Origin of the sequence: Protofrankia symbiont of Coriaria ruscifolia (assembly GCF_900634745.1) — a bacterium.
GTDB classification, from domain to species: Bacteria; Actinomycetota; Actinomycetes; order Frankiales; family Frankiaceae; genus Protofrankia; species Protofrankia californiensis.
In genome coordinates this window covers 9,679-63,805 of the sequence record NZ_CAAAFR010000050.1, presented here as the reverse complement: position 1 = coordinate 63,805, position 54,127 = coordinate 9,679, and the positions used below count along the sequence as shown (strand labels likewise).

43 protein-coding genes are annotated in these 54,127 nt (G+C 68.1%); 15 read left to right on the top strand and 28 right to left on the bottom strand.

The features are described 5' to 3' along the window. Window positions 1-126 precede the first annotated feature (126 nt). From CV1CTNOD_RS07800 to recO, 3 genes are all read right to left on the bottom strand, one after another. Complete coding sequence (locus tag CV1CTNOD_RS07800; protein WP_131785472.1) at window positions 127-498, bottom strand: antibiotic biosynthesis monooxygenase family protein; 372 nt, start codon at window positions 496-498, stop codon at window positions 127-129. Window positions 499-621: 123 nt separating this feature from the next. Next, window positions 622-1,425: an isoprenyl transferase gene (locus CV1CTNOD_RS07795; protein WP_131769858.1), complete on the bottom strand. Its 804-nt coding sequence runs from the start codon at window positions 1,423-1,425 to the stop codon at window positions 622-624. 120 nt (window positions 1,426-1,545) lie between these two features. After that, window positions 1,546-2,277, bottom strand: coding sequence for a DNA repair protein RecO (gene recO / locus CV1CTNOD_RS07790; RefSeq protein ID WP_131785471.1), 732 nt, complete (start codon window positions 2,275-2,277; stop codon window positions 1,546-1,548). A gap of 261 nt (window positions 2,278-2,538) precedes the next feature. Between recO and CV1CTNOD_RS07785 the strand changes: the two genes are divergently transcribed. Next, the gene (locus tag CV1CTNOD_RS07785; RefSeq protein ID WP_242606466.1) at window positions 2,539-3,195 is read left to right on the top strand and encodes an NUDIX domain-containing protein; all 657 of its coding nucleotides are present in this window, start codon (window positions 2,539-2,541) and stop codon (window positions 3,193-3,195) included. Window positions 3,196-3,220: 25 nt separating this feature from the next. Here CV1CTNOD_RS07785 and CV1CTNOD_RS07780 read toward each other — a convergent pair whose 3' ends face one another. Next, on the bottom strand, window positions 3,221-4,039 hold the full coding sequence (locus CV1CTNOD_RS07780; protein WP_431607088.1) for an N-acyl homoserine lactonase family protein: 819 nt from the start codon (window positions 4,037-4,039) through the stop codon (window positions 3,221-3,223). Between the two features lie 219 nt (window positions 4,040-4,258). Here CV1CTNOD_RS07780 and CV1CTNOD_RS07775 point away from each other — a divergent pair, with 219 nt between their 5' ends. Beyond that, the gene (locus CV1CTNOD_RS07775) at window positions 4,259-9,448 is read left to right on the top strand and encodes a pentapeptide repeat-containing protein (RefSeq protein WP_131785469.1); all 5,190 of its coding nucleotides are present in this window, start codon (window positions 4,259-4,261) and stop codon (window positions 9,446-9,448) included. 146 nt (window positions 9,449-9,594) lie between these two features. On the opposite strand, the gene era is transcribed toward CV1CTNOD_RS07775, so the two are convergent. From era to lepA, 10 genes are all read right to left on the bottom strand, one after another. Beyond that, window positions 9,595-10,512 (bottom strand): GTPase Era, encoded by a 918-nt coding sequence (gene era, locus CV1CTNOD_RS07770; RefSeq protein ID WP_131785468.1) that lies wholly within the window; start codon window positions 10,510-10,512, stop codon window positions 9,595-9,597. Between the two features lie 11 nt (window positions 10,513-10,523). Continuing rightward, on the bottom strand, window positions 10,524-10,907 hold the full coding sequence (locus tag CV1CTNOD_RS07765; RefSeq protein ID WP_131785486.1) for a cytidine deaminase: 384 nt from the start codon (window positions 10,905-10,907) through the stop codon (window positions 10,524-10,526). A gap of 122 nt (window positions 10,908-11,029) precedes the next feature. Then, window positions 11,030-12,619, bottom strand: coding sequence for a hemolysin family protein (locus tag CV1CTNOD_RS07760; RefSeq protein WP_131785467.1), 1,590 nt, complete (start codon window positions 12,617-12,619; stop codon window positions 11,030-11,032). 95 nt (window positions 12,620-12,714) lie between these two features. After that, a complete protein-coding gene (gene ybeY / locus CV1CTNOD_RS07755; RefSeq protein ID WP_131785466.1) occupies window positions 12,715-13,191 on the bottom strand; it encodes an rRNA maturation RNase YbeY in 477 nt (158 codons plus the stop codon). Between the two features lie 185 nt (window positions 13,192-13,376). Then, window positions 13,377-14,405: a PhoH family protein gene (locus CV1CTNOD_RS07750; protein WP_131766052.1), complete on the bottom strand. Its 1,029-nt coding sequence runs from the start codon at window positions 14,403-14,405 to the stop codon at window positions 13,377-13,379. 144 nt (window positions 14,406-14,549) lie between these two features. Further along, window positions 14,550-15,323, bottom strand: coding sequence for a 16S rRNA (uracil(1498)-N(3))-methyltransferase (locus CV1CTNOD_RS07745; RefSeq protein WP_131785465.1), 774 nt, complete (start codon window positions 15,321-15,323; stop codon window positions 14,550-14,552). A 47-nt stretch (window positions 15,324-15,370) separates the two neighbouring features. Further along, window positions 15,371-16,516 (bottom strand): molecular chaperone DnaJ, encoded by a 1,146-nt coding sequence (dnaJ, locus tag CV1CTNOD_RS07740; RefSeq protein WP_131785464.1) that lies wholly within the window; start codon window positions 16,514-16,516, stop codon window positions 15,371-15,373. Then, window positions 16,516-17,535 carry a heat-inducible transcriptional repressor HrcA gene (gene hrcA / locus CV1CTNOD_RS07735; protein ID WP_131785463.1) on the bottom strand — a complete coding sequence of 340 codons (1,020 nt, stop codon included), beginning with the start codon at window positions 17,533-17,535 and terminating at the stop codon, window positions 16,516-16,518. Before hrcA ends, dnaJ begins: the two co-directional genes overlap by 1 nt. A 202-nt stretch (window positions 17,536-17,737) precedes the next feature. Then, window positions 17,738-19,024 (bottom strand): radical SAM family heme chaperone HemW, encoded by a 1,287-nt coding sequence (gene hemW / locus CV1CTNOD_RS07730; RefSeq protein ID WP_131785462.1) that lies wholly within the window; start codon window positions 19,022-19,024, stop codon window positions 17,738-17,740. Between the two features lie 494 nt (window positions 19,025-19,518). Continuing rightward, entirely contained in the window at window positions 19,519-21,372 is a 1,854-nt protein-coding gene (gene lepA, locus CV1CTNOD_RS07725; protein WP_131785461.1) for a translation elongation factor 4, read from the bottom strand. A gap of 400 nt (window positions 21,373-21,772) precedes the next feature. Here lepA and rpsT point away from each other — a divergent pair, with 400 nt between their 5' ends. Next, entirely contained in the window at window positions 21,773-22,042 is a 270-nt protein-coding gene (rpsT, locus tag CV1CTNOD_RS07720; protein ID WP_131785460.1) for a 30S ribosomal protein S20, read from the top strand. A gap of 313 nt (window positions 22,043-22,355) precedes the next feature. Here rpsT and CV1CTNOD_RS25500 read toward each other — a convergent pair whose 3' ends face one another. From CV1CTNOD_RS25500 to CV1CTNOD_RS07705, 4 genes are all read right to left on the bottom strand, one after another. Then, the gene (locus CV1CTNOD_RS25500; protein ID WP_207386255.1) at window positions 22,356-22,778 is read right to left on the bottom strand and encodes a hypothetical protein; all 423 of its coding nucleotides are present in this window, start codon (window positions 22,776-22,778) and stop codon (window positions 22,356-22,358) included. After that, window positions 22,775-23,770: a DNA polymerase III subunit delta gene (gene holA / locus CV1CTNOD_RS07715; RefSeq protein ID WP_131785459.1), complete on the bottom strand. Its 996-nt coding sequence runs from the start codon at window positions 23,768-23,770 to the stop codon at window positions 22,775-22,777. The genes CV1CTNOD_RS25500 and holA overlap by 4 nt, the downstream gene beginning before the upstream one ends. 76 nt (window positions 23,771-23,846) lie before the next feature. Then, a complete protein-coding gene (locus CV1CTNOD_RS07710) occupies window positions 23,847-25,418 on the bottom strand; it encodes a ComEC/Rec2 family competence protein (RefSeq protein WP_165485370.1) in 1,572 nt (523 codons plus the stop codon). Between the two features lie 62 nt (window positions 25,419-25,480). Further along, on the bottom strand, window positions 25,481-26,584 hold the full coding sequence (locus CV1CTNOD_RS07705) for a ComEA family DNA-binding protein (protein WP_242606464.1): 1,104 nt from the start codon (window positions 26,582-26,584) through the stop codon (window positions 25,481-25,483). 313 nt (window positions 26,585-26,897) lie between these two features. On the opposite strand from CV1CTNOD_RS07705, the gene CV1CTNOD_RS07700 reads away from it, so the two are divergent. From CV1CTNOD_RS07700 to CV1CTNOD_RS07685, 4 genes are all read left to right on the top strand, one after another. Further along, window positions 26,898-28,520, top strand: a complete 1,623-nt coding sequence (locus CV1CTNOD_RS07700; protein ID WP_131785457.1) for an MDR family MFS transporter — start codon at window positions 26,898-26,900, stop codon at window positions 28,518-28,520. 133 nt (window positions 28,521-28,653) lie between these two features. After that, entirely contained in the window at window positions 28,654-29,217 is a 564-nt protein-coding gene (locus tag CV1CTNOD_RS07695) for a YceI family protein (RefSeq protein ID WP_131785456.1), read from the top strand. 379 nt (window positions 29,218-29,596) lie between these two features. Further along, the gene (locus CV1CTNOD_RS07690) at window positions 29,597-30,154 is read left to right on the top strand and encodes an HdeD family acid-resistance protein (RefSeq protein ID WP_131785455.1); all 558 of its coding nucleotides are present in this window, start codon (window positions 29,597-29,599) and stop codon (window positions 30,152-30,154) included. Window positions 30,155-30,274: 120 nt separating this feature from the next. Then, window positions 30,275-30,868 (top strand): alpha-ketoglutarate-dependent dioxygenase AlkB, encoded by a 594-nt coding sequence (locus tag CV1CTNOD_RS07685; RefSeq protein ID WP_131785454.1) that lies wholly within the window; start codon window positions 30,275-30,277, stop codon window positions 30,866-30,868. Window positions 30,869-30,942: 74 nt separating this feature from the next. On the opposite strand, the gene CV1CTNOD_RS07680 is transcribed toward CV1CTNOD_RS07685, so the two are convergent. After that, on the bottom strand, window positions 30,943-31,686 hold the full coding sequence (locus CV1CTNOD_RS07680; protein ID WP_131785453.1) for an SOS response-associated peptidase: 744 nt from the start codon (window positions 31,684-31,686) through the stop codon (window positions 30,943-30,945). A gap of 165 nt (window positions 31,687-31,851) precedes the next feature. After that, window positions 31,852-32,529, bottom strand: a complete 678-nt coding sequence (locus tag CV1CTNOD_RS07675) for a M50 family metallopeptidase (protein ID WP_131785452.1) — start codon at window positions 32,527-32,529, stop codon at window positions 31,852-31,854. A gap of 281 nt (window positions 32,530-32,810) precedes the next feature. Between CV1CTNOD_RS07675 and CV1CTNOD_RS07670 the strand changes: the two genes are divergently transcribed. Both CV1CTNOD_RS07670 and CV1CTNOD_RS07665 read left to right on the top strand, forming a co-directional pair. Continuing rightward, window positions 32,811-33,557, top strand: a complete 747-nt coding sequence (locus tag CV1CTNOD_RS07670) for a lysophospholipid acyltransferase family protein (protein WP_131785451.1) — start codon at window positions 32,811-32,813, stop codon at window positions 33,555-33,557. A 631-nt stretch (window positions 33,558-34,188) separates the two neighbouring features. Then, the gene (locus tag CV1CTNOD_RS07665) at window positions 34,189-34,995 is read left to right on the top strand and encodes a FadR/GntR family transcriptional regulator (protein ID WP_242606463.1); all 807 of its coding nucleotides are present in this window, start codon (window positions 34,189-34,191) and stop codon (window positions 34,993-34,995) included. A gap of 772 nt (window positions 34,996-35,767) precedes the next feature. On the opposite strand, the gene CV1CTNOD_RS07660 is transcribed toward CV1CTNOD_RS07665, so the two are convergent. Further along, window positions 35,768-37,087, bottom strand: coding sequence for an NAD(P)/FAD-dependent oxidoreductase (locus CV1CTNOD_RS07660; protein WP_131785450.1), 1,320 nt, complete (start codon window positions 37,085-37,087; stop codon window positions 35,768-35,770). Between CV1CTNOD_RS07660 and CV1CTNOD_RS07655 the strand changes: the two genes are divergently transcribed. After that, window positions 37,086-38,129: a putative RNA methyltransferase gene (locus CV1CTNOD_RS07655; protein WP_347402907.1), complete on the top strand. Its 1,044-nt coding sequence runs from the start codon at window positions 37,086-37,088 to the stop codon at window positions 38,127-38,129. The genes CV1CTNOD_RS07660 and CV1CTNOD_RS07655 overlap by 2 nt on opposite strands. 155 nt (window positions 38,130-38,284) lie before the next feature. Here the strand turns inward: CV1CTNOD_RS07655 and CV1CTNOD_RS07650 are convergent, their stop codons facing one another. Continuing rightward, a complete protein-coding gene (locus CV1CTNOD_RS07650) occupies window positions 38,285-39,013 on the bottom strand; it encodes a tyrosine-protein phosphatase (RefSeq protein WP_131785448.1) in 729 nt (242 codons plus the stop codon). A gap of 269 nt (window positions 39,014-39,282) precedes the next feature. Between CV1CTNOD_RS07650 and CV1CTNOD_RS07645 the strand changes: the two genes are divergently transcribed. Next, window positions 39,283-39,756, top strand: coding sequence for a ferredoxin--NADP reductase (locus CV1CTNOD_RS07645; RefSeq protein ID WP_131785447.1), 474 nt, complete (start codon window positions 39,283-39,285; stop codon window positions 39,754-39,756). A 373-nt stretch (window positions 39,757-40,129) separates the two neighbouring features. Then, on the top strand, window positions 40,130-42,412 hold the full coding sequence (locus tag CV1CTNOD_RS07640) for a HelD family protein (RefSeq protein WP_131785446.1): 2,283 nt from the start codon (window positions 40,130-40,132) through the stop codon (window positions 42,410-42,412). A 104-nt stretch (window positions 42,413-42,516) separates the two neighbouring features. Here CV1CTNOD_RS07640 and CV1CTNOD_RS07635 read toward each other — a convergent pair whose 3' ends face one another. After that, the gene (locus CV1CTNOD_RS07635; RefSeq protein WP_131785445.1) at window positions 42,517-43,626 is read right to left on the bottom strand and encodes an XdhC family protein; all 1,110 of its coding nucleotides are present in this window, start codon (window positions 43,624-43,626) and stop codon (window positions 42,517-42,519) included. 305 nt (window positions 43,627-43,931) lie between these two features. On the opposite strand from CV1CTNOD_RS07635, the gene CV1CTNOD_RS07630 reads away from it, so the two are divergent. After that, complete coding sequence (locus CV1CTNOD_RS07630) at window positions 43,932-44,861, top strand: proteasome assembly chaperone family protein (protein WP_131785444.1); 930 nt, start codon at window positions 43,932-43,934, stop codon at window positions 44,859-44,861. Window positions 44,862-44,902: 41 nt separating this feature from the next. On the opposite strand, the gene CV1CTNOD_RS07625 is transcribed toward CV1CTNOD_RS07630, so the two are convergent. Then, a complete protein-coding gene (locus CV1CTNOD_RS07625; RefSeq protein ID WP_242606462.1) occupies window positions 44,903-46,378 on the bottom strand; it encodes an NAD(P)/FAD-dependent oxidoreductase in 1,476 nt (491 codons plus the stop codon). Between the two features lie 261 nt (window positions 46,379-46,639). Here CV1CTNOD_RS07625 and CV1CTNOD_RS07620 point away from each other — a divergent pair, with 261 nt between their 5' ends. Then, window positions 46,640-47,488: an SDR family oxidoreductase gene (locus CV1CTNOD_RS07620; RefSeq protein WP_131785443.1), complete on the top strand. Its 849-nt coding sequence runs from the start codon at window positions 46,640-46,642 to the stop codon at window positions 47,486-47,488. Window positions 47,489-47,572: 84 nt separating this feature from the next. On the opposite strand, the gene CV1CTNOD_RS07615 is transcribed toward CV1CTNOD_RS07620, so the two are convergent. From CV1CTNOD_RS07615 to CV1CTNOD_RS07605, 4 genes are all read right to left on the bottom strand, one after another. Further along, window positions 47,573-49,483: an amino acid transporter gene (locus tag CV1CTNOD_RS07615; protein WP_131785482.1), complete on the bottom strand. Its 1,911-nt coding sequence runs from the start codon at window positions 49,481-49,483 to the stop codon at window positions 47,573-47,575. A 673-nt stretch (window positions 49,484-50,156) separates the two neighbouring features. After that, window positions 50,157-50,378: a hypothetical protein gene (locus tag CV1CTNOD_RS07610; protein ID WP_131785442.1), complete on the bottom strand. Its 222-nt coding sequence runs from the start codon at window positions 50,376-50,378 to the stop codon at window positions 50,157-50,159. A gap of 591 nt (window positions 50,379-50,969) precedes the next feature. Further along, window positions 50,970-51,140 (bottom strand): hypothetical protein, encoded by a 171-nt coding sequence (locus CV1CTNOD_RS24530; RefSeq protein WP_165485369.1) that lies wholly within the window; start codon window positions 51,138-51,140, stop codon window positions 50,970-50,972. Further along, window positions 51,137-52,567 (bottom strand): serine/threonine-protein kinase, encoded by a 1,431-nt coding sequence (locus tag CV1CTNOD_RS07605; protein WP_131785441.1) that lies wholly within the window; start codon window positions 52,565-52,567, stop codon window positions 51,137-51,139. The genes CV1CTNOD_RS24530 and CV1CTNOD_RS07605 overlap by 4 nt, the downstream gene beginning before the upstream one ends. Window positions 52,568-52,981: 414 nt before the next feature. On the opposite strand from CV1CTNOD_RS07605, the gene CV1CTNOD_RS07600 reads away from it, so the two are divergent. Further along, on the top strand, window positions 52,982-54,031 hold the full coding sequence (locus tag CV1CTNOD_RS07600) for a Kelch repeat-containing protein (RefSeq protein ID WP_131785440.1): 1,050 nt from the start codon (window positions 52,982-52,984) through the stop codon (window positions 54,029-54,031). Window positions 54,032-54,127 lie beyond the last annotated feature (96 nt).

Here is a 54,127-nt window from a genome sequence, read left to right as displayed (position 1 = left end):
CATCATCTTCAAGCATCACCGTAGAGCATCGTCTCCGGCCGCCGCGCGGGTGATCGCTTCTCCGGGCGGCCGCTTCTCCGGCGCTTTTCCGGGCGCTCCGGTCATCTCCGCGGGCGCTGCCGGTCATCACCTCGACGGCCCGCCGCCGGGCGCGGCGGTAGCGGCGTCGGCCGCCAGGTCGGACCCACCGCGGCGGGCGGGGCCGCCGGCGGCGTCGTGGGCCAGCAACACCTCGAACGCGCCCGGCTCGTCGACGGCGTAGGCCATCAGCGGCGTCAGCTCCATCCGGACGTCGAAGGCCGACAGAGCCCGGCGCCAGGCTCCCACCCCGTCCCACTCGGAGGTGATCATCCAAAGTTCCGGGTCGTCCACGGCACGTCCCAGCCGGGCCCAGCGGTAGCCCCGCTCGCCGGCGAGGACGGCCAGGGCCTGTTCCGCCCGCTCACGAAAGGTACCGGCGTCCCCCGGTGGAACCCGTAGCCGCGTGACAACAACCACGGCATGGTTCTACCAGGTCGCGGGGCTCCTCCGCAGGGTGGCGGAAATTCCGGTGGGGGCCACCGGCAACGCCGTCCACCGGGACAGGTAGATCCCCGCTGCCGCCGGCCCACCACGTCCGGATCAGACGCCGGAGGGATGGGCGACGACACCGCCGTAGCGGCGGTCGCGCTTGGCGAAGTCCAGGCAAGCTGTCCACAGGTCGCGGCGGTCGAAGTCCGGCCACAGCCGTTCGACGAACAGGAACTCCGCGTATGCCGCCTGCCAGAGCAGGAAATTGCTCAGCCGCTGCTCCCCGGAGGTACGGATCAGCAGATCGACGTCGGGCATCTCCGGCTCGTCGAGGTAGCGGGCCAGTGTGTCCTCGTCGATGCGGTCGGCCCGCAGCCGGCCGTCCCGGACGTCCCGGGCGATGGCGGCGGCGGCGTCGGCAAGCTCGGCCCGTCCGCCGTAGTTGACGCACATCACCAGGGTGAGACGGTCGTTCCCGCGGGTACGTTCTTCGGCTGCCTCCAGCCGCCGGATGACGTTGCTCCACAGCCGGGGACGCCGGCCGGCCCACCGGACCCGGACACCGAGCGCGGCCATGTCGTCGATGCGCCGGCCGAACACCCCGTCGGTGAAACGCATCAGGAACGCGACCTCGTCCGGCGACCGTTTCCAGTTCTCGGTGGAGAAGGCATACACCGACAGCCAGCGGACGCCGAGTTCGATGGCGCCCTCCACACAGTCGAAGAGAGCCTCCTCGCCGGCTTCATGGCCCTTCGTGCGCGGCAGACCGCGCATTTTCGCCCACCGACCGTTACCGTCCATGACGATGGCGACATGCCGCGGGATCAGTGCGGAAGGAATCTCCGGCGGGCATGCGCCGGAAGGATGTGGGTGAGGCTCACGGAACTGCCCGAGCCCCCCATTACGCAGATTCACCGGCTGCCCCCCTCCTGCTTATTGACGGCCCTATGATGGCCCTGTCAATGGCCTTGTTGGCGGCCTTGTTGGCGGCCGTGGTGACGACCGTGGTGACGACCGTGACCTGCCTGGTCCCGCTCACACTCGCTCCAGATGAGGCAGCGTGCGCAATCCGTATTCGAGATGCCACTGCAGGTAGGCGGCGACGCACCCTCCCGCCTCGCGCCGGGTCCGGGCTTCGCTCGCCCCGGCGCAAGCCCAATCGCCGGTGAGCAGATCGGACAGCAGCTTCACGGCAGCCGGAGACATCGACACCGCTCCATGCGGTCGGCATTCCGGGCACACTACGCCCCCCGCCGGGACGGAGAACGCGTGGTGGGGTCCTGGGTTCCCGCAGTGGGCGCAGTCCGCCAGGGCCATCCCGTAACCGGCGATGGCCAACGCGCGGAGCAGGAACGCGTCCAGAACGAGAGACGGTGCCCGTTCACCCTGAGCGAGCGTGCGCAGACCACCGACGAGGAGCAGGAACAGGCGCATCGCAGGCTGGCGTTCCTCGCTGGTCAGCCGCTCGGCGGTTTCCAGCATGACCGCCGCCGCGGTGTGCCGGGGATAATCCGACGCGATCACCGCGCCGTACGGGCTGAGTATGTCGGCCTGGGTGACGGTGTCGAGAGAGCGTCCCTCGTGGAGCTGGAGGTCGACGTAGGTACCCGGCTCCAACCGGGCACCGAAACGGGACGACGTGCGGCGCACCCCTTTGGCCACCGCGCGTATCCGCCCCGTCCGCCGGGTCAGAACAGTGATGATGCGGTCGGCTTCGGCGAGCGGTGTCGTCCGCAGGACGACACCTTCATCTCGGTAGACCGGCACCTGCCCATGGTTGCACGCATTCCGGTAAGGGGGCAGAGCGCGGTCGAGATGATCGCGACACGTGCCGGCCGGCGCTGGACCGGAAGATCGACAATGAGCCGGATCACACCGGCCTCGACCTCGAGCGGCCCCGGACACCTCAATATCGTCACTGTCTGTGCTCGCCGTGCTCTCGGTGATAACCACCGTCAGCAGACGAGAAAATGTCAAAGGTTCAGAACAAATGTCGAAAGTTCAAAGGTAAGAGCCGAGCTCGACACGATGCCGGACGCGTCCGAGCATGGGCATCCGGGCGTGGGCGTCCATCCGGGCGTGGGCGTCCATCCGGGCGTGGGCGTCCGACTGTCGGCGCAGGGGCATCCCGGTATTGGCACGGGAGCATCCGCGTATCGGCGCGGAGGCGATGATGGGTCGGTGCGAGTCGTGCGGCGGGCAGCCCGGGCAATCCTGATCGACGGGGAGGGACACCTGATCGTGTTCCGCCGGACACCGCCCGGTGTGGCACCCTACTGGTCCACGGTGGGCGGCGGGGTCGACGCGCATGACGCGTCGGTCGAAGCAGCCCTGCACCGCGAGCTGGCCGAGGAGCTCGGCGCCACCGCCGACCGCGTCCAACAGGTGTTCCTCACCAGCACACCCAGAGCGGGCAACGATCGCGACGGCCGCAAGCCCGGCATCATCGTCCAGCACTTCTTCGTCTGCCGGCTCGTCTCCATGGATCTCGCCGCCCGGACCGGAGCGGAGTTCACCAACCCGGCCAAGGGCGGCTACGACGTCGAACGCATCGACCTGCACGGCGAGGACATCACCGGTTTCCCGCTGCTGCCGGAGACGCTCAAGGAGTTCATCCTGGCCAACCGGGAGGCCCTGCTGGATGCCGCACTGAACGCGGCCCGCAACCCCGCCGCAGATCCCTGATCGGACCAGCGACAGTCCAACGCGATCAACGCAGCGCCGGTGGAACGGCGCCGTCGGACCGATTGGCAAGGGGGTCGCGGGCGGCCGGCGCGGAGAGTTCGGCGGTCAGCGCCGGCCAGGCGACAGGGTCGTGGCCGGGTACCAGACGCAGGCCACGTTCGGATGCGATCGCCTTCAGCCGCCGGATCGGTTCGACGGTCGCTTCCGGCGGAACACCGATCGTGCCCCCGACGGGCCGTTCATGGTCGATGTTCTCCCTCAGGTCCGCGGCATCGAACGCAAAAACGTACCCACCACCACCCACCGCCGGGTCCAGCTCGACGACGAAACTCTGGTGGCCGGGGGTGTGCCCGGCGGTGAGGACCGCGGTCACCCCTGGCACGATCTCGATGTCGCCGTCGATGTCGCCATCCGCCACCTCCCAGGTGATCGCCGGGTGGTCGAAGTCCACGCGGATGATGCCGTCTGCTTCCAGAGCCGCCGGATGGGTGCTGAGGCCGTGGTCGAGCTCGCGGCGCTGGATGTGCACCGGCGTGGTCCGCCCGGCGAAGTGGCGCAGTCCCCCCGCATGGTCGTTGTGCAAGTGGGATACGGCCACCACGTCGATTCGCTCGAGAGCGAGCCCGACCCGTTCGAGCTCGGCCTCCAGCGGATCGCCGTCCCCGGCCGGGAGCCACACAGCCACGCCGGTGTCGTGGTGGAAACGGCGGCACAGGGCCTCGTCACGCACGAACGCGGGGTTGAAGCCGGTGTCGATCAGCAGCCAGCCACCGTCCGTCTCGACCAGTAGCGCCGGCACGGGTTCACGCAACCGGACGTCGTCCGGGGCGCCGTGCACGGACATCGAATACGGCACCTCGGCCCAGCCCAGAGTCAGCGGAATCACCCGCCGCACTCCCCTGGCCACCACCGCCTCCCGCCGGGTCGGTGTGCGGAGCCCTCCCGCCGTAGCCGCCTCGCATCCCCGAGCGCGGCAGCCGTCCATGCGACCTTAACTCACGACCCGAGCGATCCGCTCAACCCGGACGGCACGATCCGTGGCACACGGTGGCATTCTCGACCTATGGGCAACGGAGGCGGTGCGGCCGGTGGCGGCGATGCCGGGTTCGACTTCTTCATCAGCTACACCGGTGCGGACAAGGGATGGGCGGAGTGGATCGCCTGGCAGCTGGAGAAAAGAATCCGGATCAGCGGCCGTCCTGCCCAGGCGTTCATACAGGCATGGGACCTCGTACCCGGATCGGACTGGGCGGCCCGCATGCATCGCACGCTGCCCGCGTCCACGCGGGTGGTGCCGGTACTGTCGGAGACATACCTGCGCGACTCCCGGTACGGCAACGCCGAATGGCTGGCGGTCTGGCCGGACGATCCGGATGGTCGCGGACGCGGCATCGTGCCCGTGCGTATCAGCGCATGCCAACCGGACGGCCTTCTGCGTTCACGCACCTATATCGACCTGGTCGGTAAGGACGAGAACGCCGCGGCCGAAGAACTGATCCGGGGAATCACCGCGTCCATCACCGGACGGGGAAAGCCCACGACAGCCCCGGCTTTTCCCGGCACCGGCGGCAGGACCGGCCCGGACTTTCCAGGAGCCTCTTCGAGAGGATTTTTAGGAGATTTTTCGGGAGAACCGGCCCCCTCCCGACAGGCCGACAGCCCGGGGACGGCCGATGAACGCACCGTCACCGTGCTGCATCTATCGGGAACGCGGCTACCCGCACAGCCCACAGACGGCCGGACGCCCCCGGAGCTGGTCACCTGGCTGTCCGACGACCTGCGCCGGCTTGCCGCCGACACCGGCGCCGGCGCCGGGGAGCTGCGTCCAGATCTCGTCGTCGTCACCGGTGACCTCACCGAGACCGGCGCGAAACGCGAGTTCGAGCAGGCGTATGACGTGCTGGCCGGGCTGGCCGACGCCCTGCGCCTCGACCACAATCGGTTCGCAATCATCCCGGGCAGCCATGACGTCAACGAGAAACTCTGCGAAGCCTATTTTCTCCAGCAGGAGGTCGCCGACGAGGAGCCGGTCGCGCCGTACTGGCCGAAATGGACGTTCTTCGACAGGCTGCTGCGCCGTTTCTACGGCCCGGACGCGGACATCGGTTTCCGGGTCGGCGAAGAATGGTCGCGTTTCGCCGTATCCGATCTGAAGGTCGTGGTGGCGGGACTGAACTCGACGGTGGCCCAGACACATCTGGCTCACCACGGATGGCTGGGCGCCGAGCAGCTCGACAGCGCCGCCGCCACCCTGCTCGGGTTCGCCCGGGAGGGCTGGCTGCGAATCGGCGCCGTGTACCACGATCCGATCGCCGAGGCGACATCGCAGAACAGCGAGCTGCGGGACGCCGAGGACCTCGACCGGGTTCTCGGCCCGCACCTGAACCTGCTGCTACACGGGCAGGGCGGAAACGAGCAGGGCGGGAAGGCGCACACGCTCTCCTCCAGCTTGCCCACGCTCCCGTTGGATCAGGGTGACGGTCGGCTGCGCTACCAGGTGATCCGGATCGACCGGACGGGCTTCACCCGCTTCACCCCTGGTCAGGGCCCCGCCGGTCGGCGGCGACCGCTCCATACGACCCACGATCTCGCCTCGGCCTACACCGTGTTTCCCCCGCCAGCCCGAAGCGGCACCGACCATGACGACGGCGGTAACGGTGAGGGCCATGACGACGGTGACGACGGGCAGTGGCCATACCGGCCGGCCGACGCCGCCGAGGCGCTCCTGCCATCCGCGCGGGGCCGTGACCGCCCCCGTGACCTGCTGGACGACGCCGCCGAGGTGGCCCGCCTGCGCCACCCGACTGCCAGGGTCGAGCGGGTGGAGGCTGCCGGGGAGATGGCCGCCCATCTGCGGGTCTGGCGCGCCGAAGGGCAGGTGGTGGAGCAGCGCGTGATCGGCCTGATCGCCGGCAACGCGGACGCGGGCGCGGTGGAGGAGTTCGTCCGGACGATCCGCCGGCGCTACCTCGCCGCGAACCCGACGCTGTTCTCCGACCTGGTCTACTGCGGGAATGATCAAGCTGACCCCGAGCTGGTCGCACAGGCCGAACGGGCGGGTGTACAGCTGCTGAGCATGCCCGAGTACCAGGGCGTACTGGACCTGCGCGGCTACCTCGACCGGCAGACCAGGGGGCTGGAGTCCGATCAGATCTACCCACCGGCCCTGTACGTGCCGCAGCGCGGCACCCGCCTGGACGTGGCGGACCAACCGCTGTCACAGGACACCCCCGTGGACGCGCTCGCGGACGTGACGGACTGGCTGACCACCGATCAGTCTCGGTTCGTCCTGGTCCTCGGTGACTTCGGCCGGGGCAAGACCTTCCTGTTGCACGAGCTGGCCCGGCGGCTGCCCGCGCAGCTGCCGCATGTGACCCCCATGCTGATCGAGTTACGCGGGCTGGAGAAGTCGCATGACCTGGACACGCTGGTCGCGGCCCATCTGGCGAACACCGGGCAGACCCGCTTCGACCTCGACGCGTTCCGCTACATGCTGCACGCGGGGCGAATCATCCTGCTGTTCGACGGGTTCGACGAGCTCGCCCTGCGGGTGACCTACGACCGCGCAGCCGAACATCTGAGCACATTGACAGCTGCCGTACGCGACAAGACGAAGATCGTGCTGACCAGTCGCACGCAGTACTTCCTCACCGACGACCAGGTGTTCAAGGCGCTCACCCAACGGGTTGACCTGATCCCGGGCCGGCGCATCGTCCGGATCGAGGACTTCACCGACGCCCAGATCATGAGCTTCCTGCTCCACCGGTACACCTGGGATCGGGCGGTGCGCACGACCGACCCGGTACGCCGCCGGGCCCAGGCCGAGCGGCGGGCCACGGAGCGGATGACGCTGATCCGCGGCATCCACGACCTGCTGGGGCTGTCCCGCAATCCCCGGATGCTGTCCTTCATCGCGGCCCTGGACGACGAGCGGCTGGAGCAAGCTCAGGGTGGCGACGGGACGATCCGCCCGGCCGACCTGTACCGGGAGCTCGTCGACGCCTGGCTCGATCACGAGGAGCAGCGTGCCCGCCAGCGCGGGGCGTCGCCCTCACTGTCCAAGGCCGACCGGCTGGACGCGGCCACCCGCCTGGCGCTGACCCTGTGGGGAACCACCGAACGGCACATCGGCGTGGAGGAGCTCACCGCCACCGCCGCCGCGGTGCTGGCGGGCATGAGCAACCCGGCAAAGCTCACCGACGCCGAGCTGACCCAGATGATCGGCTCGGGAACCCTGCTCGTGCGGGACGCCGGCGGCCGGTTCTCCTTCATCCATTCCTCGGTGATGGAGTACCTGGTCGCCACCGAGGCCGCCCGCCGGCTCGCCGCGGGCAGCGCGGAGGACCTGCTGGGCACCCGGGAGATGTCGGAGCTGATGGCTGACTTCTTCGCGGACCTCACCGGCGGTGACCGGGCCGGCGGATGGGCACAGGACGTGGTCGACGACCCACACGCCGCCGCCGAGACGAAGGCGAACGCGGTGCTCGTGGCCCGCCGGCTGGGTGTGCAGCTACGTACCAGAGCAAAACTTGCCGGGGCCGACCTCGCCGGCCAGGACCTCTCCCACCGCTCGGACCTGCGGGAAGCCGACCTACGCCAGGCGAACCTCACCGACACCCGGATCGCCCACACCGACCTGACCCGCGCCGACCTGCGCGAAGCGAACCTCACCGGCGCCCGGATCGCCCATACCGACCTGACCGGCGCCGACCTGCGCGAAGCGAACCTGACCGACGCCACCGTCGAGGATGCCAGCCTCACCCGCGCTGACCTGTCCGGAGCGCGGCTGACCAGAGCGAAAGTCCGTAACTCCCGTCTCGACGGTGCCCTGTTCCGCAGAACACGGCTCGACCACACCCGAATCGATCATGCAAACCTGTACGGCGCGGACCTCACCGACGCGGACCTCTCCGATGCGCGACTGACCGACGTGGATCTCACCGCGGCGGACGTAATGGGCAGCCGGTGGCACCGGACGGCTGTCCTCGGAGGACAGCCCGAGAACATCGGTGACAGGTACGAGCTGGCTGAGGCCGTGGTCGCAGGCCGTGACCGAGCTCAACTGATCCAGCTTCCCACGACCTCGCTCATGGATACGGCGGACGCAACAGCGGTGGCGTTCTCCCCGGACGGCACCCTTCTCGCGACCGGAACGCAGGATGGACCGGTAAATCTGTGGGATGTCCGCACCGGACGCCGACAGCGCATCCTCACCGACCGCACCAACTTGGTGTCGTCGGTGGCGTTCTCCCCGGACGGAACCATCATCGCCGCCGCGGCCGGCGACCACACGGTGCGACTGTGGGACACCACCACCGGCGAACCCCTGTCCCCCCTCACCGGCCACACCGGCCCGGTGCGATCGGTGGAGTTTTCCCCCGGCAGAGCCACCATCGCCTCTGGATCGAACGACGGTACAGTACGACTGTGGGACGCTGACACCGGCCGGCATCTACGCGCTCTCACCGGCAACCACACTAGCTGGATGTCGTCGGTGGCGTTCTCCCCGGACGGAGTCACCATCGCCGCCGCGGCCGGCGACCACACGGTGCGACTGTGGGACACCACCACCGGCGAGCCCCTACGCACCCTCAAAGGGCACCTCAGCACAGTGTGGTCGGTGCGATTCTCCCCGGACGGATCCATCATCGCCTCGGGATCAAACGACGGTACGGTACGACTGTGGGAGGCCACCACCGGGCAACTCCGATACGCTCTCACCAGCTCCCGTACCGGCTCGGTGCGATCGGTGGCGTTCTCCCCGGACGGAGCCACCATCGCCGCGGCCGGTCGCCACACGGTGGAACTCTGGGACACCACCACCGGCAAATCCCTACGCACCCTCAAAGGGCACCTCAGCACAGTGTGGTCGGTGCGATTCTCCCCGGACGGATCCATCATCGCCTCGGGATCAAACGACGGTACGGTACGACTGTGGGACGCTGACACGGGTACCCTGATCGCCACGCTGCTTGGGCCCACCAAAGACGCATGGGTCGTGTTCGTGCCCGACAGCTCCTACAAGCTCGGCGGCACAGCGGGTGACTCGTTCCAGTGGAAGATCAAAAATGTCCGCTTCGAGATGGGCGAGCTCGATCCGTACGACCCGGCCATTCGCCGCCTGCCCGATGACGCGCCGCTACCGCTGCCCGCGAACTGGCAGCCCGTCACCCCACGGATCGCCCCGCCAGGCCCCCGTCCCCCGCAGCCGCCGTCCAACACGCCACGCCACGGCCCGTTCCACCGCCGCTAACCAACCAAAAGATTCACATCCTTCAAAGTTGATCATAATACCGCCTGGTCGGGGGCGGAGTGGGCGGAGGAACGCCTGAGCGGGAGGTGGCCGGGTCCGAGGGCGGCTGTCCGTCATCAGGTCGGCGCCGGCCGGGGCGCGGTTGGTCAGAAGCCGAGTTTGCGGAGTTGGCGGGGGTCGCGCTGCCAGTCCTTGGCCACCTTGACGTGCAGGTCGAGGTAGACGGGGGTGCCCAAGAGCGCCTCGATCTGGGTGCGGGCCCGCGTCCCGACGTCCTTGAGCCGGGCGCCCTTCGCCCCGATGACGATCGCCTTCTGGCTCTGCCGCTCGACGTAGACGTTCACGTGGACATCGAGCAGCGGACGGTCCGCCGGCCGGTCCTCGCGGGGGATCATCTCCTCGACGACGACGGCGAGCGAGTGCGGCAACTCGTCGCGCACGCCCTCCAACGCGGCCTCGCGGACCAGTTCGGCGACCATCACCTGTTCGGGCTCGTCGGTCAGCTCACCGTCGGGGTACAGCGGCGGGCCGGCGGGCAGGCGTCCGACCAGCACGTCCGCGAGCACCCCCACCTGGAACGACGACACCGCGCTGACCGGCACCACGTCGGCGAAGTCCGCCAGTGAGCAGACCGTGAGCAGCTGCGCGCCGAGGGCGTCCCGGTCGGGCACCAGGTCGCTCTTGGTGACGACCGCGACCAACGGCGTCCGCTTGGGCAGCCGGGCGAGCTCCCCGGCGATGAACCGGTCACCCGGACCCACCGCCTCGTTCGCGGGGACACAGAAGGCGACCACGTCCACCTCGGACAGGGTCGCACGGACCACGTCGTTGAGCCGCTGGCCGAGCAGGGTCCGGGGCCGGTGCAGGCCGGGGGTGTCGACCAGGACGAGCTGGGCGTCGTCACGGTGCACGATGCCGCGGACGGCGTGCCGGGTCGTCTGCGGGCGCCCGCTGGTGATGGCGACCTTCGAGCCGACGAGCGCGTTGGTCAACGTCGACTTGCCCGCGTTGGGACGCCCGACAAAACACGCGAACCCGGACCGGAACTGTGATCCGGTCTCCACTGAGGCGACCACTAGGTGGTCACCCGGCCCCGGGCCACGCCGTCGGAGCCGGCGAGGAACACCGGCACGCCGGCACCGAACTCACCCAGCACCAGCAGGTCGTCAGCCCTCGGCACGTCCGGCGCGCCCAGGCCTTCGGAAACGATCGCCGCCGCCTCGAAGCGGCGCGCCCCGCTGGACGCCGCCGCGACGACCGCGGCGGCGAGCGCCGACACGGTGAGCCGCTCCTCGGCGTTCTCCACGGTCGCCGCCGCGTAGGTCCGCCCGTCGGTGTCACGGACAGCCGCGCCCTCCGCCGTCGTGATACTGCCCCGCGGGACGTAGGCACGCAGCCTCGCCGACCGGGCGAGGATCACGAGCTTGGCGTCCTCGGCCGCCAGCGAGCCATGGTCGATCCAAGTGACGGCTACGCGACCGCCGGACCCGGCGCCCCCGTCCCCGGCTGCCTCCCGTCCGCTTCCGGCCCGTCCATCCACGTCCAGCTCTGACACGCCGCCTGCCCCTGCCTCATCGAAGCTCATGTACGCGCCCCGGAAGCGGCACGGCGCGTGACCGGGTCGGTGGCACCCACGTCGCTGCCCTGCCCCCCTCTGTTGTCCCCGCCGGCAGCGTCCGCGGTATCGCTACCCGTATTACTCGTACTACCCGTACGCTTCTTACCAGCCCGGCCAGCGCCGGCCCGCTCCCTGCCGGCCCGGTGGTTGCCCGCGTGAGCGGCATCTCCCCTGGAGACGTCGCCCCTGGGCACCTCGCCCCTGGGCGCATCACCCCTGGGCGTGTCGCCGCCGTCCGTGCCCCCGGCGGACATGGACACGGACCCACCGGCGGTGGAGTCCTCGACCTGGCCCGGCGACCGGCGCACCACCACGGTACCGATCTGGTTGCGCCGGCCGGCAGCGCTCTCGGCGGTGAGTGTGACCACTCCGACGGTCACCGTCGCTCCCGGCAGCGGCACGCGTCCCAGCGCGTTCGCCAGCAACCCGCCGACCGTTTCCACGTCGTCGGAGCCGGGCAGCTCATCCGTGCCGAACAGTTCGCGCAGATCGTCCACACCGAGCCGGGCGGTCACGCGGGCGGTGTCGTTGTCGATCCACTCCACCGGCACGATCTCGGCGTCGTACTCGTCGGTGATCTCGCCGACGATCTCCTCGAGGATGTCCTCGATGGTGACCAGCCCGGCGGTCCCGCCGTACTCGTCGATGACGATCGCCATGTGGGTCCGGGAGGCCTGCATCTCGCGCAGCAGAACGTCGGCGTGCTTGCTCTCGGGCACCAATGCCGGTGGCCGCATGACGTCCGACACGGGCCGGGTGTCCCAGCCCTCGCGTTCACGGCCCACCATGTCCTTGAGGAAGGCGATCCCGACGACGTCGTCCACGGTCTCCCCGGTCACCGGGATACGGGAGAAGCCGCTGCGCAGTGCCAGCGAGATCGCCTGCGCAACGGTCTTCACCGACTCGATGTAGACCATGTCGGGACGGGGGACCATGACCTCCCGCACCAGCGTGTCCCCCAGCTCGAAGACGGATGCGATCATGTCACGCTCGCCGCGTTCGATGACGTCGTTCTCCTCGGCGAGGTCGACGAGGTCACGCAGTTCCGCCTCGGTGGCGAACGGGCCGTCCCGGTAGCCGGGGCCCGGGGTGACCGCGTTGCCGAACGCGATCAGCAGCCGCGGCAGCGGCCCGAACATCCGGCCGAGCCAGCTGGTGAGCCCCGCGGTCGCGAGCGCCACCACCGGGGCGTGCTGGCGGCCCAGCGTCCGGAACACGACTCCGACGAAGATGTAGGCGAACAGGGTGCCGACCAGCGCCCCGAAACCAACCGCGATGAACCCGGCACCATGGGTGTGTACCGCTATGACGGTCACGCACGCGGCGGCGACCATCTCCCCGACGATCCGCAGCAACAGCAGCAGCGCCAGGTACCGCCCCGGATCAGCGACGATCGTGGCCAGGCTCGCGGCTCTGGGGCGTCCCGCACGGACGAATCCGTCGACCGCGACCCGGGAGACACGTGTCAGCGCGGCGTCGATACATCCGATTCCGGCCGCGAACAGCGTGGCTACCACCGCGAGCAGCAGAAGTGGAACATCACCGTAACCCATTGATCCGCCCTGTCAGTTCCCCGACGCGCTCAGCGAGTAGCACACCCGACACGTGTCGTGTCCGGGGCACCTGCCATGCCCGACACGTGCCACGATCAGTGCGCGCCGGCGGCGCGGGCGGTGGCCCAGGAGGTCAGCAGCCGGGACTGCACAGCCCACATCTCACGCTCCTCCTCCGGCTCGGCGTGGTCGTAACCGAGCAGGTGCAGGATGCCGTGCGTGCACAGCAGATGCATCTCGTGTTCGGTCGAGTGGCCCGCCTTCGCCGCCTGTCTGCGGGCGACATCCGGGCACAGGACGACGTCGCCGAGCAGCAGGGTCGGGTCGTCCTCGCCCGAGTCGGGCGCGGACGGGTCGAACGCGTCGTCCTGGGGGAAGGCCAGCACGTCGGTCGGGCCTTCCTCGCCCATGTAACGGACGTGGAGCTCCTCCATGGAGGACTGTTCCACCAGCATGACCGACAGCTCCGCCAGCGGGTTGACCTTCATGGCGTCCAGCACGAACCGGGCGAGCGCGGTAAGGGTGACCTCGTCGGCGTCGACACCCGACTCGTTCGCCACGAACACGGCCATCAGTGATCCATCCTCATTCGGCGCCGCCGCACGCGGCACATCGTCGTCGGCATGTCATCCGGGTACACGAGCCGGCATGTCCTCCGGCGCGCCGGCCGGCGGCATGCCTGTCGTCGCGGTATGTCCGTCGTCCCGGTGTCCGTCGTCCCGGTGTCCGTCGTCATCGCCGGTCCCGGCGGGCGGTGTCATCGCCGGTCCCGGCGGCCGGCCTGGGCGGGTTGTGGCCTCGGCGCGCTTGCCGCGTCCCACCGGGCGTAGGCATCGACGATCTCGCTGACCAGCCGGTGGCGTACCACGTCCGCGCTGGTCAGGATCGCGAAGTGGACGTCGTCGAGCCCGTCGAGGATCTCCCTGACCACCCGCAGGCCGCTGCGGGTACCGCTGGGTAGGTCCACCTGGGTGATGTCTCCGGTCACGACAATCTTGGAACCGAAACCGAGGCGGGTGAGGAACATCTTCATCTGCTCGATGGAGGTGTTCTGCGCCTCGTCCAGGATGATGAACGCATCGTTGAGGGTCCGCCCGCGCATGTACGCCAGCGGCGCGACCTCGATGGTGCCGCTCTGGATCAACCGCGGGATCGAGTCCGGGTCGACCATGTCATGCAGGGCGTCGTACAGCGGGCGCAGGTACGGGTCGATCTTGTCGTAGAGGGTGCCGGGCAGGAAACCGAGCCGCTCCCCCGCTTCGACCGCCGGCCGGGTCAGGATGATCCGGTTCACCTGCTTGGACTGCAGCGCCTGCACGGCCTTGGCCATGGCCAGGTACGTCTTGCCCGTACCGGCCGGGCCGATGCCGAACACGATGGTGTGGGCGTCGATCGCGTCCACGTAACGCTTCTGGTTCAGCGTCTTCGGCCGGATCGTCCGGCCCCGGCTTGACAGGATGTTGAGGGTGAGAACCTCGGCCGGCCGTTCCTCGCTGCCGCTGCGCAGCATCGACAGCGAGTGGTCCACATGGGCCGGGGTGAGCTCGGCTCCGGACTCCAACACGGCGATCAGCTCGGCGAAGAGCTTGGCCGCCAGCGCGTTCTCGTCCGGATGACCGGTAATGGTGATCTCGTTACCCCGGACGTGGACATCGGACGATAACGCCTGTTCGACAACGCGCAACAACTCGTCCTGGTGGCCTAGCAGGCTCACCATGCTGTGCGCACCGGGGACGACGATGCGCGTAACGGTCCGCTGGTCGGACGGGGAGGTGGAATCGGTCATGGGTTGCGGCCGGTGTCGGCCACGAGACCTCTCGAATGACATGAGTCAGTACGGTCCTTCAGTGTAGCGATCCTCGGGCCTGTTGGACCTGCCGCATCGGCTGCGTCGACACGGCGGGGACCCCGGGCGCACCGAGAACACGGTCTAGCGGTCCCATCGGGAGGTGTGGGAGAGGACAACCGCGGCGGCGACCACACCGGCGGTCGACGTCCGCAGCACCGTACGGCCGAGCCGGGACGGTCGTCCCCCGGCCGCGGCGAACACCTCCAGCTCGGCTGTGGTGATCCCGCCCTCCGGGCCCACCACCACGACGATCTCCGGCAATGCGGCGGGCGTGTCCGGCGCCCGGGCAAGAGATGGCCGGGTGGCGGACGCCTCGGCGGCCAGCACCCGAGTCAGCGGTTCGGTGGCGTCCTCGTGCAGGACCACGGCGACTTCGGCCGCGGCAAGCCGGGCGGCGACGGTGTCGGTGTCGGCGAGAGCGCAGACCCGCGGCCAACACACCCGCCGCGACTGCTTCGCCGCCTCACGAGCAGTCACCGACCAGCGGCCATGCGCACGCGTACCCCGCTCCCCTTCCCAGCGCGCGATCGAGCGGGAGGCCGCCCAGGGGACGATCTCGTCGACTCCCACCTCAGTCATGAGCTCGACGGCGAGCTCACCACGGTCGCCCTTGACCAGTGCCTGGACCACCACGAGCAGGGGAACCTGCGCCGGGTGCACGACCCTGCGCTCGACCGCGCAGTCGAGCTCGTCCCGCCGGCACCGCACGACCGTGCACTCGGCGACCACACCATGTCCGTCGGTGACATCCAGACGTTCACCGGGACGCAGCCGCCGCACCGTCGCCGCATGCCGGCCCTCCGCACCGGACAGCGTCAGCTCGGGGGTGTCCGGTACCGATACCTGGTGGAACAGGGGTGCGGTCAGCGGTCAAGTCCTTCGAAGGTCACCAAGGGTCACGCCTACCGCGTTCCGCGGGAGCCGCGCAGCCGAGAGAAGAAGCCCTGCCCGTCGACGGACCCGTTACCGCTGGTTACGACCGCCGGCTGCTCTTCGTCCCGTAGCTTCGCCAGTTCGCGCAGCAGCCTCTCCTGCTCAACATCGATCTTGGTTGGTGTCTCGACCACGACGTGGATGTGCAGGTGGCCCCGTCCGACCGAACGCAGATGCGGAATACCGCGGCCACCCATCGTAATCACATGGCCCGGCTGGGTGCCGGGCTTGACCGTGATGGTCTCGCTACCGTCAAGGGTGTCCAGCACACAGGTGGTGCCGAGTGCGGCCGCAGTCATCGGGACGCGTAGCTCACAGTGCAGATCGTCGCCCTCCCGGGTGAACACCGGATGCGCGCGCTCCTGCACCTCGACGTAGAGGTCACCGTTGGGCCCGCCTCCCGGACCGACCTCGCCCTCGCCGGACAGCCGGATGCGCATCCCGTCCTCGACACCGGAGGGGATCTTGACGGTGAGGTTGCGCCGTTTGCGGACCCGGCCGTCGCCGCCGCACTCCCTGCACGGATACTCGATCACCGTCCCGGTGGCGCCGCAGCGGGTGCACGGTCTGGAGGTGACCATCTGGCCGAGGAACGAGCGGGTGACCTGCTGGATCTCCCCACGCCCGTGACAGACCGAGCAGGTCACCGGGTGGCTTCCCGGCGCCGCGCCGTCCCCGGAACAGGTAGCGCACACCGCCGCGGTATCCACGGTGATGTCCCTGGTCGTCCCGAAGGCGGTCTCGACAAGGTCGAGCTCGAGGCGGAGCAGGGCGTCGTTGCCCCGACGCACCCGTGAGCGCGGCCCACGGCTGGCACCACCGCCGAAGAACGCGTCCATGATGTCACCGAGGCCACCGAAGCCCGCTCCGAACGACGCCCCGCCGGCTCCCCCGCCGGGCGCCAACGGATCCCCGCCGAGATCGACGATCTGGCGCTTCTCCGGGTCGGAAAGGACCTCGTAGGCGGTGGTCACAGCCTTGAAGCGGGACTGCGCCTCGGGGTCGGGGTTCACGTCGGGATGCAGCTCACGGGCAAGCTTGCGGTAGGCCCGCTTGAGCTCGTCGTTCGAGGCGTCCCGGCGCACACCGAGCACCTCGTAGTAGTCGGTGGCCATCAGTCGGCACCCAAGAGATCACCCACATACTTGGCGACGGCCTGGACGGCCGCCATGGTTCCCGGATAGTCCATCCGCCTCGGACCAACCACTCCCAGGCCACCCAACGCGGACGCTCCGCGACCGTATCCTGTCGCCACCACTGATGTGGAACGCAACGCATCCACGTTGTTTTCATGACCAATACGGACCGTGACAGTATCGAGGTCCCGTACCTCGCCGATCAGTTTCAACAGAACGACCTGCTCCTCCAGAGCTTCCAGAAGCGGACGCAGCGTATCGGCAAAGTCGATGGCGGAACGCGTCAGGTTGGCGGTACCTGCCAAGGCGATCCGTTCCTCCGGCTTGTCGATCAGTGCCTCCATCACAACCGCGATCAGCGTATTCAGGTGCGGACGCAGATCCGCACGGGCGGCATCCGGCAGATCGGCGACCGCCTCCGGCGCGTCCACCAGCCGACGCCCGTTCAGCGCCGTGTTGAGCACCCCGCGCAACTCGCCGACGGTCAGGTCGTCCAGCGGCGCGGGGATCTCGACCACACGCTGCTCGACCCGCCCGGTATCGGTGATCAGTACGAGCAGCAAGCGTACCGGTGTGATCGTCACGATCTCGATGTGTCGGACGCTGCTACACGACAGCGACGGGTACTGCACGACCGCGACCTGACGGGTGAGCTGCGCGAGCAGCCGGACCGATCGCCGGACCACGTCGTCGAGATCGACCGCGCCCTCCAGGAAGCTCTGGATGGCCCGCCGCTCGGCCCGGGACAGGGGCTTGACCCCCGACAGCCGGTCGACGAAGAGGCGATAGCCTTTGTCCGTGGGGATCCGGCCAGCGCTGGTGTGCGGCTGGGTGATGTAGCCTTCCTCCTCAAGCGCGGACATGTCATTACGGACAGTAGCCGGAGATACCCCCAGCTGGTGGCGCTCCGCCAACACCTTGGACCCCACGGGTTCGTTGCTGAGCACGAAGTCCTCAACGATGGCTCGCAGTACGTCCAGCCGCCGTTCCTCCAGCACGCCGTATCACCCCTTTGCCACGCTGAAGCCGTCGGGCGAGGTCAGCGACGACCGCTCGAGACCGCCGAGACCGGAAACCCGTTGGTGAGGCGTTCTGGCACTCGATTGCCGCGAGTGCCAATTGTAGCTGTCCCGGCGACCAGGCGAGACGGACAAACACGTCAACGAGGGCGGGAACTCAAGGAGTGTTTCCTGGCACCGGCTAGTCCGGCAGGAGATCACGTATGACGCTGTCGGCGAGCAGTCTGCCTTGCAGGGTCAACAGAACGCGTCCCGCCGCCAGCGCCGAGGGATCGACCAGCCCGTCGGCGGCGAGCCGACCGGCCTGCGACCACCCCGCCGCAGTGAGCTCCTCGACGGCGAGGCCCTCGGCCAGGCGTACCCCGAGCATGACCCGTTCCATGTGCATGGCGGCGTCGTCCAGTTCCTCGCGGGCCGCCGCGGGACTCACACCCTCGGCAAGCAGCGTGCTGTAGGAGGCCGGATGGCGGACGTTCCACCAGCGGACACCCCCGACATGGCTGTGCGCCCCCGGTCCGAAGCCCCACCAGTCGGCACCACGCCAGTACCCGAGATTGTGCCGGCTGTGAGACTCGGGACCACGCGCCCAGTTGCTGATCTCGTACCAGTTCAGACCAGCCGCGGTCAGGGTCTCCTCGGCCTGCCGGTAACGGTCCGCCATGAGATCGTCGTCGGGCGGGAGCAACTCACCGCGCCGGATTCGCCGGGCCAGCCGGGTACCGTCCTCGACGGTCAGCGCATATGCGCTGACGTGGTCGGGAGCGAGCTCGACCACCGCGTCCAGGCTCATCTGCCAGTCCCGATCGGATTCGCCGGGAGTACCGTAGATCAGATCGAGGTTGACATGGGCGAAACCAGCCTTGCGCGCCCAGCCGACCACGTCCGGGACACGTCCGGGTGTGTGCTGGCGGTCGAGCGCGGCAAGCACGTGCGGACGGGCGCTCTGCATCCCGAACGAGACCCGCGTGTACCCGGCGGACGCCAGCCGCTCCAGGACGCCGGCGTCCACGGACTCGGGGTTCGCCTCCGTCGTCACCTCGGCGCCGGCAGCAATGCCGAACTCCGTGTCGATCATCCGAAGCAGCAGTTCGAGGTCCTCGGCAGGCAGCAGGGTCGGCGTCCCACCGCCGACGAAGACCGTTGACACCGCAACGTCGGCCGTGCCGAGAACGGCTCGGGCAAGGCGAAACTCAGCCGCCAGCGTTTCCACGAACGTGCCGATCGCGACCCCCGGCCCGAGTTCGGTCGCGGTGTAGGTGTTGAAGTCGCAGTAGCCGCAACGGGTCGCGCAGTACGGGACATGCACGTAGACCCCGAACGGACGGGTACCGAGGCTGCTCGTGGCCCGCGCCGGGAGCGCACCGTCCCTCACCCGGGAGTTGCCGTCGACGGCCCGGGGGCCCGGACCTCCCGGACCGGCTTCGCCGGACAGACCGGAGTTCGACGCGGCCGTCGAGATGCGTGGCATGACCATAGTGTGCCCGACTCGCAACACTGTGTCTGCCCTCAGCGTCCGCTTTCCGTTCTGGCAATCGCATGCGCGACCAAAGGACACCGGGGTTGCGGCCGTCCCCTGGCCACCAGATGGTCCCAGGGGCCATCGGAGCTCCCTACCAGCGGCAGCGTTGATCTGACATTGATAATCGACGGGTCAATATAGGTAAAGCGTCGTGAGTTCGTGGTCCCGCGTCGGGGAAGCTCAATCACATGAATGACGACGCCGTGCGCGGTGTCCTCGACAACATCGAGGATCTTCTCCCCCCCCACGCGACGGAGTACCGATCCGGCACCCTGACCGGATCGGCCGGTCCCGCCAACCATGATGAACCCGCTACCGAACCCATCCGACTACCCTCCTCATCCACCCGAATCCCCTGAGTAGCCCGGGGGGTCAGGGCCTCCCGGACCGGCTTGCGGACCTGCCGGATCCGGGAGGAACCCCGAGATGAGAAGACAGTCCGGCTATTTTCCGCTCTTGGACGTGTCCGTGGAGAGGGCCGCGATGAATGCTTCCTGAGGGACTTCGACGCGGCCGATGGTCTTCATCTTCTTCTTCCCCTCCTTCTGCCTCTCCAGCAACTTGCGCTTGCGGGTGATGTCACCGCCGTAACACTTGGCCAGGACGTCCTTGCGGATGGCGCGGATGTTCTCCCGGGCGATGATCCGGCTACCGACCGCCGCCTGGATCGGCACCTCGAACTGCTGGCGCGGGATCAGCTCCCGCAGCCGGGAGGTCATCGCGACCCCGTAGCCGTATGCCTTGTCCTTGTGGACGATCGCGGAGAACGCGTCGACGGCCTCACCCTGCAGGAGGATGTCGACCTTCACCAGGTCGGACACCTGCTCGCCGGCCGGTTCGTAGTCAAGGCTCGCATACCCCCGGGTCTTCGACTTCAGCGCGTCGAAGAAGTCAAAAATGATCTCACCGAGAGGGAGCCGGTACTTGAGCTCGACCCGGTCGGTCGACAGGTAGTCCATCCCGCCCAACGTGCCGCGCCGGCCCTGGCACAGCTCCATGACCTGCCCGACGAAATCCGACGGCAGCAGCACCATGGCGTCCACGACGGGTTCGTACACCTCGACGATCTTGCCTGCCGGCCAGTCGCTCGGATTGGTGACGATCATCTCGCTGCCGTCCTCCATGACCACCCGGTAGACCACGTTCGGCGCCGTGGAGATGAGCGTGAGATCGAACTCCCGCTCCAGACGTTCCCGGACGATCTCCAGGTGGAGCAGCCCGAGGAAGCCGCAGCGGAAACCGAACCCCAGGGCCGCGGACGTCTCGGGCTCGTAGGTCAGGGCGGCGTCATTGAGCTGCAGCTTGTCCAGGGCCTCTCGCAAGGCGGGATACTCACTGCCGTCAATCGGGTACAGACCGCTGTAGACCATCGGGCGTGGGTCGCGGTAACCGCTCAACGGTAGTTCGGCCGGGTGGCCCGCCGAGGTCACGGTGTCGCCGACACGAGCCTGCCGGACGTCCTTGACCCCCGGGATGAGGTAGCCGACCTCCCCGGCGGACAACCCGTCCCGCGGGATCGGGTCCGGCGAGATCACCCCGACCTCGAGGGTCTCGTGGCTTGCCCGCGTCGACATCATCAGGCAGCGGTCCCGGGCGGTCAGCCGGCCGTCGACCACCCGCACATAAGTGATCACACCCCGGTAGGTGTCGTAGACGCTGTCGAAGATCATAGCCCGAGCGGGGGCATCCGGGTTGCCCATGGGCGCGGGAACCTGCCGGACGATCTCGTTGAGCAGCTCGGGCACGCCCTGGCCGGTCTTGCCCGACACCAGGAGCACATCGTCAGGGTCACATCCGATGATCTGCGCCAGCTCAGCCGCATACTTCTCCGGCTGCGCAGCCGGAAGATCGATCTTGTTGAGTACAGGGATGATCTGCAGGTCGTTCTCGAGGGCCAGATACAGATTGGCCAACGTCTGCGCCTCGATGCCCTGGGCCGCGTCGACGAGCAGCACCGCGCCCTCACAGGCCGCGAGCGACCGACTGACCTCGTATGTGAAGTCGACATGACCAGGGGTATCGATCAGGTGCAGGACGTAGTCGCAACCATCATCGGCCTGCCACGGCAGACGGACGCTCTGCGCCTTGATCGTGATGCCACGCTCGCGCTCGATGTCCATTTTGTCCAGATACTGGGCACGCATGTTGCGAGCCTCGACGACACCGGTGACACCGAGCATCCGGTCGGCGAGCGTCGACTTACCGTGATCGATGTGAGCGATGATGCAGAAGTTGCGGATCGACGCCTGGTCGACCGATGCCTGGTTGATACGACGGGGGTCGGAGGCTGGGGGCACGCGGAGTCTTCTCGTTTCGTCGGGACGGACTGTGTCATCGTGCCAGGGCCTGGCACGCAAGGCTCGGCATGCCGGGGCCCGGCACGCAAGGCCCGACATACCAGGCCCGACATACCAGGCTCACCGCGCCGGAAGCCGATGGTCACATCGGGGGATGCCGTCCGCAACGGCCCCTGGACGCCGTCCGCCCCGGCCGGTGGACGCCACGGACGCACCCCTCCGGCGCGGCTCGTGGGTAAGTTGGTAAGGTTACCGATGTTTCCCGGGGCTGCTCGGCTTCTCCGGTGCCACCCGTGCACCGGCAGGTCGCCAACAGACCAGTCGTGAACAGGCCAGTCCTGAGCCGACACCGGGGTTCAACCGCCGCTCATACCGATTCGACGACCAGGGGTTCTTTCGCGTGGCCAATATCAAGTCGCAGATCAAGCGCAACCTCACCAACGAGAAGCGACGGCTGCGCAACAAGGCTGTGAAGTCCGAGCTGAAGACGGTCATCCGCCGCTTCCGGGTGGCCGTGGAGGCAGGCGACCACGAGCGCGCCGGCCTGGAGCTGCGCGTCGCATCGCGCAAGCTGGACAAGGCTGTCAGTAAGGGTGTCATTCACGCGAACCAGGCTGCCAACAAGAAGTCGGCGATGGCCGCACGGCAAGCTTCACTGACCAACGTCTGACCTCAGGTCCAACCTCCGACCTCGGTCCACACGACGTCCCGCGGGCAGACTCACCAACGTCCCCACGGCGAGCTGGAGACTTGGGCCTCCCGGGCCTCCCGGATCAGCTTTTCCCGATCCGGGAGGAACTCCGAGCGCATACGATCATAATCGTGCTGCCTTCGGCCCATGCGCTTCGGGCCTCCGGCAGCGCGCAAAAGCCATCATCGCGCTGCCTTTGCTCCTCTGGCCCGTCCGTGGATCTGCTCGATGTCGGCTATGCATACGCCGGTTCGGGGCATGTGCTGGCAGCATGGTGCCGGAACCTGCGCTGTCAGTTCGGTGGGGCCTCGGACACCGGTCGTTCGTCTTCCGCGCAACGGATCCGCGCCTCGTCCGATCCCAGCATCTTCTTGATTATTTCGCCGTAGGCCGCCATGACGATCACCGCCAGCGGCAGCGCCACGATCACCCATGCACTTGCCAGATCAGCCAAGGCGATCAGCAATCCGAGCAGGATGCTGCCGGCACCGAGGAACCCATACCATCGGCCGACCAGGTCACAGTTTGCCGAGTCCGACTGCGGGTCCGGGTTCGGCGGCCCCGCGTTTTCTCGGTCCAGATCGCTTCGCCCCGGGTCACCTCCCCCTGAGTCACCTCGTCCTGGATCGCTTCGGTCTCGGTTGTCCTGGTCCGGGCCGGCCTCGCCCGGGTCGGACGGGTTTTTCCGATCGGACCGGGACACATCCGATGTCATCGGCGGGCTCCCCCCGTACGACCGCGGGCCGACACGATCTGGGTGACGAGCCTTTCCAGGCCGTAGACCGGGTCCACAGCGCCGCCCTTGACCGCCGCATCCGCGGCACTGATCACACGCATCGCATGGGCCAGCCCTTCGTCGCTCCAGCCTCGGGCGGCCCGTTGGGATCGCTCCACCTTCCAGTCGGGCATGCCGAGACTGCGTGCGAGCTCCCAGGTCGAGCCGCCACCGGCAGCCGCAACCCGGGCCAGGTCGCGCACTCCGGTGGTCATGGCGCTCACGACGAGGACCGGCGGGACGCCGTTGGCGAGCGTCTGGCGCAGCACGGTCAGGGCCTGGGGCAGATCTCCCGCGATCGCGGCGTCCGCCACCGCGAAACCGGTGGTCTCCGCCCGACCGCGATGGTATTTGGCGACCAGGGCCTCGTCGACGGTTCCACCGGAGTCGGTGACCATCTGCTCGCATACCGCAGCCAGCTCACGCAGGTCGCTACCGACGGCGTCCACCAGCGACTTCACCGCACCCGTGCTGATCTGGCCGCCGAGACGGCGAACCTCGGCCGAGACGAAGTCGTGGCGGTCGCGGGGGCGGGTGATACGCGCCGCCGGAACGACCGTGGCACCTGCTGCCTTCATCGCATCGACCAGCTTGCGGTTGCGTGCGGCACCGCTGTGAACGACAACAAGCACAACGTCATCCAGCGGTCGGGAGATGTAGGCCAGCAGCGCCTCTCGAAGATCGTCTGCGAGTTCCTGCGCACCACGGACCACGACCATCCGTAGCCCGCCGAACATCGATGCGCTGGTCAGGTCGACCACATCGCTTTCGGTGAACTCGCCGGGCGCCCGGTCGACGATCTCCACCTGCGGATCGTGGATCCGGGCGGCGTGGACGACCTCCCGCACCCCACGGGAGACCAACAACTCCTCATCACCGGAGACAAGGACCATCCGTGGCAGTGCGGATGTCGACGGCACGGTGGGGAGCATGTCACAAGGACGGTGCGCAGACCTCACGGCCCGGCCGGGAACATACGAGGATTACGATCCGCTACCTCTGCCCAGGTCAGATTCCGGCAGACCGAGAAATGATAATCAACTGTACGCCCGCAACGATGGCGGACAGTACGGCGAGAACGCGCCGCCCGCGGCGCCGGCGCACAGCTACGAGCAGCACGATCGTGACAGCGACGAGAACCAGGGCGCCGAGCGGACCGTCCGGCCAGCTGATCTGCGCACCGGGTACGCGTGCCGCGACGTCCGCGACCGTGATCAGCCATCCGCACGGCACACCCGCGAGGGTCGCCAATGCCTGGGCCAGGGGGTCGTAGACGATCGCGGCAACCGTGGCCAGGACTCCGAGGATGGTCGCCGGCGCAACCGCGGCCTCCGCGAGCATGTTGGCGGGAACGGCCACCAGGCTGACTCCACCACCGACGGCAACGAGAAGCGGTGAGCAGACGACATGTGCCGCCGCGGCGACCGCAAGCGGCTCAGCCAGCCACCTGGGCATCCGGCCCGCCAGGGCGTCCCGCCAGCCCGGAGCGAGGATCACCAAACCGGCGGTGGCGGAAACCGACAGAGTGAAACCGACCGAACGAGCAAGATCAGGGCTGACGAGGACGAGCACCAGCACGCTGGCCGCGAGCGCGGGTAGGGCCAGACGTGGCCGTCCGCTACCAGCCGCGACAATTCCGATCAACCCCATGACACCGGCACGTAGGACACTGGGTGACGGTCGGGCCAGGACGACGAAGCCGAACAGGGCCGCCGCAACCCAACCGGCCTGCAGCCACGGACCCAACCGGCTGTGCCGGATGACGACGGTCGCCGCGGCAATGATGATCGCGCAGTTCGCGCCGGAAACAGCGACGAGGTGCGACATCCCGGCGGTCCGGAAGTCCTCTCGAACCTCGCCATCGAGGTTACTCGTGTCACCGAGGACGAGGCCCGGCAGCAGCCCGCGACGCGGACCCTCAAGCCCTGACGCGGCGTCGCGCAACCCCGCCCGTAGATGACCTGCTGCCCGCTGCAGCGGCGAAGGTTCACCGACCGAGGCCGGTGCGGTCCTGACGAAGACGACCGCCGCAACGGTGTCGGCCGCTCGTGGCGGTGCCAGCTTGCCCGAGGTACTGACATGCTGACTCGGCAGCAGGTCCTCCCAGCCCGGCGCGGTCGCAAGCACCAGGACCGGCTGCCGCAGCCGGATGTCGTGCCCGTTCGCGGTCAGCCGCTCCACCCGCACCGGGACGATGACGAGTTCGCCGTTGCCCCCGTGGCTGACCCGCGGGTCACTGGTCACCGTGCCCTCGATACCGGCGGCCGCCCGTGCCGCGCCGAGGGCCGCGAGCGGACCGAGCATCCGGGCGCGGGTCGGCAGACCCGCCACCAGCACACCCGCGGCGAGGCAGGCCAGACATGCCAGACCCGCGGCCGTGGGCCGCCAGACACTCCTGCACCGAAGCAGGACCGCCGTGCACAGCAGTGTCACGCACAGCAGCACCCCGGCGATCCACAGCACAGCCGCGGGCGGCGCGGCCAGTCCGGCACCCGCAGCTCCTGCCCAGGCCGCGAGTGCCGGGCCGACAAGGCGCAGGTCGGAAGGTCTGTGTTGCAGATCATGTCCGAGAATGGTCATGCCCGTGCTCCATGCCACGCGGTCACCGGCGGACCGATCAGCTCTCTGTCGATCGCCGACCATCAGACGGTGACGAGTGGAAGAAGGTCGGTGAGCCGCTGATCACCGACTCCGGTCACCTCCCCCAACTGCCGCGGGGAGGTGAAGCCGCCGTGGGCCTCACGCCACTCGACGATCCGCTGCGCCAACACGGGGCCCACGCCGGGCAGCCCGTCGAGGGCTTCGACCGTGGCGGTGTTGAGGTTCAGCGGCGTTCCCGGCACGGCACCCGGCGAGCCCTTGCCACCGTCGCCCCCGGTGTCACCGGCACCGCCGGCGCCACCTGCGCGCTGAGGTGGCGCCGGCCCGGGACGGCCGTCCACAAGAATCTGCTCGCCGTCCACCAGGCGGCGCGCAAGCGCCAGGCCGGACGTGTCCGTCCCGGGCAACACCCCACCGGCCTGGGAGACGGCGTCCACCACCCGGGATCCTCCCGGGAGGGTGAACACCCCCGGATGGCGCACCTTGCCCGCGACGTCAACGACAACCTGTGCCTGCGGGCTCCCAGTGGCAGCAGCCGACGGCAACACCGCCGTCGGCCTGGGGGCGGCCGCGGCCACGCCGCCGTGCTCCGGGCCGGCAAGGTCCGTCACCTGCGTTGGCGGAGGAAGGGCCAGCACGGGCACCGGTCTGCCCCGCCAGGCAAACCAGCCGGCCGCCAGCGCCGCGACAAGGGCGACGAGCGCGATCAGCAACGCTCCGCGGATGGCCGGATCCACCAGTCCACCGCGCAGAGCGTGCGGCAGGCGCCTGGCAAGGCCGAGTCCGGCGCGGTGGATGATCATCTGCCGCTCCTCTCGGCCAGAGGCACTGCGCTCGGACAGCATCTCGTCGAGAAAAGAATGATCAGTAGGCGCCTTGCCGGCCGTATCGGGCCGGGACGATCGGCCGTGCCCATGGAGCACGGGTGGCTCCATGTGGAGGGGGTCCGGCTCCGCCGGATCCGGTTCTCCGTGGAGACCGAGCTGATCCGGATCAGTGCTGTACGGCGGGTCGAGCTCCAGGCCGTCATATTCCCCCACGGCGGAGGCACGGACCACTGGCACCCGTAGCCGTACCGCGGCAGCCGCACCCGAGCGGCTGCCGCGGGCACCGGGGGCACCGGGGGCAAAAGGAAGATCAGCCATGTCCGTGACGGTAAGACCCCTCGTCGCAGCGGTACACCGTTCGCGCGGTACCTGTGGACAACCGCATTTTATCCACAGGTACACAGTGAGTAGCAGGCAAAACCGGCTATATTCGGTACCACGGTCGACACGCGGCAACACACCCGATGCCCAACCGGAACGATCGCGTATAGTTGTATCGCACAATCAAGTATCGAAATGTCGAGCCGTAGGATGCATCTCGTTGCAACCTGCGTCCAATGCCCGCAACTGCCTACGCGTTCTCACTGTCACTGTGCCGGCATCGCCGAGCGTCTTGCACGACGGAGGATGAATGACGACTCAGAAAGATGTCATCGGTGACAGGAACCCACCGAGCGACGCCGGCCCAGGCCTGAGCCACCGGCAGATCATCGTCATCATCATCGGGCTGATGACGGGAATGTTGCTCGCGGCGCTGGACCAGACCATCGTCACAACCGCGCTGCCGACCATCGTCGGCGAGTTCCACCGCAGTGACACACTTTCCTGGCTGGTCACGGTCTACCTGCTGACTTCCACGATCTCCGCCCCACTGTACGGGAAAGCCAGCGACATCTACGGACGCAGGACCGTTCTACAGCTGTCCATCACCATCTTCCTGATCGGCAGCACGCTCTGCGGGCTCGCCCAGTCGATGTACCAACTCGTCGGATTCCGCGCAATACAGGGTCTCGGCGCCGGCGGCCTCATCTCCCTGGCCCTGGCTGTTATCGGTGATATCGTTCCACCCCGGGAACGCGGCCGTTACCAGGGATACTTCAGCGGAGTTTTCGGAGCGTCCAGCATCCTTGGCCCACTCATCGGCGGCTTCCTGGTCGACCATGGGTCATGGCGCTGGGTGTTCTTCGTCAACCTCCCGGTCGGGCTCGCCGCACTCGTCGTCATCAACCGGACATTGCGGCTGCCGTTCCGACGGCGCCGGGCGGCGATCGACTGGGCTGGCGCGGTCCTGCTGGTCGCGGGTCTCAGTGCCGTCCTGCTCGCCGCCCAGACCGGCGGCAAGGACTTCCCGTGGCCCTCCTGGCAGATTGCCACAATGATCGCCGCGGGAACCGTCCTGATCATCGGCTTCGCGCTGCGCGAACGGGCGGCGCCCGAGGCCATTCTCCCGCCGCGGCTCTTCGTCAACAGTATCTATACGGTATCCGCACTTCTCAGCCTTATCAGCGGCTCCCTCATGTTCGGGGCGATTATTTTTCTCCCGCAGTACCTGCAGATCGTCCATGGGGCGAGCGCAACCGCCAGCGGGCTGCGAATGCTCCCGCTGCTCGCCGGGATGCTGCTGACGTCGATCGGGTCCGGCCGACTGATCAGTGCTACGGGGCATTACAAGCGGTTCGTCGTCGTGGGCACGGTCGGGGTTACCGTAGGACTCCTTCTGCTGAGTCATATCAGCGCCGGCACGGACTCGCTGGAACTCGGCTTGTGGATGTTCGTCATGGGATTCGGCCTCGGCCTTCTCCTACAGAACATCACCTTGGCCGTACAGAATTCTATTGACCCGAGGGACATGGGTGCCGCAACATCCAGCGTGACATTCTTGCGTACTATGGGGGGCGCTATCGGCGCGTCAGCTCTGGGTGCGGTACTCACTGCCCAGCTGGCTAAGAACATCACCATGCGAGTGCCCGTATCGGACGGCGGCAGTGCTGCGTCCAATCGTCTTGTCTCAGCTCCGCGCGAGGTTGCGGAGCTGGCTGCGCCGATACGTGAAGCGGTGCGAGCCGCCTATGCCGACTCGCTCGGCCGGGTCTTTCTCATCGCCATTCCGATCGGTATCGCCGCGTTCGTGGTCAGCCTGTTCCTCCGGGAGGTCGAATTGCGCGGATCGGCCGCTATGTCCCAGGCTGGCACACCCGATGACGCTGTGGGACCAACTGTGCCGACGACAGCTGCGGCCCCGAACCGCGGGTGAAGCGATCGGCGGCCGACGTATTCACGGGGTAGCTTGTTTTTCGAACAAGTGACTTCGGCGCCATGCGAAGTCACGGGAAGACCCTGTCCGTAGGAACACGACTCATAGAAGCACGCCTGGAAAGGCGAACATCATGACCGTACCGAGTGCAGTCATCGAGAATCTCACCGGCACCTGGACGATCGACCCCGCTCACAGCCAGTTCGGCTTCGCCGTTCGGCACGCGATGGTGGCGACCGTCCGCGGCAGCTTCAGATCTTTCGAGGGCGCCCTGCGTCTCAACGGATCCAAGCCCTCGGCCTCAAGCGCCACCGTCAGCATCAACACCGACAGTATCGACACCGGGAACTCCGACCGTGACACCCACCTACGCTCCCCCGACTTCCTCAACACCGAGACGTACCCGACGATCACCTTCACCAGTACAGACATCAAACCAGGGGACGACCCGGACACCTATGTGGTCACCGGCGAGCTGACAATTCACGGCGAAACACGCGCAGTCGAGATGGTCGTCGAGTTCCAGGGCGCTGCTGTGGACTCGTTCGGCAACGTCCGGGTGGGATTCGCTGCTTTCACGTCCATCAGCCGGAAGGACTTCGGTCTCACCTGGAACGCGCCGCTGGAAACAGGGGGTGTTCTCATCGGCGACAAAGTCAAGATCGATGTCGATATCTCAGCAATCAGGACATCCTGATCAGGGCGCCGGCAAGAACCCACCTCCCACAGACGGGCACCACCGACTCCCCCGACGCCCGGAGTCCCACATACTCTGGGATGGGCGAGGCTGTGATGCGCGTGACGTTGTTGAGTCCGTCGGCGATCGCCGACGACCTACGTGGGAACGGGGCGCTGCGACCGCTCGATGACCGGCCAGAGCCGGGAGAAACATGCCCGGCGCTACCCGCAGCTGGCTGCGACAGCCGAACCGCGCCTGCGCACAACCGACGAACGGCACAAAAGGCCGGGACGGCGAGGCTGAGGACCGGCTAAGGCCGATGCCGAGGACTGGTGGCACCCGGCACAGGGAACCCTTTTCAGGTCGGAAGGCACGAGCAGACCTGGAGATGACAATCATGATGACAACGGCAGCGGAACACCGTCACCGCGGCGGAGCTCCCGGCGCGGTCTGGGTGGCAGGGCTCTTCCTGGGGATCGCGGTGACAGTTCTCGGCGCATTCCTGGTCGCCAACCCCTTCGCAGCCGCGAGCACACTCGCGATCCTGGTCGGAGTGGGGCTGGTGCTGGCCGGAATCATGGACGCGGTCGCGGCCGCCCGCTCAGGTGAGGACGCACCGTCTGCCCTCTTCGGCGCCCTGCTCGTGATCGGCGGGATCGTTGCGCTCGCCTGGCCGGGCGTCACCTTGTGGGCGGTGGCCGTCATCGTCGGGATCTGCCTGCTGGCGGCCGGTGCCGTGCGTATCGCCATGGCCGGCTATGCGCACGAACACGGACGCCCCTGGGGGTGGGGCGCGTTCATCGGCGCCATGGCAATGGTCGTCGGCATCCTTGCCCTGGCGTGGCCGTCCGCCACCGTGTTCATCCTGGCGGTGATTTTCGGGATCGAGCTGATCGTGCACGGCATCGGGCAGATCGCGCTCGCCCTTGCGGTCCGCCGGGAGCTGCAGGCCTGAGGCTCCCGGGCGCAGACCTGCCGGTACCCGGGGAGCTGAGGTTACCGGGGAGCTGAGGTTACCGGGGTTGTGCGACCCGGCGAGCTCGATATCGAACATATGTTCGGGTATCGTATCCGTATGCCCTTGCAGCGCAGCCTGTTGACCGCTGGTGATCCCGAGGTCGCCGACAGCGTCACGTTCAGCCGCATCCACCTCGACGGGACATCATGGGTCGACGTCGCGCCCGGGTGGCTGTGCGGCGCCGACGAACTCTACGAGATCCTCGCCGGCGAGGTCCCCTGGCAGCAGGGCCGACGGTGGATGTACGAACGCATGGTCGACGATCCGCGGCTGTCGCGGTGGTACAAGGCGACCGAGCCCATCCCCCATCCGGTACTGGGTGCCGCGCGTGACGCATTGTGTGCGCATTACCAGGTGCCGCTCAGCTCGGTCGGGCTCAACTTCTACCGTAACGGTGACGACAGCGTCGCGTTCCACCGTGACCGTGAACTGCGCAGGCTTGGCAACACTCTGATCACGATCGTGACGCTGGGGGCGCGGCGTCCCTTTCGGCTCCGTCCGCGCGGTGGCGGAGTCGGGCGGACGCTGCTCCCCGCGTCCGGGGATCTCCTGGTAATGGGTGGCCGCTGCCAGGCCGATTGGGAACACGCGGTCCCGAAGATTGCCTCCTGCGGCCCGCGGATCAGCGCGTCCTGGCGGTGGGCCGCGTGAGGGCGCCCTCGACCCCGCGCCGGGAGGTGTGTCACCCAGGGGATGGCTCGCGAACGGAAGCTGGCGCTGGTCGGTCAGGACCGTGCGGCGTGGGTGGCCCGGCGGCCCGTGCCGTCCGCTTCGTCACCGGCCGGGGTGACCGGCTCCAGCAAATGCGGACCGTTGTTGCGTACGTTGCCGACCTGGGAGCTGACCGGGTACGCGCGCAGCACCCCAGCCGGTGCGGGCCCAAGCATGCTGGTCAGCGTCGCCGGATCGTCCAGACCAGGATCGAGCCAGTGCGACCAGGCCGCCGGGGGGATGACGACCGGCGAACGCGGATGCAAGAACTCCAGACCGGCCGGTGCGGTAGTCGTGATGATGGTGAAGGTCGCAAGCATATCGCCCGAAGGGCAACGCCACAGCTCATACAGTCCCGCAAGCGCGCCGAATTCACTGTCAGCCGGGCGTACCAGATACGGTTGCGCGCGCCGGACCCCCTCGACCCGGTGCCACTCGTAGTAGCCCGTGATCGGGACAAGACAACGGCGCGCCCGCAGCGCGGCGCGGAACGCGGGCTTGATAGCCACGGTTTCCGCCCTAGCATTGATCATTCGGTTGCCGATGGTGACGTCGTTGGCCCATGACGGCACCAGACCCCAGCGCGCCAGCCGCAGCCGGGGGGCCGGTGCCGGTTGGCCCGACGGGATGACGACCACCGGGGCCGAAGCGGTCGGCGCGACATTGAAGTTCGGCTGCGTGCCACCTGTTTCGTCACGCGCGGAGAACGACTCTGCGAGTTGCTGTCCGCCCATGGCGTTGGCATAGCGACCGCACATGTGTTCGTATTCTGCCAGACAATCATCCCTGCCGCATGGCGTCCACCACATGACATCCCCGACCCCTGACAGCTACTATAAGCAACCGTTCGTCCACATTGTGCCCAGAAGGAGGCATGCTCAGAACACGGCATGTCCGGAGCCGCACCTCACGCACGAGCCACGTCACCACACGAGCCATTCGACCGACATGGCCAGACAGAACAGGGAGACCAACGCGAAGAACGCTACCCACAACCACGCCGGCATTCCGGTCAGCCGGGCCAGCTGATCCGGATCCGACGTCAGCGCGCGGCCCCGACTGCGGGTTCGCTGCACCTCGATGATCGGCCGCACACCACCGAACAGGAGGAACCATGTGATGAACATGGCGAACAGCTCCTGGGAACGATCTGATGCCAGCACCGACACGGCGACGACGATCCCGGCGCTGATCATGATCGACAACACGCCGAAAGCGTTGCGGATGGCGACCAGTACCCCCAGGAGCAGGGCAACGCTGAGCCGCAGCATCAGACTCACCTGGTTGGCCGCGAGCAGGGCTGCGGCGCCGAGACCAAGCAACGAAGGCGTGACGTAGCCGGCCGCAACCGTGATGACGACACCCGGACCGGCCGGACGGCCGGCCGACACGGTCACACCGGAGGTGTCGGAATGCAGGCGGATACCACCGAGGCGCCGGCCACTTCCGAGCGCGGCCAGCGCATGTCCTCCCTCGTGGGCAATAGTGATCACATGTCGGGCCAGAGGCCACAGCTGGTTGTTGAGCACCACGACAAAGGCGATCGCAGCACCTGCGAACGCTGTCCATCGCGGCGGATCCCCCGAGTTGAGCAGGTGTATCCACTCGTCAGGCGTCGCACGTCTCCTATCTGATCGTGTCCGACCGGTGCTGCCAACGGCCCGTGGAGTGTCGATGCGACCGGCCGGACCTGAGTATGCAATGCTGCGGGAAACGATCGTCGAGTGCCTGTCCGGCGCGGCCTCCCTGCCCTTCCGGCATGGTGTCCCAGCAGCTCACGACAACTCACGGTACGATCAACCAGTCACTTTTCGTGGCCGACCGAAGTCGATCGCCACAACAGAGATCATCACAACAGAGATAGCCGGGAGGTTAGGAGCGGGTGGCGGAACTCGTCTACAAGCCGGTGATCCGCTTCGCACTCGGGGTCTTCAAGGCCCTCGACCTCACGCTGGACGTTCGGGGCCAGGAGCACGTACCAGCCACAGGCGGGTGCATCGTCGCCATCAACCACGTCTCCTACCTGGACTTCGCTCTCGCCGGTGTCCCGTTCTGGCGCTCCCACCGCCGCATGGTCCGTTTCATGGCTAAGCACGATGTCTTCTCCCACCCGATCGCCGGGCCCCTCATGCGCGGAATGCGCCATATTCCCGTAGACCGGTCCTCAGGTGCGGGGTCGTACCGTCATGCGGTGACGGCGCTGCAGGCCGGCGAGCTTGTGGGCGTCTTCCCCGAGGCGACGGTCAGCCGCAGCTTCTGCCTCCAGCCCTTCAAGACCGGGGCGGCGCGGATGGCCGCCGAGGCCGACGTCCCGGTGCTGCCGATGGCCATCTGGGGCAGCCAGCGCATTCTAACCAAGGGGCGGCCGCGCAACTTCCGGGCCGCGCGCGGAAGCACGGTCTCGATCGTCGTCGGCGAGCCGATCCCGCCCACCGAGCTCAAACCCGCGGCGACTGGAACCCAGTTGCTCGCGGACGCCGTGTTGAAGCTTCTGACCGATGCCCAGCGTGACTATCCGCCGCCGCCCCCGGGTGAATCGCCGTGGTGGCTTCCGGCCCATCTCGGTGGCTGTGCGCCCACACCCGAGGTGGTCGCCCAGGAGCAGGCCAAGTCACACAACAAGAAGTAACGTCCCGCATACACGACCTGCGGACGCGGCGCTTCGGCGCTTCGACCTTGTCGGAGCAGCCCGGAAACGCATGCGTTTCCGGGCTGGAGACATCTCAGCGCCGGAGCATCGCGAACAATTTCACCCGGTAACGCCACGGACCTGGCGAAGTCCACCCAGCAACGCCGCAGACCCGGCGAGCCTGCGCCTCCACCGCCGACAGCCGGCGACCAGCGTCGGCGGGACGACCCGCTCGGTGAGCAACGGCCAGTGCTTCGAGCTTCTTACCGTCGGCCGCATCCCCGTCTGTCGCAAAGGCGACAGACGGCCGCGGGCGGCATCCGGCCAGGCGGCAAGCTCCTACGCTCCGACCGGCTTATAGCACGGGGTCAAAAGTAGTCAGGAGAAGGGTACTCAAGGCATTTCGTCACCGCGACCATCCAGCCCATGCCTGCGACCCACAGCCTCCCAGGACAAGGCAAAGGCTACTGGCGGACAACATCCGAGCCCCAAATGTGTCAAGGCTCTCTAGGGAAACCGGACGACCCATTGGTAACCTCAAGCACCAACAACAATTTCTACCTACTCACCTGGTTCACCGGTTCTACGTTTGCACAGACTTACCTGTTCGTCGTCGACGGAGGCGCCCACGATGGCTGTACAAGAGCTGGCGATGCCTGCTGCTAGCAGGGTCGGCACGGTGGTCGCGATTGGGCAGCAGGTTCGGGTCCCGAAGACCGCCGAGCTCGTCGCAGCACACCTTCGTCGCCGCATCGTGCGAGGAGAGCTCGTCGAGGGCGATGCGCTCCCGCCCGAAGCCACCCTCATGGAGCAGTTCGGCGTCTCCCGGCCGACGCTGCGCGAGGCATTCCGGGTCCTGGAATCCGAAGCCCTGATCACAGTCAGGCGCGGCGCCCACGGCGGCGCACGCGTGCACACCCCGAACGGGGACATCGCCGCCCGCTACGCCGCGCTGGTCCTGGAGTACCGCGGGACGACCCTCGCCGACATCCACCAGGCCCGCGCCGTGATCGAGCCACCGTGCGTGGCGCTGCTGGCGGAAAACCGCACCCAGGAGGACCTCGACAAGCTCCGGCTGGCGGTAAGCCAGACCACGGCCGCGACCACCGCCGACGACCCGGGTCAGTCCCTGCAGGCCGATCTCGCCTTCCACGTCCTGCTGGTCGAGCTTGCCGGGAACATGACGCTGTCGGTCCTGTCGGGGATGCTGCGCCACATCCTCGATCTCGCCACGTTGTCCCACCCCAGTTCGGAACGCAACGCCGAACACCGGCTCGCCATCCGCCGGCGTCTCCTCGAGCACGAGCGGGTTGTGGACCTCATCGAGGCGCGTGAGGCCAGGGCCGCGGAGGAGCTGTGGCGGGCTCACCTGCTGGAGACAGGCCAGTACCTGACCAGTAGTCCGGTCGCCGCGACCGTGCTCGACCTGCTCGGCTGACCGGCGAAGCCGTCGACACAGCCGGTCCGCGGATTCGCGGCCAGCAGACCTGGACCTCCCGGACCTGCCAGATCGGCTTCCGGACCCCGGATCCGGCAGGAACCCTGTTCGCTGATCGAACGTCGTTATTCGGCGGCATCCTGGTCGAATAACGCCCCTCGGCAAGTCCTTGGTCAAGTCCTTGCCGAGGGGTCAGGGGCGGAAGCGTCCCGGGACGGGGATCCCGTCACGTATCGTCACAGTCGGGGTAAACTGTTCGCCCTCTCCACCGCGGCTGCCCGTGTCTCGAAGGGACCGTCAGCGAGCAGGCCAACCAGGGACCAGCGAACAGCCCACCAGCGATGACCCTCATCGCAGACGACCTGAGCGGCATCGCTGGAACAACGGATCGAATCAGCCTGGACACGCCGACGACCGGTACCGGTTCGATGCCTGAAAGATGAATGATGCAGCGCCGTCAATGGTCCGTCCACTCCTCGGTGCCCGGTGCCCGGTCATTCGACCTTCCACCTACGGTGCGACCCCACGCCACACCACTCAGGCAGACTTGCATCCATCACCGGTGTTGTCAAAACACGTACCGTACCCGTGGCACGACAGCGGCAGTTTCACATCGGCACATTACCGGCAGTATTCATGTGGATACAAAGAGAATGCTCGCTCAATCGGCAGGGAACGGCATTCCCCGCCACGAAACCCACGGCAATCGGCTGGTCGGCTGGTCGGCTGGTCGGCTGGTCGGCTGGTTTGGTGAACCAGGCTCGGCCACAGGTCAACGCAACGGGTCGAAAGGCGCGAGTTCCGCCGGGCAGCGGCCCGTGATGAGCGCCTGCGCCACCAGCTGTCCACTGACCGGCCCCAACGTGATGCCCCACATACCGTGCCCGCCGGCCACGAACAACCGCGGGGAGGCCGTCCGGCCGATCAGGGGAAGGCCGTCGGGCGTGCAGGGCCGCGAGCCAACCCATTCCTGCCTCCGAGAGGCCAGCTCCACCCCGGTCAGCAGGGGGCGAACCGCATCGACAATCGCGGTGATCCGACGGTGGTCCAGCGGCGCCCGAGGTTCCCGGAACTCCATCATCCCGGCGATACGCAGCCGGTCCCCCAGCGGTGTACAGGCCACCCGCTGGGCCGGGAAATACAGCGGGCCCTCGGGTACGGCACGGGCCGCCACGCTGAAGCTGTACCCCCGCCCCGCCTGCACGGGGAGACGAACCCCGAACGGGCGTGCGAGCTCGTTCAGCCACGCGCCGCTGGCGACGACGACCGCGTCGAACCGGGCGGTCTGCCCCGTCGAGAGCTCCAACGCCATGTCGGCATCGCAGTCACGGATCCCGCGGACGCCGATGCCCTCCCGCAGATCACCGCCTCGAGCCCGGACGCTGTCGGCGAGCGCCGCCACGAAGCGCCCCGGGTCGCAGAAGCGCTGGCCGTCGATACGGACCGCGGCATCGATCTCGCCGGTCAACGCCGGCTGCAAGGCCCGCGCCTCGGAGCCGCTGAGCAGTTCGAAGTCGACCTTCTGGCCCGCGGCGCGGATCTCAGCGAGTTCGGTGACCAACGTCTCCCGCTCACGCGCGCTGCGGTAACAGGCCAGAAAGGGCGCGGCCGGACGGGTCGGCACCTGCACTCCCCCCGCGGCCAGCTGGTCGAAGGCGTCGAACGCCCTGCGGTTGACCGGCACGAGGCTTTCCATCGCCGCCCGCCAACGTCGCGCCGTACTGTTACGGGCGAATCCGGCGAGGAACCGCAGCAGCTGCGGATCCGCACGTGGTGGCACGTACACCGGGGACGCCGGACTCACCACGGCACGGACGCCGTAACGTAGTACCGCCGGTTCCGGCAGGGGCGTTGCCAGGCTCGGAGTAACCCACCCCGCATTCCCCCAGGACGAGCCGGCCGCAACATGATCGCGCTCGATCACCGTGACCTGGACCCCGTGCTCCTGGAGGAACCATGCGGTGGACAGGCCGATCATGCCGGCGCCGACGACACCCACCCGCTCGGGCGTACGACGCCGCGACCCGATGACAGCGCTGGTTGCCGGAACGGTCACCGAGCTGGGGGAACGACCGTCGGATCGGTAGGTCATGTCACCTCACCACCCTCACTGCCCTGGCGCCGCCGGGCCGACGATCGATCGTCCCAGCTCACCGGGCACGTACTGTCGTTACCATGCGGCCGATGATGGCGGTGGGCACAGCGTGATTCATGCTGTTCTCGCCTATCTCACATGTCCGATGTGCCGAAAGGATCTGGCCGTGGGCCCGGGGCAGGTGCGCTGTCCGGCAGGCCACACCTACGACCTCGCCAGGACGGGCTACCTGACACTCACCACCGGACGGGCAGCGGCACCGGACGGTGACAGTGCGGACATGGTGAAGGCACGGGAGGCATTCCTCACCGCCGGTCACTACGCCGCGCTCGCGGACAGGCTCGCCACGGCCGTCCACTGCCATCAGAGCACCATCGGCGCTTACCAGAACAACGGCGGCGAGAGCAGATCCGCAAACAGCGGGGAGCCCGAAAACAGCGGCGAACACGCCGGCGGCGAACCGGTCGTCATCGATATCGGCGCCGGTACCGGCTACTACCTGGCGCACCTGCTCCGGTTATCACCGGGTGCGGTCGGCATCGCGGTGGACGCGTCGCGGTACGCACTACGGCGGGCGGCCCGGGCGCATCCACGCATCGGTGCTGTCGGCACGGACGTACGCGGCCCGCTCCCCATCCGGACCGCAGCGGCATCGCTCGTTCTCGACGTCTTCGCGCCACGTAATGTCACGGAGATGCACCGCATCCTACGCTCGGACGGACAGCTGGTCATTGTGATACCCACCGCCCGCCATCTTGCCGAAATCGTGGGTCCGCTCGGTCTGGTCACGGTAGACGAAAGAAAATCCGAGCGTCTGCGTGAGAAACTGGCCGGGTTTTTCGTCCAACAGGACCGGCTGACCCTCGACCTTGAGCTCTCCCTGCCGCCCGACGACCTGTTGAACCTCGTGATGATGGGGCCTACCGCCCACCATCGGCAGGCGTCGGACGTTCGTGTGGCCATCGAGGACAGATGGCCACACGGGGCCTCCGCGACGGCGTCATTCGCAATCGAAATCCACCGGCCTTTCCCCAGATAGTCGCTTCGCGACGGTCTGGGGCCCCGGCAGAGAGGTTGGCCACCGTACAGGGCTTACCGATCATCCAGCGATGATCGGTAAGGAAAAGGAGCGAGACGCCGGGTTGCTTCGCGACTATCCGCCGGAGCTTGGTGTGGTGGGCGGGGCAGCGTGAGTCAAGGCATCAGGCGGGATCTCCACGCGGACAGCGCATCCGGATCCGCACCGTTGTCGGCCAGCCAGCCCGCCACCCCACCGTCGTGGCCGTCGATGATGCTCAGCACCTGTTCGACGGCTGTGGCAGATGTCATGGCGAGATCACGAGCACCTCTGCCCCCGTCCGGCAGCAGCGGGCTGTCGCCCAGCCGACGTAGCACCGCGGGCATGTTCGTGGCCGTGACCGCGTAGTCCGCAAGCACCGCGTCCGCTTCGACACCCACGGCACGTAGCAGCACCGCCACGACAAGACCGGTCCTGTCCTTACCGGCCGCGCAGTGGACGAGCAGCGGGGCGGGTGTCCGAGCCGCGAGGTGAAGAATGCCGACCACCGTCGGACCGGCGAACTCGATGATCGACTGGTAGAGCGTGTGCAGACCGCCGGCCAGTGCCACGGCGGCCCGGGACGTGGGATCGGCGGGATCGACATCGCCGATCAACGGGATCACGTGGACGTCGGTCGTTGCCGACGCCAACGGGTGCGGGCCGCCGTCCTGTTCGACCGGCGAGCGCAGGTCGACGACCGTGCGGGGCGGCCATTCCAGATCGACCGACGGCGGCCGGTCGCCATGCCGGGGCGCATCACTGCGGTAGAGCACACCGACACGGGTCAACCTGCCGTCACTGGTGGGCAACCCGCCCAGATCGCGCAGGTTCACCAGCTGGTCGGACATCGTCTCGCTGCTCATGCGTTCGCTCCGCAGTGATCGTCTGATTTCCCTCTATCTGAGCACATCCGCCGCGGCTGACGACAAGGTGAACTCCCAGCAACCTCACAGGTTGGGTTCAGCAACGGTGAAGTCCGCTGGCCCACCGTGGACGGTGGAGCACCGGAACAACCTTGCCGTGGAGAGCAGGGAGCTGGTCGCTCCAAGTTCCGGGGTACCAGAGGGCCGAAGGCTGCGCGATCACGTTCTTTCCAGGCCCTGGGCCCCGAACCATCGAAGGGGGCAACACCATGACCATGACGACGACCATGACGACACTGGACTCGCTCACGAACGTCGACCCGTCCGCGGCTGCAGGCTGCCGGCGGCAGCGGCTGACCATGATGGCGTGCGGCGTCGGTATCACCCCGATCAGGGCACTCCTCGACGAGCTCGACTACTCCCCCGCCGAGGCCGTGCTGATCTACCGGGCCACGACCGAGCAGGGCCCGGCCTTCCGGCACGAGCTGGACATGCTGACCGTGCTGCACGGGATCCGCGTGATCTACCTGCCCGGGCACCGCTGCCCGGACCGCCCGTCATGGCTGCCGGAACGCTTCTCCTCCCTGCTGGACGACGTCGCGCTGCGCCAGATCGTCCCCGACATCGCCGACCACGACGTGTTTGTCTGCGGCCCCGAGGCATGGATGGAGGCCGTCCGAGACGCGGCGCTGCTGGCCGGCGTCCCGTCCGAGCAGCTGCACATGGCGCGGTTGACATGGTGAGGCCGAACGTCGACACAGTGCGGCAGGACACAGTGCGGCAGGACACAGTGCGGCAGGACACAGTGCGGCAGGACACAGTGCGGCAGGACACAGTGCGGCAGGACTGTGCCCGGACGCCCGGCACGGGCTTCCGGCACAGCCCGCGACCTGCGGCCCGGGTGACCCTGGCCACAAACAATTCCAGCCACAAACGACCGCGACCAGCCGGAACAGCAGCCCTTACCGACCGGGGAGGAAGATCTTTTCTGGGGTGTCGAGCGCCGGAGGGCACGCAGGCATATGCTCTATGTCCCGCTCCGCATGCGGATGTTGGCCGGGAGCGCCGGTCGTACAGCCGGGAACGCTCATCCCTCACAAGCCGGAAGGATCACAGGTGTCGACGACGTACGAGCACGAACTCGCGCGTGAGCAGGCGTATGTCGACACCCTGTACAGCCGCTTGGACGACCTGCGCGACCAGACCCGTGAGCAGCTGCGCGCCGTACTGCTGGAGGCGGGCACCGGCACGCCGCAGTCACGGGTGGAGCGGGACGCCTTCGCCGGCGCATACTCCGATCGGATCAGCCGGCTCGACGCCGCCGAGGAGCAGCTGTGTTTCGGCGCCATGGACCGCACCGACCATCGGCGCATCTACATCGGCCGGATCGGCCTGTCGGACACAGAGCACGAACCGATCCTGATCGACTGGCGTGCCCCGGTGGCCACCGCCTTCTACCGGGCAACCCTCGCCGACCCGCATGGACTGCTCCGGCGCCGCCACCTGCGGGCCAAGGGACGCGAGCTCCGCGGCTTCACCGATGACGTGCTCGACCCCACCGGTGTCGGCGACGGCCCGGTGGCCGGGGCGAGCAGTGACACACCGCTGCTGGAGGCGCTGTCCGCGCCCCGCTCAGGCCACATGCACGACATCGTCGCGACGCTGCAGGCCGAACAGGACAGGGTGATCCGCGCCGACGCCGGGTCCGTCCTGGTCGTCGACGGCGGACCGGGTACCGGCAAGACCGCGGTGGCCCTGCACCGGGCCGCCTACCTGCTCTACACCGAGCGGGAGCGGCTCGCCCGCTCCGGCGTGCTGGTGGTCGGCCCGAGCCCGGTATTCCTGCGCTACATCGAGCAGGTGCTGCCCTCCCTCGGCGAGACGGGTGTGATCTTCGCAACCCCGGGGCTGCTGTTCCCCGGCGTCGACGCCACCGGCGGTGAGGACGCCCGCGTCGTCGCGCTCAAAGGTGACCTGCGGATGGCGAAGCTCGTGGCCGAGGCGGTGAAGAACCGTCAGCACGTTCCCCCGGGCGGTGTGGACGTCCCCTACGACGGCGCAGTCCTGTGCCTGCACCAGCGGGTCGTCGAGAACGCCCGCACCCGGGCTCGGCGCAGTCGCCGTCCGCACAACCTGGCCCGGCGGGTTTTCGTCCGTGAACTGACGACCGCGCTCACCGACCAGGTGATCGCGAATCTCGCCGGTGGCCTGCTCGACGACGACGAACGCGAGGAGATCGCCGGGTACCTGCGCGCCGATCCGGATGTGCGGGCCGTCTTCGACATGCTGTGGCCACGGCTGACCCCCCAGCGCCTGCTCTGCGACCTGTTCGCCGCACCGGCCCGGCTTGCCCCGGCGGCAGGCGTGGCAAGGCTGACCGCGAACGAGCGCCACCTGCTGCACCGCCGGGCGGACGCCCCCTGGACACCGGCGGACGTGCCACTGCTCGACGAGGCCGCCGAACTGCTGGGCGATCCGGACGCCGACACGGCGGAACTGACCGAATGGGACGCCGAGCGGGACCGACAGGCCGACAGGGAGTACGCCCGTGAGGTCCTCGACGGCCTCGGTCTGACCGGGATGGTCGACATGGAGACGATGACCGCGGGAATGGCCGAGCGCTGGTACGGACCGCGCCGGCGGCGAAGCGCGGTGGAGCATGCCAGCGGTGACCGGTCGTGGACCTTCGGTCATCTCATCGTCGACGAGGCTCAGGAAGTGTCGCCGATGCTGTGGCGGCTGCTGTGGCGGCGTTGCCCGATGCGCTCGGCCACCCTGGTCGGCGACCTCGCCCAGGCTTCGAGCCCGGCCGCGGCCGGCTCCTGGACCGACGCACTGGCCCCGCACATCGGAGACAGATGGCGGGTGGAACGACTCAGCGTCAGCTATCGCACCCCCGTGGAAATCATGGATGTGGCGGCTGACGTCCTCGCCGCGCAGGACCCCTCGGCCGAGCCGCCGCGTTCCGTCCGCGCCACCGGACGGCCTCCGACGGCGGTGGGTGTCGATACCGACCAGCCCGGCAGTGACGCGCTGGTCGCCGCGGTCGCCGCCGAGGCGCTGCGCGCCGCCGACGCGGTGGGCGAGGGCCGGGTGGCGGTGATCTGCCCGGTGGGCCTGCCCGAGCGGGTGCGCGCGGCGCTCGCGACCACATTGGGGGACGTCCCGGTCGGCGTAGCGGACGTGTTGGCCGCCCCGATCGCGGTACTCACCGTCGCGGAGTCCAAGGGCCTGGAGTTCGACGCGGTCATCGTGACAGAGCCACATATGATCATTGATGGTTCGCGGCGCGGTCTGGCCGACCTGTACGTGGCGATGACCAGGGCCACCCAGACGCTGACCGTCGTCCACTCGGGCACGCTGCCAGCGGTGCTGCACAGGCTGACCACCGTCCACTGACCCGAACAGTCTATGAATCTTACTCAGGCCGCTGACCCGAGCAGCCACTGGCCTGGGCACTTTCGACTCCGGTGCGCTGGATCGGCACGTCACAATGCGGAACGTCACAATTCAGTGTGGATACGACCGGAGGTCACCGACAACGGCCGGCCGTTTCCCCCCCAGCGCAGCTGGATGATTTCGGCCGCGATCGACACCGCGGTCTCCTCAGGCGTTCGGCCACCGAGGTCGAGCCCGATCGGCGCCCGGATACGGGCCAGTTCCTCCTCGGTCAGCCCCGCGGCCCGCAGGCGGGCAAGCCGGTCGGCGTGGGTGCGCCGGCTGCCCATCGCCCCGATGTAGCCTGCCGGGGTGCGCAGGGCCGACACCAGCAACGGCACGTCGAACTTCGGGTCGTGGGTGAGCACACAGATCGCCGTGGACGGGTCCACAGCGGTCCGCCCGAGGTAACGGTGCGGCCATTCGACCACCACCTCGTGGGCGTCCGGGAAACGTCCGCGGGTGGCGAACACCGGCCGGGCGTCGCACACGGTGACCCGGAACCCCAGAAACGCCCCGACGCGGGTGAGCGCGGCCGCGAAGTCGATCGCGCCGAACACGAGCATGCGGGCAGGCGGTGCGAACGCCTGCACGAACACGCTGACCTCGGCGCGGCGCCGCTGGCCGCGCGACCCGTACCGGCGCTGACCACACTGCCCCTGCGCGAGCATCCCCCGGGCGTCGTCGATGACGGCCGCGTCGAGCCCGCCGGTGCCGAGCGTGCCGACCACCCGGTCCGGCCAGACCGCCAGCCGGGCCCCCACCGTCACCGGTCCACCGGCCGAGCCGGTGGCGGTGGCGGTAGCCACCGGCTCGGCCGCGTCCACCGCCGCCGCCACGTCGCCGAACTCCGGCGCCCGCCGGCGGTCGATGCTCTGCACGAAGACGCTGATCGTCCCACCGCAGGTCAGTCCGGTCGCGAACACGTCGTCATCGCCCAGGCCGTATGTGGCCAGCGCCGGCTCGCCCGTGGTGAGCACCTGGCATGCCATCTCGTACACCGCGCCCTCGACGCAACCGCCCGAGATGCTGCCGACCGCGTCCCCGTCGGCGTTCACGGCCATCACCGCACCGGGCGGACGCGGCGCGGACGAACTGGTCGCGACCACGGTGGCGAGCGCGAACGGTGTCCCCGCCGCCCACCAGCGGGCCAGCCCCGGCAGCCTGTCACGCATGAGACCTCCTTGCCGCTGTGCCGCTGTGCTGTGCCGCTTTGCCGCCGCGCCCACCCTCGTCGGCGACAGCGACGGCGAGAGGCTGTTCCCAGGTTGGACTACCCATGCCGACCACGCCGCGCAGGACACAGCCACGATCTCCCGCCATGGCCACCGCCCGCCCGGGCCTGAACCCAACTGCGATACTTACCGCGAGCGGTCCACCAGGTTCCCAGGAGGCGTCACGCGGTAGGAACAGATCGGCACCGTTGCCGCTTCATCTTCGTTGAAGCGGTCGACAGACTTCTGTGAGGAGACCCTGACCAGTGCTCGACCCGAGTGAGCTGTATGAAGTCGCCGACGACCTGCCGGAGATCGGCAGGCCCGTGCTGGTGGAGGCGCTCACCGGTGTCGTCGATGCGGGTGGCGCGATTCGGCTGGCCCGCGACCACCTGCTGACCACGCTGGACAACCGTCTCATCGCGACCTTCGACGTCGATCAGTTGCTCGACTACCGCTCCCGGCGCCCGTTCATGATCTTTGTTGAGGACCACTGGGAACACTACGACGAGCCGGTACTCGGGCTGTATCTCGTCGACGACAGCGCCGGCACGCCGTTCCTGCTGCTGTCCGGTCCAGAACCCGACCTGCAGTGGAAGCGGTTCATCGCCGCCGTCGGCGCCCTCGCCCAGCGCCTGAGCGTCCGGCTGACCGTGGGTCTCAACGCGATCCCGATGGCCGTTCCGCACACCCGCCCGTGCGGCGTCACCGCGCATGCCACCCGCCGGGATCTCATCATCGGATACGAGCCGTGGGTGCGGCGGGTCCAGGTCCCCAGCAGCGCCGGCCATCTCATGGAGTACCAGCGTGGGCGCGACGGTCTCGACGCGATGGGGTTCGCCGCCCATGTCCCGCACTATCTGTCGCAGACCGACTATCCGGCAGCCACCGAAAGCCTGCTCACCTCGCTGTCGAAGGCGACCGGCCTGATGCTCCCGCTGGACGGGCTGCGCTCCGCCTCAGCGGTCGTCCGCGGCAACATCGACCGGCAGCTGGCAAACGGCGGTGAAGCCGCGGCGCTGGTCACCGCCCTCGAAGAACAGTACGACACGTTCATCCAAGGTCGAGAAGGTACCGGCCTTCCGGCGGCCACGACCGAGGCGCTGCCCACTGCGGACGAACTCGCTGCCGCGCTGGAACGCTTCCTCGCGGAGCAGACCGAGCCTGACGGCCCACCCGACCTTCCCTCGGGCTGACCGTCAGGCTCCCCAGCGCTTGTCCTACCCCAGCGCTTGTGCTATCTGGCCCCGCTGCCGGTGTAGATGTCAGTCCGTTCAGCAGCGCTGATCGAGGATTTGGCCGGGGGCAGGAACCCGAGCTGGACGATCTGACGTGGGGTGAAGGCGCCGAGGAGCCAGTCGGCCGCAACCCGAGTCTTGTTGGTCAGGCACGGTAGCGCCCGGAGGTGGTACATGCGGGTCAACGCCGCGGCAGGCACCCCGGACAGGGGAACCCCGAGGGGATCGGCCACCGCGGCGGTCCCGCCGAGGTCGACGATGAAGCCGAGATTGCGATGCCGGTACGGCCGGGCCGTCGCGTAGCCCAGCGACGCGGCGACACTGCGAGCGGCGGCAGCTGCCTGCCGGACCGCATGCTGGGCGGTCTGTCCCGCGGGCTGGCAGCCCTGGGTGACGTCCGGCACGGCCGCGGCGTCGCCGAGTGCGAACATGCCCGCGACGTCAGGCACCCGGAACTGGGCGTCCACCACCAGCCGACCCTGCCGGGTCGTCGGCAGGCCCAGGGTTGCGACCAGCGGACTGGGGCTGACCCCCGCACACCAGACCAGGGTATGGGTCGCCACAATCTCACCGGTGGTGAACCGGACGCTGTCCGCACTCACCTCCGCGACGGACGTCCGTAGCCGCACCTCGACGCCGCGCGCGGCCAGCACCCGCGCCGCACGATCACCCAGAGCGGTACGCAGCTCCGGCAACACCCGTGGTGCCAGATCGGCCAGGATCCACCGGATGTCCCCCTCGGCGAGCCTCGGGTACTGGTACACCGCCCGTCTGGTGAACTGCGTCATCTGCGCGGCGAGCTCCGTCCCGGTGTAACCGGCCCCGATCACCACGAACGTGCACCGCGCCCGGCGCTCGGCCGGATCGTCGCAGGCATCGGCGTACTCAAGCTGGCGGAGTACGTGATCGCGTAGATAGACGGCTTCCGCGAGGTTCTTCAGACCCAGCGCATGGTCGGTGAGCCCCGGGATGTCGAAGGTGCGGGTCACCGCCCCGGGCGCGAGCACGAGCCGGTCCCAGTGCAGCTTCTCCCGGAAGCCGTCGGGCCGGCGGATCGTGACCGTACCGCCCCCGGCGTCGGTCCCGTCCGCGGCACCGGCGCCTCCAGCGGCGTCGACCGCGACGACGTGGCCGAGGTGGAGCGTGGTCCGCCGCAACGCGGCCCTGATGGAGACCGCCAGGTGACGCGGTTCGGCCTCGTTGGCGCTGACCTGCGGCAACAGCGACGTGTACAGGAGATGATCCACCGGGGACACGACGACGAGTTCGACTGCGTCCGCCGGCAGCCGCCGTTCCAGATGGCTGAGCACCCCGAAACCGCCGAAGCCGCTGCCGACCACGACGACCCGCGGGCGCGCCCGCGCACGTCCCGGGCTGTCGGCAGTCCGCGAAACCGCCGTGTCCCCGCCCGGCGACCAGGGGGCTGTGGCCTTCCGGACACGATAGAACCACGTCGAGTGCACGTCATCGGTCACGGTTGCCTCCAGCGTCTCGTTGCGGCGAGCTGCCCAGGTCGTCTCCCGCGACTCCTTCCAGGTACCGGGACGGGTAAACCGCAACCATGCCCCGGACGACCGGTGATGGCCTGCCAGGAGTCTGGTGACGATCTGCCGCGAGCGTCACCGACGGGCTACTCTGCACACAGGCCGCAACTAGGCTGTCCGCTCGAGGCTGTCCGCTCGAGCACGGACCTGCACGGGCCACCCATGCGACGGACCACCCAGAAGGGAACGCCGATGACCACATCCCCGCGGACCGTCGTGGTCACCGGGGCGTCGAAGGGGATCGGCGCGGCGACCGTGCGCCAGCTGGTCGGCCGGGGCAGACGGGTGATCGCCGGAGTACGCCGGGAGCAGGATGCGGCGGCGCTGAAGGCCGGATTCGGCGAGCGGGTCGTGCCCGTCCATCTCGACGTGACCGATCCGGACACGGTGGCGGCAGCCGTCGCCACCGTGCGCGACACCGTCGGAGCCGATGGTCTGGCGGGTCTGGTCAACAACGCGGGCATCGCGGTCGCCGCGCCGGTGGAGTTCCTCCCTCCGGCTGAGCTGCGCCGCCAGCTCGACGTCAATGTCGTCGGCCAGGTGGCGGTCACCCAGGCGCTGCTCCCCCTGCTGCGCGACGGCCACGGCCGGATCGTCAACGTGGGCTCGATCGGCGACCGGATCGTCTCGCCGATGCTCGGCGCGTACACCGCGTCGAAGTTCGCGCTGGCCGCGCTCACCGACACGCTGCGCCTCGAGCTCGCACCGTGGGGAATCGGTGTCGTCCTCGTCGAACCCGGAGCAGTCGCGACGCCGATCTGGCAGACGGCGACAGCATCCGCCGACCAGCTGCTCGCGACGCTGCCCCCGACGGTCGACAAGCTGTACGGGGCGCAGATCGCCGCCGCCCACGCGAGCGCGAGACGCAACGACGCCGCCGGGATCCCACCGGAGGAGGTCGCGAAGGTGATCGCGCACGCTCTGACGACTCGACGGCCCCGTACCCGGTATCTCGTCGGCAGGGACGCCCGCATCGCCTCTGCCGTTGCCCGGCTGCCACCGCGGGTGCGCGACCGCCTCGTCCTCAGCCAGTCACGATGACCAGGTGGCCGGATGGCCGTGGAGCCCCAACGGCTGTGGTGTCAGGTGCCTTTGGGGGCAACCGGTCGGCGCACGCCCTGAATGTCAACCGACGTGGACGAAGGGTCGTCGGGCTGGGTCGGGTTCGGCTTCGCGGAGCACCTCGCGGGTGACGGGCGCGACCTCGCCGACGCCGACGAACATGAACCGCAGCAGGTTGAGCAGGGGATTTCCCTCGCTCCACTCGAAGTAGACGTGCGGGCGCTCGCCGGTGACGTCACGCAGGTGCAGCAGGAGCGCCGCGATCGCGTTGGGTACGGAGGTGCTTGTCAGCTTCAGGATCCGGTAGCCGTGGCGTTCCTCGCCCCGGACGTCGAGTTCGCTTTCGAACTCCGATGCGTCCGGCACCGTCACCTCGACGAAGAGCAGGGGATCTCCGTCGGGGATGTGCAGGTCACCACGTTCTTGCCGTTCCTTGTCGTAGTATTCGGCGGCGTCCCTCAGGTCCGGTTCATTGGCGATCAGCCGTAGTTGGCCGGATCCGGCGGCCTCAGCGACGAACCGTGTCGCGGCAGCGTCCAGACGTACGTTCGTGACACGCAGCTCGAACGCGCGTATCCCACGCGACGCGAACGACACAACGATGATCGCCATGATGAAGAACGACCCGATGATCAATCCGTCCGGCCGTTCGATGATGTTCGCGATGGTCGTGTAGACGAAAACCATGGTGATGGCCGCGAACCCGGCGGTGTATACGCGCCGGCGCCGTTTCACCGACGCCAGCGTCACTGCCAGTGACGCCGATGTGATGAGGACGAGCACGCCGGTCGCGTAGGCGCCGGCCTGCTTGTCGACGCTGGCCCGAAACAGCACCGTGACGACGAACGCGACCGCGGTGAACACGAGAACCAGCGGGCGGACCGCACGTGCCCAGTGCGGGGCCATCCCATAGCGCGGCAGGTAACGGGGCACCAGGTTGAGCAGCCCTGCCAGCGCGGACGCACCGGCGAACCACAGGATTGCGATGGTGCTGACGTCGTACAAGGTCCCGAACCCGTTGCCCAACAGTTCGTGGGCGAGATAGGCAAGGGCGCGGCCGTTGGCGGCGCCGCCCGTCTCGAACTCCGCCTTCGGAATGAGCAGGGTCGTCACCATGCTGCTGGCCAGCAGAAAAACGCTCATAATTATCGCTGCGGTGGTGAGCAGGTGTCGGGTTCCCCGGATCCGCCCGGTGGGATGCTCCTCGGTGTCGGATGTGTCCCCGCGGATCAGCGGCATCACCGCCACGCCGGTCTCGAAGCCGGAAAGTCCCAGCGCAAGCTTTGGAAAGACCACGAGCGCCACCCCGATAATCAACAGGGGGTTCGGATGCTCGGACACCAGCAGGGTGTGCCAGTCGTCGACGACGTGCGGGGTGTGCAGCACCTGGACCACACCGGCCAGCACGACGACGAGGTTCAGCGTCAGATAGACCATGACCAGGGCGACCGCGATACCGAGGGCCTCGGTAAAACCCTTGAGAAATACCGCGGCAAGCAGGGCGAGCAACACCAGTGTGACAAGCAGGTTATGACCGTCCAGGAAGTCCGGGGCGTACGGGTTCTCGATGAGGTGCGCGGTGGCGTCGGCCGCCGACAGGGTAACCGTGATGAGGAAGTCGGTGGCGGCGAACCCCAACAGAACCAGGACGAGCAGCTTTCCCGACCACCACGGCAGAAGATGCTCCAGCATCGCGATGGAACCCTCACCGTGGGGGCTCGACAACGCCACTTTCCGGTAGACGGGAAGAGCCCCGAACAGGGTGAGCAGAACAAGGATCAGCGTCGCGACCGGGCTGAGGCTGCCGGCGGCAAGAGCGGCGATACCAGGCTGGTAACCGAGGGTGGAGAAGTAGTCCACTCCTGTGAGGCACATCACACGCCACCACGGGTGGCGCCTATGCTCGACCGGAGGCTGGGTATGGGGTCCCGCGTGCTGCCGCGACCGCTCGGCCAAGCCCTGGAGCAGCCACATGCGTAGGCGCTGGTCGTGCTGGCTTGTCCGGACAGGCTCTACGACAGTCACTACCAGCGCCTTCCATCGGATACAGAGTCGAATTGAGGGTAAGGGTTCGCTCATGACCACATCCCGTACTCGCCAGGCGGCCCACCGGTCGACTGCAGGTCACCGCGAAGGGCGATGTTCGGCCTGGTGAGGAAGTGCGACACAACACAGCCAAACGAGCCGGAGTCTACGGCGGGGCTCCGCCTCGCGCAGGCGCGTCCGGATGAATGGTCACGTGTACATCCGGCCCCATTCATCACCCGTCCACCCAGCGGCACGATCCCGCTCTTCGGGACCACCGACAAACGTGGGAGAGCGACGGGTCGCAGTCGCTGCCGGGCACCATGGGATGGCAGGCAATTCATAGAGTTAGACATATTCGTGGCACTGCTGGAAATATCGGAAACTTCCTGTTAATCTACCCATTTTTTCGACTCTGCCACGTGACGGACGGGCGACGAACAGGCAACGCATAGCGACCATTTTCCCGGCTGTCCCGACCGGACGTCCGGCTGTCCCGGCCGGGGCAAGCGGAGCGGCAGGCATGACATGGCCGTCGTGGCCCCAGAACAACCGGGGCCACGACGGCCATGTGCGGTTACTTGATTCGTGGTTACCTGAGTCGTGGTTACCTGAGTCGTGGCTACCTGGCCGAGGTGTTCAGCGCCGCGAGCGCCGAAGCCCAACGGAAGTACTTCAGATTGGCCAGATCAGCCACTGTTTTAACGCCGAACGCCTCCTGCAACAGTTGACCGTCTCGGTCCGAAACCCCCTTCAGGGCCGACACCGGTGCGGTGAGAATCTTCGCCAGATCCTGCTCCGCCCACGCCTTGTCCAATACTTTGTCGAGGTCGATAGAAGCCATATTTCCTCCTGGCACCCGACGGTCCCGCCATCCGGCCGGCGGCCCCTGTGTCCACAAGTATGATGCCGCACCCGGAAACGCACCACCGGCACCCGGTCCCCAGGCTCCTTCCGGGCGGGGGGTTCTTCAGCAGTATGTCTGTGCCGGTGAAATCCGGGGACTCGCCCTATAACCTGGTTCGCGAACATTCCGGCCAGTCGGCTTCGTTGTGGTGAACCGCCCGGAAAATCCACCGTGCCGCTGCACCGATGACGACAACGGTGTTGGGCGATACAGTCGTCGGGGCCTTCGTCAGGCTCCCGTCCCACCGCCGAAGCTGCGGTGGCACCGGCGGCGTCATCTCCGCGGTCACGAACCGGCCAGTCTGCAGGCAGGCGGCAGCGGCTGCCTCGGCAGGATGCAACTGAAGCTGGCGCAGCCACTCCCACTCCAGCAGGACCCAGTCGTCGTGCCTGCCCGGACGCAGACGCGCTCTGCGGTCCGCAGCCGGAAGCAGCGGACCGCAGAGCGCGTGATCACCCCTGTACCGCACCGGCGGACAGGCCGACACCGCGGCTGCAATCCCGCGACTTCGCCGTCCAGCGTAGGCGTCTACCACCAGTAGGTGACCCCCAGGACGACGTTGTGGACGGGAAATGTGACGGGAAATGTTTCGTGCCACTTCTGGGCGTTGCCGAAGAAGTTGACGAGTCCTATCCGGGGTGTCCAGAAGAAGATGCGCGGCCGCCACAGGACGCGCCGATCCCAGGAAGCATCGCTCACACGCGGTGCAAGGTCCCCTCGTAAGGGGGTTCCATGTCGCTGTCCGGCTCCACACGGAAGATCATCTGATCCTGTCCGCGACTGGTCACGGTGACGCGCCCGGGGGTGCAGGTTGGTGGTGGGACGTACCGCATCTCCATCCTGGTGGCGGTCCCGCGTAGCCAGGTCAGGGTTCCTCCGGCACACGAGCTCTGGCCCGACTCCACCTGCGCGATGCGACCATCGACCCGGAAGTACACCGTCCAGGTAACGTCGACGCCTTCGTAGGGGATGCGGCCCTGACCGCTCCAGGTGCCGGCAAAGGCGCTTGCGATGCCGTTGGTCTGCTGCTCGCTCGGTCCGCTCCCGGACGGCCAGAACAGCACAACGAGTACTGCTCCGACCGCAACCACGGCGGCGCCGAGCGCGAGAATCCACCGCCGCGCATGCGCGCCCTGCGATGTGGGCCGGTCCGGTAGGAGTCGTGTCATCCCCGGCCCGCGGGCACCATCAAAACGATCAAAATGATCAAAATGGAGGGTGGCGGCTGCGTTGGCGCCCTGGGTGAGGACACCCGCCGGTTGCGCGTCCACCCCGGGTGGGATCTCGCCTCCGGTTGTGGCCTGGTCCTGGCCAAGTAAACCGATGAGCACCTGATGGGCACGCGGGCGAGCATGTGGATCTTTGGCCAGGCAGGCGGCGACGAGCTCGCGCAATGGGCCGGGAAGCTCTCCCAGCTCTGGTTCGGCGTACAGGATCCGGTGGAACACCGCCGGGACCGAGTCCGAACCGAAGGGCGAGTGACCGGTCGCCGCAAAAACGATCGTCGCACCCCAGGCGAACACGTCCGCCGCCGGGCCGACGTCGGAGCCGGCAACCTGCTCGGGTGCCATGTAAGCCGGGGTACCGATCGCCTGACTGGCGATCGGGTTGGTTGTGTCCAACGCGCGGGCGATCCCGAAATCGATCACCCGTGGGCCGTCCGGGCCGATCAGCACGTTGCCCGGTTTGAAGTCCCGGTGGACGACGCCGGCGGCGTGGATCGCGGCCAGCGCCGTCGCGGTACCGATCGCCAAGCGTTCCAGCGCGCCGCCGTCGCGGGGACCCTGCGAGGACACCAGGTGCTGTAAGGACGGCCCGTCGACGTACTCGCTGACGATGTACGGCTGATCACCGTCGACGTCGGCGTCCAGCACCTGGGCGGTGCAGAAGCGGGCAACGCGTTTGGCGGCTGCCACCTCGCGGATGAATCGCTGCCGTGCCGCCGCGTCCCCGCTCAGGTCGGCACGCAACAGCTTGATCGCGACACCCTCGTCCGAAGCACCCTCGTCCGAAGCACCGTGACCGAGGTAGACCACGCCCTGCCCGCCTGCACCCAGCCGGGCGGTCAGCCGATAGGTACCCACACGTTCCGGATCATCGGAACGCAGCGGATCCCTGACGGGCATCAGGTCTCCCAGCACACTGCCTCCATCCGGGAATTCCTCACCACCACCTCACGATGGCGCTCCACTGCTGATTTACCAGCATGGGAAGACCTTTGGCAATTCTATCTACTTTTGACGGAACACAGCCGGCGAGGTCACGGCCTGTTCACCCTTTTACTGATATACCGATCCTCACACGTTTCCCGCTCGCTACCTGGCGGAGCCACGTCGCGGCCTATATCAACCTATATCGACAAAATACCTGCCGAGCCAACGCCGGGCAGTCCGATCCTCCAGGTGATGCGCGGCTCCTCGCCGCTGTCACCGGGACCGGGTTCGCGCGGGGTGATCCGTCCGCCCCTGGTCGATGATGCAGACGTGCGACACTTCGATCGATCCTTCCGGTCCTGGTCGGCTGCGAGCGTCCTCCTGAGCATGGCGGGTGTACTGATGCTCGCCGCCGGATGCGCCAGCGGTGGACCCCCAGCCGGCCGGACGGATACGGGCGGTCCGTCCACCCCGGCCGCCAGCACCGTCGCGTCCCCGGCCAAACCCTCGACATCCACCGGCGGGAACGTGCCTCCCGCTACCGGGCTGACGAGCCAGATCACCGGATGGCGGCTGCCCGGGCCGCTCTCCCGCGCGCAGGCCGTGGCCAGCGGCGGACGTCTCCTGCTGCTCGCGGGGCTCGTCCCCGGCGACCGCAGCAGCGGTCAGATCCTCGCCGTGGACCCCGCACACGGCACCGTCACACCCGTGGGCACGCTACAGGTGCCGGTGCACGACACCGCCGCCGCCGTGCTCGGGCCGGATGTCCTGCTGTTCGCCGGCGGTAACAGCACCGAGGTGAGCGTGGTGCAGACGTTCCCCGCAACGGACGCCTCCCCAGGCCCCTCCGGACGTTCCCGCACCATCGGGAACCTGCCGCAACCGCGATCAGATCTGGAGGCGGCCGACGCCGACGGAAAGATCTTTCTGCTGGGAGGATACGACGGAACCCGGACCCGGGCGGAGGTGCTGGCAACGACCGACGGCCGTTCCTTCACCACAGCCGGGACGCTTCCCCACCCTGTTCGCTACGGCGCCGCGATCACCATCGGCAATCCCGGCGCACAGCAGGTGCTGCTGTTCGGCGGCCAGAACGGTGGGGTGGCCACCGACGCGATCCAGCGACTCGATCCCGCCACGGGGACGGTGAGCGTAGTCGGGTGGCTCCCGGCGCCACTGTCCGAGGCGATGGCGTTCGCCCTCGGCGGCAGTGTCTGGATCGCCGGAGGAACCAGCGGTGGAAAGGCATCCGACCTGATCCTGCGCTACGACCCCGCGACCGGGCAGGCCGTACCCGCCGGACAACTTCCCTATCCGGTGGCCGACGCCGCGGTCACCGTCCTCGATGGCACGGCTTACCTGCTCGGCGGGGAGAACATCAAGGACCTGGACACTGTGGTGACGCTCGTCCCCCGGCAGCCCCGACAGCCCCGGTAAGAGCACGTGGCCAGCGCGCCGTATGCCCGGCAGTGCGTGAGCCGGTCACGACAGCCCGGTCACGACAGCACCGCTGTGGCGGGCAATACCAGATAC

What these genes read in the sequence shown, in the direction of transcription:
- CV1CTNOD_RS07645 (WP_131785447.1), top strand. Translation starts at nt 39,283, where the DNA reads ATGACCATGACGACGACCATGACGACACTGGACTCGCTCACGAACGTC.
- holA (WP_131785459.1), bottom strand. Translation starts at nt 23,770, where the DNA reads ATGCTCCCCACCGTGCCGTCGACATCCGCACTGCCACGGATGGTCCTT.
- CV1CTNOD_RS07650 (WP_131785448.1), bottom strand. Translation starts at nt 39,013, where the DNA reads ATGAGCAGCGAGACGATGTCCGACCAGCTGGTGAACCTGCGCGATCTG.
- CV1CTNOD_RS07600 (WP_131785440.1), top strand. Translation starts at nt 52,982, where the DNA reads ATGGCGGGTGTACTGATGCTCGCCGCCGGATGCGCCAGCGGTGGACCC.
- CV1CTNOD_RS07760 (WP_131785467.1), bottom strand. Translation starts at nt 12,619, where the DNA reads ATGGGTTACGGTGATGTTCCACTTCTGCTGCTCGCGGTGGTAGCCACG.
- CV1CTNOD_RS07680 (WP_131785453.1), bottom strand. Translation starts at nt 31,686, where the DNA reads ATGTGCGGTCGCTATGCCAACGCCATGGGCGGACAGCAACTCGCAGAG.
- CV1CTNOD_RS07685 (WP_131785454.1), top strand. Translation starts at nt 30,275, where the DNA reads ATGCCCTTGCAGCGCAGCCTGTTGACCGCTGGTGATCCCGAGGTCGCC.
- CV1CTNOD_RS07615 (WP_131785482.1), bottom strand. Translation starts at nt 49,483, where the DNA reads ATGTGGCTGCTCCAGGGCTTGGCCGAGCGGTCGCGGCAGCACGCGGGA.
- CV1CTNOD_RS07695 (WP_131785456.1), top strand. Translation starts at nt 28,654, where the DNA reads ATGACCGTACCGAGTGCAGTCATCGAGAATCTCACCGGCACCTGGACG.
- CV1CTNOD_RS07710 (WP_165485370.1), bottom strand. Translation starts at nt 25,418, where the DNA reads ATGACCATTCTCGGACATGATCTGCAACACAGACCTTCCGACCTGCGC.
- CV1CTNOD_RS07620 (WP_131785443.1), top strand. Translation starts at nt 46,640, where the DNA reads ATGACCACATCCCCGCGGACCGTCGTGGTCACCGGGGCGTCGAAGGGG.
- CV1CTNOD_RS07705 (WP_242606464.1), bottom strand. Translation starts at nt 26,584, where the DNA reads ATGGCTGATCTTCCTTTTGCCCCCGGTGCCCCCGGTGCCCGCGGCAGC.
- ybeY (WP_131785466.1), bottom strand. Translation starts at nt 13,191, where the DNA reads ATGGCCGTGTTCGTGGCGAACGAGTCGGGTGTCGACGCCGACGAGGTC.
- CV1CTNOD_RS25500 (WP_207386255.1), bottom strand. Translation starts at nt 22,778, where the DNA reads ATGACATCGGATGTGTCCCGGTCCGATCGGAAAAACCCGTCCGACCCG.
- hemW (WP_131785462.1), bottom strand. Translation starts at nt 19,024, where the DNA reads ATGCCACGCATCTCGACGGCCGCGTCGAACTCCGGTCTGTCCGGCGAA.
- CV1CTNOD_RS07610 (WP_131785442.1), bottom strand. Translation starts at nt 50,378, where the DNA reads ATGGCTTCTATCGACCTCGACAAAGTATTGGACAAGGCGTGGGCGGAG.
- CV1CTNOD_RS07655 (WP_347402907.1), top strand. Translation starts at nt 37,086, where the DNA reads ATGTCACCTCACCACCCTCACTGCCCTGGCGCCGCCGGGCCGACGATC.
- CV1CTNOD_RS07635 (WP_131785445.1), bottom strand. Translation starts at nt 43,626, where the DNA reads ATGCGTGACAGGCTGCCGGGGCTGGCCCGCTGGTGGGCGGCGGGGACA.
- CV1CTNOD_RS07750 (WP_131766052.1), bottom strand. Translation starts at nt 14,405, where the DNA reads ATGACCGATTCCACCTCCCCGTCCGACCAGCGGACCGTTACGCGCATC.
- dnaJ (WP_131785464.1), bottom strand. Translation starts at nt 16,516, where the DNA reads ATGGCCACCGACTACTACGAGGTGCTCGGTGTGCGCCGGGACGCCTCG.
- CV1CTNOD_RS07775 (WP_131785469.1), top strand. Translation starts at nt 4,259, where the DNA reads ATGGGCAACGGAGGCGGTGCGGCCGGTGGCGGCGATGCCGGGTTCGAC.
- CV1CTNOD_RS07660 (WP_131785450.1), bottom strand. Translation starts at nt 37,087, where the DNA reads ATGACCTACCGATCCGACGGTCGTTCCCCCAGCTCGGTGACCGTTCCG.
- CV1CTNOD_RS07665 (WP_242606463.1), top strand. Translation starts at nt 34,189, where the DNA reads ATGGCTGTACAAGAGCTGGCGATGCCTGCTGCTAGCAGGGTCGGCACG.
- CV1CTNOD_RS07690 (WP_131785455.1), top strand. Translation starts at nt 29,597, where the DNA reads ATGATGACAACGGCAGCGGAACACCGTCACCGCGGCGGAGCTCCCGGC.
- CV1CTNOD_RS07780 (WP_431607088.1), bottom strand. Translation starts at nt 4,039, where the DNA reads ATGTCCGTGCACGGCGCCCCGGACGACGTCCGGTTGCGTGAACCCGTG.
- CV1CTNOD_RS07785 (WP_242606466.1), top strand. Translation starts at nt 2,539, where the DNA reads ATGCCGGACGCGTCCGAGCATGGGCATCCGGGCGTGGGCGTCCATCCG.
- CV1CTNOD_RS07700 (WP_131785457.1), top strand. Translation starts at nt 26,898, where the DNA reads ATGACGACTCAGAAAGATGTCATCGGTGACAGGAACCCACCGAGCGAC.
- CV1CTNOD_RS07605 (WP_131785441.1), bottom strand. Translation starts at nt 52,567, where the DNA reads ATGCCCGTCAGGGATCCGCTGCGTTCCGATGATCCGGAACGTGTGGGT.